We start from the raw sequence: 55,334 nt of genomic DNA, 5'->3' as shown, positions 1-55,334 counted from the left end.
GGGCGGCCGGGGCCTGCTCCTGGTGGCCCAGCTGACCCAGCGCTGGGGCACCAGGCACACCGCGGACGGCAAGACGATCTGGGCCGAGCTGTCCCTGCTGGAGGAGGACGGCGGCGCCTAGCTAGCTGGGGCGGGCACGCGTCAGCACGGCCAGTTCGCGGGTGGTGCGGGTCATGGCGACGTAGCGGTCCACGGCACCCTCGACGCCCTCGCCGAACCGCTCCGGGTCGACCAGGACGACCAGGTCGAACTCCAGCCCCTTCGCCAGCTGCGGGGTCAGCGACCGGACCCGGGAGGTCGGGGTGAAGCCCGGGTCGCCGATGACGCAGGCGATGCCCTCGGCATGGGCGGCGAGCCAGGCGTCGAGGATCGGACGCAGGTCGGTCACGGACCCGTGGACGACCGGCAGGCCGCTGCCGCGGATCGAGACCGGCACGTTGGCGTCCGGGAGCACGGACCGGATGACCGGCTCGGCCTGCGCCATGACCTCCCGCGGTGTGCGGTAGTTGATGCCGAGCGAGGCCTGCTCGATCCGGTCGAACCCGGCCCGCGCCAGCCGCTCCCGCCAGCTCTCCGTGAAGCCGTGCCGGGCCTGGGCGCGGTCCCCGACGACGGTGAAGCTCCGGGACGGGCAGCGCAGCAGCAGCATCTGCCATTCCGCGTCGGTCAGCTCCTGGGCCTCGTCGACGACGACGTGCGCGAACGGACCGGCGAGGAGGTCCGGGTCGGGGACGGGCAGTTCGGACTCGTCGACCAGACTCACCTCGGCGTCCGCGCCGCGCAGCATCCTCACCAGGCCCTCGCCGTCGTCGCCGTCGGCACCGGAGTCGGCCGCGGCCCCGATCAGGTTGTCGACGACCTGCGCCATGCGCTCGCGCTGGGCGGCGAGGACGGCCTCGTGGCGGAGTCCGCGCCGGGCCGCCCGCGGGTCGCCGAGCCGCTGCCGGGCCGCGTCCAGCAGCGGCAGGTCGGCGACCGTCCAGGCCCGGGGGTCCGGCCGCTGGAGGCGGCGCACCTCGTCGCGGTCCAGCCAGGGGGCGCAGAGCCGCAGATAGGCGGGGACCGACCACAGGTCTCCGACCAGGTCGGCCGCCTCCAGCAGCGGCCACGCGCCGTCGAGGGTGTCGGCCAGCTCCGTGTCCCGCCGGAGCGACCTGCCGAACTCCTCGGGCGTGACGTCACCGCCGTCGTACCGGTCCAGCAGGATGGCGGCCAACTCCGCCCAGATCTGGTCGCGGGCCTCGTTGTGCGGGGTGCCCGGTCCCGGGGCCCGGAAGGCGTCGGCCCAGTCGTCCGCGGTGATCCGGAGGTCGCCCAGGTCGGTGGTGACCGTCATGCCCTCGGCCGGCGGTTCCTCGTAGAAGCGGACCGCCGTCTCGACGGCCCGCACCATGTCCGCGGACGACTTCAGCCGGGCGGTCTCCGGGTCGGCCTCGGCCGTCGCGGCGGCCCCTTCGTCGACGAGGTCCCGCAGGACGCAGGTCTGCACGCCCTCCTCGCCGAGGCCGGGCAGCACGTCGGAGACGTAGTCCAGGTACGGCCGGTGCGGGCCGACGAAGAGCACGCCGCCCCGCCGGTGGCCGAGGCGCGGGTCGGAGTAGAGGAGGTGGGCGGTGCGGTGCAGGGCGACGACGGTCTTGCCGGTGCCCGGGCCGCCGTCGACGACGAGGGCGCCCCTGGATCCCGCGCGGATGACGGCGTCCTGGTCGGCCTGGATGGTGGCGAGCACGTCCCGCATCCGCTCGGACCGGTCGGCGCCCAGGCTCGCGACGAAGGCGGACTGGTCGTCGAGCGCGGCGTGCCCGTCGAGTCCGTCGGCGGTGAACACCTCGTCCCAGTAGTCGCTGATCCGGCCGCCGGTCCAGCGGTAGCGGCGGCGGCTGCGCAGGCCCATCGGGTCGGCGTGGGTCGCGGCGAAGAAGGGTTCGGCGGCGGGCGAGCGCCAGTCGATCAGCAGCCGGCGGCCCTCGCCGTCGGTGAGGCCGAGCCGGCCGATGTGGACGGGCTCGGGGTCGTCCGCGCCGATCATGTGTCCGAGGCACAGGTCGAGGCCGAAGCGGCGCAGGGTGCGCAGCCGTCCGGTCAGCCGGTGCACCTCGGTGTCCCGCTCCATCGCGGCCCGGCCGGTGCCGCCCGGTGCCCGCAGTACGGCGGCGAGCCGGCCGGACAGGTCGGCGACGGTCTCGTCGAGGCAGCGCGCGACGGCGGCGAAGTGCCGTTCGTCGGCGGCGATCAGGGCGGGGTCGGACTTGGCGGAGAGGCTTTCGGGCAGGTCGAAGGCGCTGGTGGTCACGGGGTGCACTGCATCGGCTCCGGGGTGCGGGGGTCTTCGGTGGACCGCGGTTCGTGCGGCGGGGCGGGGCTCAGGCTCCGTCGAGGAGCAGCCGGGCGGCGGTCGTGGCGCCGTCGGTGCGCACCGCGGCGGCCACGGCGGCGGCGCGGGCCCGGGTGCCGGGAGTGAGGGCCGTCGCGAGCGCGGCGGAGAGGGACCGGGCGGTCGGGACCGGGCCGTCGTGGGCCGCGCCGGTGCCGAGCGCGGCCACCCGGGCGGCCCAGTGCGGCTGGTCCACGATCTGGCCCACGACCACCTGGGGCGCGCCGGCCAGGGCGGCCGCGGTCGTGGTGCCCGCGCCGCCGTGGTGGACGACGGCGGCCACCCGGCGGAACAGCGCCTGGTGGTTGACCTCGCCGATCGCGAGGCAGTCGTCCCCGTCGTCGACGGGGGCCAGGCCGGCCCAGCCGCGTGCGACGAGCACGCGCAGGCCCCGGGCGCGGGCCGCCTCGACGGCGGCCCGGGCGGCGTCCGGCGCGGTGCGCATCGCCATGCTGCCGAAGCCGACGTACACCGGTGGCGGGCCGGCCTCCAGGAACGCCAGCAGGTCGGCCGGGAGCGGGCGTTCGTCCGGCAGGAGCCAGGCCCCGGTCTGCCGCGGGCGGAGGTACGTCAGGTCCTGCCACGGGGCCAGGACCGGGTCCGCGGCCAGCCACGGCCGGTCGGTGAGGACGTGGTCGCGGACGTGGTCCACGTGGGGCAGGCCGAGCGCGGCCCGGTGGGTGTTCAGGGCCTCGCCGTACAGCGCGTTCACCCGCTCGCCGTCCACCTTCCACAGCGTCCGCAGGTCGGCGTCCGGCGGGGCGGGGCGGCCCGGCCGCCCCGCCGGCGGGAAGACCGGGGACGGCAGGCCGAACGGGTGGAAGCACGCGAACACGTAGCGGATGCCGAGTCTCTCGGCGACCGAGCGCGCGCCGGCCGGCAGCAGGCCGGTCGCCAGCAGCGCGTCGCATCCCTCGGCCGCCGGGGCGACCGTGTCGAAGTGCGCGGCGACCAGTTCGGGCGCGAGCCTGAACGCGTCCCGGGGCGAGGGGTCCGGCCGGGTCACCACCGACCGCACCGACGGCCCGAACGGCACGTGCGGCACGCCGGCCCGGGCCAGCAGCTCCGCGAACTCCTCGTCGGGCGGCGCGCACACCCGTACCTCCGCGCCGAGCCCGCGCAGCGCCAGCGCCAGTCCCGCCAGCGGCTCGACATCTCCGCGGGACCCGTATCCCATCAACAGCACACGCACGTCGCATATCCCCCAAATACCGCAGGTTCCGGCTTCGGCCTGCGATTCTGCGGGACGAGGGGGGCCTTGCCGCAAGCCCCCCGGTGCGCTATAAGTTGAGAGTGGCAAGGAGTGGGTGAACTCCTTGCCTTCGGTTTTTCTACGGCGCGCTCAGCCAGGGCCGGACCTGCTTGCGGGCCTCGTGCAGCCGGGACTTGAGCGTCCCCAGGGGAATCCCCACCCGCTCGGCGACCTCGGCGTAGTCCAGCTGGCAGATGTCCCGGTAGACCAGCGGCGCGACCAGCTGCGGATGCTCCCGCTCCAGCCGGTCCAGCGCCTCCAGCAGGTCGATGCGGGAGCCCGCGATCACGCTGGTGGTGCGCGGGTCGACGTGTTCGGCCGGTTCGATGGTGGCCGGCTGCTCGGCAGCCCGCCGCTTCAGGTCGCGGTACTTCTGCCGGGCGCAGTTGGCGACGACCGTGTAGAGCCAGGTGCTGAAGCGGCTGCGGCCCTCGAAGGTCGCGATCTTCCGGGAGATCTGGAGCAGCACGTCCTGGGCGGCCTCCTCGGCGTCCTCGCGGCACGGCAGGAAGCGTCCGCAGCGCCGCACGACGTCGGGCCGGACCTCGGTGAGCAGCTGGTTCAGCGCCAGCTGGTCGCCGGCGGCGGCCCGCCGGGCGAGGTCTTCGGTCAGCGCGGCATCCGGCACGGGAGGTCCCCCTCGAAGTCGATCTCTGGGCAGGCATGATAGTCGTATGCAACCCCTGGAGCGGATCGGCCGCTATCGCCTTGAACGGCCCCTGGGCAGCGGTGCCTTCGGGACGGTCTGGCTCGCCCACGACGACCAGTTGGACGCGGCGGTCGCGGTCAAGGTGCTCGCCGACAACTGGTCCCACCGGCTCGATGTCCACGACCGGTTCCTGTCCGAGGCGCGGCTGCTGCGCAGGGCCGATTCGAAGCGCGTGGTGCAGGTCTACGACATCGGCGAACTCCCCGACGGGCGGCCCTACTTCGTGATGGAGTACGCCGACGCGGGCACCCTGGCCGATCTGCTGGACGCGGGGCCGCTGCCGGTGGCCGACGCGCTGCGGCTGACCGCGCTGGCGGCGCGCGGCGCGGCGGACCTGCACGGGGCCGGGATCGTGCACCGGGACATCAAGCCGAGCAACGTGCTGCTGCGCACCGCGCCGGACGGCACCCGCCGGGTGCTGCTGGCGGACCTGGGGCTGGCCAAGAGCCTGGCGCAGGCCTCCGGGCTCACCCTGGCGGCCGGTTCGGCGGGCTACCAGCCGCCGGAGCAGGCGCAGCCCGGTGCGGGCATCGACGCCCGCGCCGACGTCTACGCGCTGGGCGCGGTGGGCTACGAGCTGGTCACCGGCACGGTGCCGGCGGCGCCCGGGAAGGTGGTCCGGCCGGAGCGGCTGCGGCCGGACCTCGGGGACGAGGTGCAGCGGGCGCTGATGCGGGCCCTGGAGCCCGACCGGCAGCGGCGCTGGCCGTCCGCGCAGGCCTTCGCGGACGAGCTGGACCGGCTGGCGGCGGCCTCGGCGGCCGGCCGGGCGAGACGGCTGGACGGCGTGCGGCGGCGGCTGAACTCGGCCGCGCTCGTCGCCGCCGCGGTGCTCGCGGCCGGCGGCACCGCCGTCGCGGTCACCCTGGTCGCCCGGGGCGGTTCGACGACGGCCGACGGGACCCGGGTCACCGACTCCACCGGGCGGCTGGTGGCCGAGGTGCCGTCCGCCTGGGCGGGCCAGCTGCGCGACTCCGGCTGGAACCCGAAGGCGCTCGGGCTGGCCTCGGGGCACGAGCCGGGCCTGGAGGTCGCCGACGACGTCGCGAAGTGGCAGGACCTGACGGCCGCGGTGAACGGTGTGTTCATCGGCGTCAGCGAGCACGGCGACGTCGGCGCGAAGGTGGCCGCGCTCTCCCACTCCGGGTGCCACTACGAGGGCAGCCGCGCCTTCTCCGGCACCGACTGGAAGGGCCGGGTGCGCACCTGGAGCGACTGCTCCGACGCGGGCGGCTCGATCGAGGAGGCGGCGCTCGGCCCGGCCGGCGGCGACAGCCTGCCGCAGGTCTACGTGCAGGTCCGGCAGGAGGGCGCGGCCGACACCGGCACCACGAACGGCATACTCCGTTCCCTTCGGGTCACCTGACCTGATGAATCACGGCGTGGCCCCGAACTTTTCGGCCGGTTCGCGCATCGGATGGGAGTGACGGCGCATCGAGCGCCGCGGGCACGCCCGGCGGGCGTGCCGTGAGCATCAGGAGGGTGGAGAGACATGGCGTACACGTCCCAGTCCTTGCGGCGCGGGGCGGCCCTGCTCGCGAGCACGGTCGCCGCCCTGGGCCTCCTGACGGCCTGCGGCGACGACGGCACGGGCAGGTCCCCGTCGTCCGTGTCGGGCACGGCCGCCCCCGCGACGGACGGCCCGGCGGGTTCGGGCACCTCGGAGACCGCCGCCGAACCCTCCGGCACGGCGTCCTCGGCGTCCTCCGGCACCACCGGTGCGAGCACGGGCGGCACCAGTACAGGTGGCACGAGCGCGGGCGCGTCGACCGCCGCCGCGGCCGGCACCCGCTGCCACACCTCCGAGCTGGGCGCCTCGGTGGGCGGCAACGACCCGGGGGCCGGCCAGGAGAACTTCCCGGTCGTGCTCACCAACACGTCGGGCCGCACCTGCACCGTCCGCGGCTTCCCGGGCGCCGCCTTCGTGAACGCGTCCGGCACCCAGCTGGGCCCCGACCCGGAGCGCACCGGCGGCGGCACCGCCGGGACGGTCACGCTCAAGCCCGGCCAGAGCGCCTGGGCGGGGCTGACCTTCTCCAACCCGGAGATCAGCGGTGCCACGACGGCGACGCCCGCCGCCCTCGTCGTCACACCGCCGGACGAGCGGGACCCGCTCAAGGTGACCTGGACCGGCGGCCCGGTCCCGGTCTCCGGGAACGCCTCCTCGGTACGGCTGACCGTGTTCAGCGCCGGCACCGGCGCCTGAACGGCCACGGACCGGACCCCGCCGCCCACACCCCCCGGGCGGCGGGGTTCGTCATGTCCGGGTCACTTCTGTCACAGGCGTGCAACACCCGCTCCCGACTCCGACCTTTTCCGCCGCACCCGGCATCGAACCCGTCGACCACACAGCAGCGGCCCCGCCGAGGGGCCCGGACGACGGAATCGGGGACGGACATGAGCGGGCTCTCTCGCAGGCGGGTACTGACGGCGGGCGCGACGGCGGGCGCCCTGGGTGCGCTGGGCACGGTGTCGGGGTGCGCGAACGGCGGCTGGAGCCTGGCCGGCGGCACGGCGGGCGGGACCGCGCAGGCCCGACCGCCGAAGCTCATCGGCGACGGCTCCACGGCCGACACCGGCGCCCAGCCCCACCAGCCGAAGGCGGCCCGGATGGCGGCCGGCCGCAAGCCCCCGCAGTTCGTGGTCTTCTCCTGGGACGGCGCGGGCGAGCTCAGCAACGGGCTGTTCTCCCGCTTCCGCAAGGTCGCCGCCGACCACGGCGCGAAGATGACGTTCTTCCTGTCCGGCATCTACACGCTCCCCGAGGCGAAGAAGGACCTCTACCGGCCGCCGCGGCACGCGGTCGGCGCCTCCGCGATCGGCTACCTCGCCGACCGGCACATCCACGCCACGCTCAAGCAGGTGCGCGCGGCCTGGCTGGAGGGCCACGAGATCGGCACCCACTTCAACGGGCACTTCTGCGGCAGCGACGGTGTGCGCAACTGGTCCCCCGCCGAGTGGCGCAGCGAGATAGACCAGGCCATCGGCTTCGTGACCAGGTGGAAGACGAACACCGGCTTCACCGACCTGGACCCGCTGCCCTTCGACTACCGCAAGGAGCTGACCGGCGGCCGCACCCCGTGCCTGGAGGGCCAGGCCAACCTGCTGCCCACCGCGGCCGCACTGGGCTGGAAGTACGACGCCAGCTCCCCCGGCGGCCTGCAGATCTGGCCGGGCAAGGTGCAGGGCGACCGCGTCTGGGACTTCCCGCTCCAGTCCATACCGTTCGCCGGGCACTCCTTCCAGGTCCTGTCGATGGACTACAACATGATGTACAACCAGTCCGCCGGGAACCCGCTCGGCGACAAGTCCCGCTACGACGCCTGGCGCACCCAGGCCCGCGACACCTACCTGGCGGGCTTCGAGCGGGCGTACTCCACCAACCGGGCGCCGTTCTTCATCGGCAACCACTTCGAACGCTGGAACGGCGGCATCTACATGGACGCCGTGGAGGAGGCGATCGGCCGGATGGCCCAGTACGACGACGTGCGGTTCGTGTCGTTCAAGCAGCTGGTGGCGTGGCTGGAGGCGCAGGACCGGGCGGTGCTGCGCAGGCTGCGCACGCTGAACCCGGGCCAGGAGCCGGTGGGCGGCTGGGCGGAGTTCCTCGGCGCGGCGGGTGAGCGGTCCTCGTGACCCCGGTCTGCTTTCATGGGCGGGCCGCACTTGATCACGCCTCCGAGGAACCGCCCTGAACACCCCTCTCGCCGAGACCCTGTCCGTCCTCCTGCTCGTCGCCGTCCTGGCCTGGGCCGTGATCCGGCCGCGCGGCTGGCCGGAGGCGGTGCTCGCCGTGCCCGCGGCGGGCGTGGTCGTCGCCACCGGGGCGATCTCGCTCGACCACGCGCGGGCGGAGGTGGCGCAGCTCGGCCCGGTGGTCGGCTTCCTCGCCGCCGTCCTGGTGCTGGCCCACTTCTGCGACGTGGAGGGGCTGTTCCGGGCCTGCGGGACGTGGATGGCGCGCTGGTCCGGCGGGCGGCCGGTGCGGCTGCTGACCGCGGTGTTCGCGCTGGCCTCGGTGATCACCGCCGTACTGAGCCTGGACGCGACGGTGGTGCTGCTGACGCCGGTGGTGTTCGCGACGGCGGCCCGGTCCGGGGTGCGGGCGAAGCCGCACGTCTACGCCTGCACGCATCTGTCGAACACCGCCTCGCTGCTGCTGCCGGTGTCCAATCTGACGAACCTGCTGGCGTTCGCGGCCAGCGGGCTGAGCTTCACCCGGTTCGCCGCGCTGATGGCGCTGCCCTGGCTGGTGGCGATCGGCGCCGAGTACCTGGTGTTCCGCCGGTTCTTCGCCCGCGACCTGTCGACGGCGGCGCCCGGCGCCGAGGACACCGGCGAGCCGCCCCGGCTGCCGGTGTTCGCCCTGGTCACGGTCGGCTGCACGCTGGCCGGGTTCGTGCTCGCCTCGGCGGTCGGCGTCGACCCGGCGTGGGCCGCGTGCGCGGGCGCGCTGGTGCTGGCCGGGCGGGCGCTGCTGCGGCGCCGGGCGACCCCGCTGGCGGTCGTGAAGGCGGCCGCGCCGGCCTTCCTGGCGTTCGTGCTGGCGCTGGGGATCGTGGTGCGGGCGGTCGTCGACAACGGGCTCGCCGACGCGCTCGGGCACGTGCTGCCCGCCGGGACCGGGCTGCCGGCGCTGCTGGGCGTCGCCGCGCTCGCCGCCGTACTCGCGAACGTCGTCAACAACCTGCCCGCGGTGCTGGTGCTGCTGCCGCTCGTCGCGCCCTCCGGGCCCGGCGCGCTGCTGGCGGTGCTGCTCGGGGTGAACATCGGGCCGAACCTGACGTACGCCGGGTCGCTGGCGACGCTGCTGTGGCGCAGGATCGTGCACCAGCACGACCATGGCGTGGACCTGCGGGAGTTCACCCGGCTCGGGCTGCTCGCCGTGCCGGCCGCGCTGGGCGCCGCCGTGGTGGCACTGTGGGGGTCGCTACAGGTGTTCGGGAGCTGACCGGGAGGCCGTATGCGGGTGATCGTCTGGCTGGCCGAGGGGACCTGGCCGGCCTGTGTGGACGCGGCGCGCTCGTGTGCGCCGGCCGCGTCCGAGGTGGTGCTGCTGCACGTGACCGAGCCGGGGGTGGCCGGCATCGCGCACGGCGCGTTCGCGGGGCTGCTGGGCCGGGCGGGCTCGGAGCCGGACCCGGAGCGGCGGCTGGTGGAGATCGGCGGCGTGTCGGGGGCGGAACTGCTCGACGCGGCCGAGGCGCGGCTGGGCCGGCCGTGCACCCGGCTGGAGCGGACCGGGCGGGCCGAGCGGGAGGTGGTGGCCGCCGCCGAGGGGGCCGCTCTGCTGATCCTGGCCCGGGACGGCGACCGGTCCCGGCTCGGGCCGCACAGCCTGGGCCGGGCTGTGCGGTTCGCCGTGGACCACGCGCCCTGCCCGGTGCTGCTGGTGTGGCCGGGGGCGGCGCCGGACCTGACGACGATCCCGCCCCCTCCCCCGCACCACCCCTGAGCCGGAGCCGGGCCGGTCAGCGCCCGTGGCGCCCGCCGCCGCCGGAGCCCCCCGAGCCGCCCCAGCCGCCGCCGGAACCGCCCCAGCCGCCGCCGTACTGGCCGTCCCCGTAGCAGTAGCCCGGGTACGTCTCGCACGGGTTGTAGCCGGTCGTGCTCGACGGCGTCGGCTCCGCGGTGGCCTTGGAGGCCGACGGGGTCGGCGTGGGCGTGGCGGACCTCGCGGCCTTGGTGTGGGGGGTCGCGGACGCGGTGGGGGTCGGGCTGCTCTCGGCGTCCCAGTTGACGATCTGCATCTGGAGGTCGGTCTGGGAGGTGTCCATCACCCAGCGCTGCGCGGCGACACCGGTCCGGGTCTTGACCACCAGAGCGCCGCCGCCGTCGGTGGCGGCCGGGGCGAGCGCCAGGTCCTGGTTCCAGCGCGGCACCAGGGAGCCCTGGAGGGTGAAGTCGTAGCGGATGTTCCGGTTGCCGGCGGCGGAGGCGCCCACGCACGGGGCGAGCTGCACCGAGAAGCCGAGGTGCGAGTCGAGGCACAGACCGGGGTCGGCGGCGCTGCGCAGCACGCCGTCGCTCTCGTACGTCCACTGCTGGCCGGCCGCCGAGGAGCACTCGGCGAGCTCGGTCTCGGCGCCCTTGACGGCCTTCTTGCCGGACACGCCGATACAGAGGCCGGAGGCGATGTTGTGCAGCCGGCCGCGCAGGGTGCCCTGGGTGGTCTGGTTGGTGCCGATCCAGGACGGGCCCGAGGTGGCCTTGCCGGTGCCGGGCGTGGCGGAGGGCCTGGCACTGGACGCCGAGTCGGCGCCGTCGCCGGAGCCGAGCACCGCCCACAGCACCAGCGGCAGCACGACCAGGCCGCTGACCGTGCCCACGGCCACCGCGAGGTTGCGGCGCCGCACCCGCACCCGGCGGGCGGCCCGCTGCGCGGCGCGGCGGGAGGCGACGGGGTGCACCTCCAGGGCCTTGCCCGGTGCGAACGCCTCGCCGCCCGCGGGGCCGGCCGCGCCCGCGGCCCCCGGCCCGGCGGGCTCCCCGGCGCCGCCGCCGGCCCGGGACTCCAGATAGGCGCGGGCGCCCCAGCCGAGCACGGCCTCGGCGACGGCGATGCCGAGTCCGCCGTTGAACTGGTGGAGCTGGTCGGCGGTGAACCGGCACTGCCTGCAGGCGTTCAGGTGCAGCTGGAGGTCCCGGTCGATGTCGATCCCGCCGCGCCGGAAGGTCACGTCGATCATCCGGACGTAGCGCTGGCACTCGTCCTCGTGGGCGAGTTCGCGGTGCACCTGGAGGCACTCCTCGCGCAGCCGCTCCCGGGCCCGGCGCAGTTCGACCCGCGCGTCCTGCTCGTCGAGGCCCAGCAGACCGGCCGGGGCCGACAGGGGCTCGGACTCGACCTCGGTGTGCCACAGCACGGCGCGCGAGGACTGGGTCAGCCGCTGGAAGGCGCGGGAGAGCAGCCGGCGGTCCGCGGCGGGGAGCAGCCGGGCGGCGGTCCGCTCGCCCTGCTTTCCGGAGCGCAGTTCGGGGTGCAGGAGTTCGCCGTGGCCGTCGTTGTCCCATTCGGCGGCGATACGGCGGACGGTGACCAGCAATTGGGGGCGCCAGGCGGCGGTGGGGCCGGTCTGCCGGAGGGACTCGCCGAAGAGCCGCGTGAATGCGGCCGTGGTGAGCATTCCGGCGGCGCGGTTCCCGTCGGTGCACAGACGGGCGTACGCGAAGGCAGCCTCCCAGTGGCGGTCGAGGAGTTCACCGACCGGAAACAGTGCGGGTGCGGTGGCGGCCCACTGGTTGAGCTCGGTGCTGAGCTGCTCGTCGGTGACGTCGAACGGCCGGGCGGGGGCAGGGGAATTCCCCAGGCCTGCGTCATTCACGGCTGCATTCCTCCCAGACGCAACGCTGGATCCGGTCCATACCAACTGGTATGCGACGGGTACGGGTATACGACCCGGCCGACTTCTAGGCCGGCTGGGCCTGTTGGGGGTTCGGGCACTCGAACGTCCACCGACGGCAGCTCTTTTGAAGCGTGGGGGGTGTACGGGAGCGGCCTCGCGCATGCGGCGGTGAAAAAACAATGGTCCGCATGCCGACACGCCACACTTTTGCACAGGCCAGCGCGCCAGAACAAGAGAACCCGGGGTTTTGCGCATTGCCTGGACCCGGTACTTATTTGACGAAACGTCAATGGCGGAGTTCGAGCCGTGTCGCCGTATCGACATCGCAATTGGCGGGGAGATTCGGCACGGGCGGCCGTGGTCCGGTTGTCAACCATTGAACCACGGCCCTACCTGCGGGGGCCGCGCGGGCTTCGGCGTCCGTGAACCAATGGGCGGGGAAATCATGGGCGTTCACCGGTGCGGTAGGCGCCGGGCGGGACACCGTATCTTTCGCGGAAAACCCGGTTGAAGTGGAACGGGCTGGGAAATCCGGACGCGGCGGCGACACGCCGGACGGTCAGGTCGGTGCTCTCCAGCAGCCGCACGGCGTGTCGCAGCCGCGCCTCACGCAGCGCGCGCATCGGCGGCACGCCGGTCTGCCGGGTGAAGAGGTGGGCGAACCGGGACGGCGACAGCGCGACACGCGCGGCGAGCGAGCCGACCGTGTGCGGGGCGCCCGGGTCGGCGGCGATCAGTTCTTCGGCCCGGCGTATCCGCCCGTCCCCTGCGTCCGCGCCGGGCCGCGCGCGACGGGCCCCGGCGGTCGCGAGCAGGACCACCTCCTCCAGCCCGCACAGCGCCAACTCCCGCGCGACACTGTCACATGCGACGACCACCGGGGCGTCGCCCGACGCGGAGGCCGGCGCGGCGGTGGTCCCGTGGGAGTCGGTGAGTACGCGGTGGAACGCGTCGTCGATTCTGCGGTGGGTGCCGGCCGGGACGTCGGCCCGGTACACGCCGTCGCCCAGGGCGCAGGGGGCCAGCCACTGGACCCAGCCGGGGCGGGCCCGGCAGTGCGTCCACCAGAACTCCCAGCGGTCCGCGCCCGGTTCGACGGTGTAGCTGTGCGGGACACCCGGGGCGAGGACGACGAGGCCGCCCGGTGCGGCGTGGGCCCGGGCCGCGCCCTGCCGGACCAGTCCGCGGCCCGCGGTGGTCCAGACGAAGAGCCAGCTGCGCGATCCCTGCGGACGGTTGACGCGGTAGCCCGGTCCCTGGCGGTAGCGGCCGGTGACGACCATGCCCGGCGGCGGGGCGGGCGCAGCAGTCCCGGGCAGTTCCTCGGCGTTCATGGGCATCCTCTCCGTCGCCGCGTCGGCCTAGCGTGACGGGCATGACGGTCACAGGCATCGACAGCACCATCCTGCGGGAGTTCGAGGAGGACGGCTTCGCCGTCGTACGCGGGCTGTTCGGACACGACGAGATCGGCAGGCTGCGCGCGGAGTTCGCGGCGCTGCACGCGGCGGGGCGGCCGGTGCCCGGGCACTTCACGCCCGGTCCGACCGCGGATCCGCTGCACCGGTATCCACGGGTGATGCAGCCCCACGAATTCCTGCCGACGGCACGGGAGTTCCTGCTCGACGCGCGCCTGCGGGTGATCCTGGAGGGGCTGTTCGGGGAGGAGGTGCTGGCGGCGCAGAGCATGTTCTACTTCAAGCCGCCGGGAGCCCGGGGGCAGGCGCTGCACCAGGACAACTTCTATCTGCGGGTGGAGCCGGGGACGTGTGTCGCCGCGTGGGTCGCCTGCGAGGCGATCGACCGGGAGAACGGCGGCCTGGAGGTGGTGCCGGGCACGCACCGGGCGGACCTCTTCTGCCCGGAGGAGTCGGACGCGGAGCTGTCGTTCGCGCGGGAGTACGTGGCACCGCCGAAGGGGCTGACGGCGGTGCCGGTCGACCTGGCGCCGGGGGACGTGCTGTTCTTCAACGGGAGCCTGGTGCACGGGTCGCAGCCGAACCGCTCCGCCACGCGGTTCCGCCGGTCGTTCATCGGGCACTACGTGGGGCGGTCGGCGGTGCGGATCGGCGGGTACTACCGGACGTTGACGATGTCCGGGGACCGTGTCCCGCTGCCCGAGAGCGAGGGGGCCGGTCCGTGCGGGACGGAGCGGTGGTGATCCGCTCCCGCCGGGGCGCGGGGCGGTGGTGCTCCGCCCCGCCGGGGCGCGGTCAGTGGCCGGAGACCGGGTGCGGGCCGTAGGGCTGCCGGAGTTCCTCCAACTCCTTGTCGCTGAGCTCCAGTTCCACGGCCGCGACGGCGTCTTCGAGGTGGCCGGGCCTGGACGCGCCCACGATCGGGGCGGTCACCGTGTCCTGGTGCAGGAGCCAGGACAGGGCCACCTGGGCCCGGGGGACGCCGCGGTCCCCGGCGATGCGGGTGACCGCCTCGACGACGGCGCGGTCGCCCTCCTGGTAGAGGCGGTTGCCGAAGTCGTCGGTCGCGCTGCGTCCGGTGACGGTGCCCCAGTCCCGGGTGAGGCGGCCCCGGGCCAGCGGGCTCCACGGCAGCACGCCCACGCCCTGGTCGGCGCAGAGCGGGAGCATCTCGCGCTCCTCCTCGCGGTAGAGGAGGTTGTAGTGGTTCTGCATCGAGACGAACGTGGTCCAGCCGCCCAGCTGGGCCGTGTACTGGGCCTTGGAGAACTCCCAGGCGTACATCGAACTCGCCCCGATGTAGCGGGCCTTGCCCGCCCTGACGACGTCGTGCAGCGCCTCCATGGTCTCCTCGACCGGCGTGGTGTGGTCGAAGCGGTGGATCTGGTAGAGGTCGACGTAGTCGGTGCCGAGGCGGCTCAGGCTGCGGTCGATCTCGGAGAGGATCGCCTTGCGGGAGAGGCCGCCGCCGTTGGGGCCGGGGCGCATCCGGCCGTGCACCTTGGTGGCGAGGACGATCTCGTCGCGGCGGGCGAAGTCGCCGAGCGCCCTGCCGACGATCTCCTCGCTGGTGCCGTCGGAGTAGACGTTGGCGGTGTCGAAGAAGTTGACGCCCGCCTCCAGCGCCTGCCGGATCAGCGGGCGGGACGCCTCCTCGTCGAGGGTCCACTCGTGGGTGCCCCGGTCGGGCAGGCCGTAGGTCATGCAGCCGAGGCAGATCCGGGACACGTCCAGACCCGTGCGGCCGAGCTTCACGTACTCCATCGTCGTCTCCCGCCGTCGAGATCACGTCGTACTCGGGGCGAGCCTACGTCGGCCGGCGCCGGGTCCGGCGTCCCGGCGGCGGGGGCCGGGGCGTGTCAGTCCCGCCCCAGCAGGTCCAGGGCCCGTTCCCAGCCGAACTCGGGCCGCCGGCCGTCGGCTTCGGGCTCGCCGGTGTACGGGGCGCCGAAGCGGACGCCGAGCCCGCGCAGCCGGGTCAGGCTCTCCCGGTAGGCCGGGTGGGCGGCCAGCGCGTCGGCGACGCAAGGCAGGACGGCGATCGGGACGCCCAGACCGAGGGCCTCGCACAGGGTGCCCACGGCGAGGGTGTCGGCGAATCCGGCCGCCCACTTGTTGACGGTGTTGAAGGTGGCGGGGGCGACGACCACCGCGTCCGGCGGCGGGAAGGGGCGCGGATCGGCGGGCCGGCGCCAGGCCGAGCGGACCGGGTGCCCGGTGCGGGCCTCGGCTCCGGCGGTGTCGAAGAAGCCGTTCACGGCGACGGGCGTGGCGATGACCCCGACCTCCCAGCCGCGCTCCTGGGCCGCGGTGACGAGGTGGCCGACGCCCGCGGCGATGCCGGCCGCGCAGACGACGAGGTAGAGGAAGGGCTTGCGGGGCTCATCGGTCATCCGGGAACCCTATGCGGGCGCTAGCGCAGCGGGAACGACAGGCCTCGCTCGGACGCCGGGCGCGGGCCGCGGATGCGGCGCTCGTGCTCCTCGATCGGCACGTCGTCGATGCTCGCCTCGCGGCGGCTCATCAGCCCGTGCCCGTCGAACTCCCACAGCTCGTTGCCGTACGACCGCCACCACCGGCCGTCCGCGTCGTGGCACTCGTACTGGAAGCGGACCGCGATGCGGTTGCCGTCGAAGGCCCAGAGGTCCTTGCGGAGCGCGTAGTCCAGCTCGCGGGCCCATTTGGCGGTGAGGAACGCGACGATCCCGGCGCGGCCGGTGACGAAGGTGTCGCGGTTGCGCCAGACCGAGTCCTCGGAGTAGGCGAGCGCCACCCGCTCCGGGTCGCGGGTGTTCCAGGCGTCCTCGGCGGCCTGCACCTTCAGGGCGGCGGTCTCGCGGGTGAAGGGCGGCAGCGGCGGGCGGTCGGCCATGGTCTCCTCCTCGAACGGAGAACGCACGTTCTCCGGGTCGCTGCTAACGTAGGAGAACGCACGTTCTCTCGTCAAGGAGTGGTGGATGGACAGCGCGGTCGCGCGGGAGCGGGCCCTGGACGCGGCCGAGCGGCTGTTCTACGGCCGCGGGGTGCAGTCCGTCGGCATGGACGACATACGCGGCGCCTCGGGGGTCTCCCTCAAGCGGCTCTACCAGCTCTTCCCGGCGAAGGAGCGGCTCGTGGTCGCCTATCTGGAGCGGCGGGACGTGCGCTGGCGGCAGCGGCTCGCCGAGCACGTCGAACGGCACGAGGATCCGCGGGAGCGGCCGCTCGCCGTGTTCGACTGGCTGGCGGGGTGGTTCGCCGAGGAGGACTTCCGGGGGTGCGCGTGGATCAACGCGTACGGCGAACTCGGGGCCGGCTCCGAGCACGTGGTGGCCGAGGTACGGCGCCACAAGCGGGCCTTCCGCGACTACCTCGCGGGCCTGCTGCGCGACGCCGGGCTGGACACGGCGCTCACCGGGCCGCTGTTCCTGCTGGCCGAGGGGGCGATGGTCACCGCGGGCGTCACCGGAACCCCCGAGCCCGCCGCCGAGGCCCGTACGGCCGCCGGAGCGCTGCTGCGCACGGGGTGAGGCCGGGCAGGGCGGCGGCCCGGGCGCGCCGCTCGGGCCGCTCGGTTCCCGCGTGGTGCGCCCCGCGGCCCCGCCGCCGGGTGTGGCGGCGGGTGCCGGGAGCGACGGTGCCGGTGGTACTGGTGCTGGTGGTGTCGGTGCTGGTGGTGTCGGTGCTGGTGCTGGAGGTACCGGCGGTCCGCTAGGCGCCCCGTTCCGTCGGTTCCTTGACGGTGATGGCGTGCACCGGGCAGGCGCGGGCGGCCTCCCGGACCAGCGGGTCGCCGCCGCCGTCCTCCTTGCCGGGGAGCAGGGTGCTGAAGCCGTCGTCGTCCTGGGTGAAGACGTTCGGCGCGGTCAGGGCGCACTGTCCCGCGCCGATGCAGACGTCTCGGTCGATCTCGATGTGCATGGCAGGAGCCTCTTACCAGGTCACGGGGAGTTCCAGCATCCCCTGGATCGTGTCGCCGGGTTTGAAGGGGATCTCCTCGGGCGGGGCGGCCAGCCTCAGCTCCGGCAGCCGCCGCCACAGGGTGCCCAGGGCGATCTCCAGCTCGGCGCGGGCCAGGTTCTGCCCCAGGCACTGGTGGATGCCGAAGCCGAAGCCCACGTGGTGGCGGGCCGGGCGGTGCCAGTCGAGCGTGTCGGGGTCGTCGTAGACGGCCTCGTCGCGGTTGATGACCGAGGTCAGGAAGAGCATGCCGTCGCCCGCGCGGACGGTCACGCCGGCCACCTCGATGTCCTCGGTGACGACCCGCAGCATGCCTTCGGCGATCGACAGCACCCGCATCAGTTCCTCGACGACGGCGGGCAGCAGCGCGGGGTCGGTGCGCAGTTCGGCCAGCCGGCCGGGGTTCTGGAGCAGGGTGAAGGTGCCGAGCGAGATCATGTTGGCGGTCGTCTCGTGGCCGGCGACCAGCAGGATCATCGCCAGCGAGAGGACCTCGGAGCGGTCCAGCTCGCCGTCGCGCAGCCGCTGGTGCACGAGTTCGTCGAGGACTGCGTCGCCGGGGACGGCGTCCTGCTGCTTGCTGTCGACCAGGTCGCCCAGGTAGGCCTCCAGTTCGGTGCGGGCGGCCACGGAGTCCTCGGCCGTCGGACCGCGCAGCAGCCGGCGGGACTGCGCCTCGAAGAACTCGTGGTCGGCGTACGGGACGCCGAGCAGATCGCAGATGACCATGGAGGGCACGGGCAGCGCGAAGGCGCTCACCAGGTCGGCGGGCGGCCCCTGGGCGATCATCGTGTCGAGCAGCCCGTCGACGATCCGCTGGATGGACGGCCGCAGCCGGGTCGCGCGTTTGACGGTGAAGGCCGGGATCATCATCCGGCGCTGGATCTGGTGCTCGGGGTCGTCGAGGCCCAGCAGCGCGACCCGGCGGTCGCGGACCCCGGCGGCGCGGGCGGTCGGCATCGGGAAGTCGGGCCGTCGGCGGTCGCTGGACAGCCGCGGGTCGGAGAGCAGCGCCCGGGCCAGGCCGTGGCCGGTGACCACCCAGACGGGGCGCCCGTCGAAGAAGGTGACACGGGACAGCGGCCGCGCGTCGCGCAGCGGGTCGTAGCCGGCGGGCGGGTGGTAGGGGCACGTGCGGTCCTGCGGCCAGGCCACGGGGTCGGCCCGGTGGGCAGGGGTCGTGCGTTCCGTCAGGTCCGTCAGTTCGTTCATGGAAGACCTCGCAGACGAATGTCGTACGTCGTGCCGATCTTCATTAGATGCCCGGGGCACCTATGGGGCGACCGCAAGTTCAGCCAGATCGGTGAATCCGGGGTTCTGGCCGAACCGCGCGCGGTCGGCGGACGGTTCCGCGCCGAAATTCGCTTGCCGGGACGGCACCACGGGCCGGAGGATCCGCGCATGACCACTCCTCACACCCTTGCGCCGCTGCCCTCCGCGACCGTCGGTGCGGTGCGGGTCCAGCAGCAGCCGGGGCGCCCCTGGAGGCCCGAGCCCGCACGCCGGTGACGGCCGCGCTCGTCGCCGGCCTGCTTGCCGGGTACGGCATCGCCGTCCCGGTCGGCGCGGTCGGCACATATCTAGTGTCCCTCACCGCCCGCACCTCCCTGCGCACCGGCGCCTGCGCCGCGCTCGGGGTCGCGACCGCCGACGGTCTCTACGCCCTGCTGGCCGTGGTCGGCGGCGCCGCGCTCACGGCGGCGCTGCTGCCGGTGCTCGGGCCGCTGCGCTGGGCCTCGGTCCTGGTCCTGGTCGCGCTCGCCGTGCACGGTGCGGCCCTCGCGCTGTCCCGCTACCGGGAGCGGCGGCCGGCGGTCCGCGTCGAGCGGCCGGTACCCGGCCCCGGACGGGCGTATCTCGGCCTCCTCGGCATCACGCTGCTCAACCCCACCACCGTCGTCTACTTCGCGGCCCTGGTGGTCGGCAGCCGGGCCGGCGCGGCGGTGCGGTGGCCGCAGCAGGGTGTCTTCGTGCTGGCCGCGTTCGCCGCGTCCGCGAGCTGGCAGCTGCTGCTGGCGGGCGGCGGCGCGCTCCTCGGGCGGGGCCTGACCGGGCACCGCGGACGCCTGGTCACAGCGCTGCTGTCGAGCTGCGTGATGCTGGGGCTCGCGGCCCGTACGGCGCTGTCACCGGGCTGACGCGCGGCGCGCGGACGGGGGACGGGGGCACGGGCCGCGGCGCGACCGTCCTCGTGAACGCGGGCCGCTGCGGCCGCCTCCGCCCCGGAGGGCGAGGTGCGGGGCGGACCTGGCTTGATCGGGACGTGGGAGGGGGTCGCGTCGTGCGGATGATCCGGAGGGCTCCCGGTGTTGAATCGTGGCGTCAGTGACGGACACGACGGAGGAGACGGACCTCATGCCTCTGCAGGGCGAGTACGAGCCCAGCCCGACCCAGTGGGTGCGCGACCAGGTCGAGTTGTACGAGAGCTCGGGCGGGACGAAGGGCACGACGCTGATGGACACCGGGATGCCCGTCATCCTGCTGACCACGCTGGGGGTGAAGAGCGGGAAGATCCGCAAGACGCCGCTGATGCGGGTGGAGCACGACGGCACGTACGCCGTGGTGGCCTCGCAGGGCGGCGCGCCGAGGAATCCGGTCTGGTACTTCAACGTCAGGTCGGAGCCGCACGTGGAGCTCCAGGACGGCCCGGTCAAGCAGGACATGACGGCCCGTGAGGTCACCGGTGCGGAGAAGGCGCAGTGGTGGGAGCGCGCCGTCGCCGCGTACCCGCCCTACGCCGAGTACCAGGAGAAGACGTCCCGGGAGATCCCGGTCTTCGTGCTGGAGCCGCAGCGGGGGAACTGACGGTTCCGGGAATCCATTCCGGCCGGGAACCGTCGGAATTTAGAAAAATCTGTTTCCGGGAGGCATGAACCGCCTCCGGCCCGGGCAGCCGAAGTTCAGGCCCCGCCGCGTTCCCCCGTCGCGGCGGGGCTTTCCGTCGCCTCGTGCACACCAGGACCCCCTCGCCCCGGGCCGCGAGCAGGGACCGGAAGGGCGGCCCTGACCGGGTCAGCCCGCCGCCGGCCGGAACAGACGCAGCGTGAACGGGTGTCCGGCCGGGTCGGAGAAGCCGCGTTCCTCGTACGGGCCGGCCGGGTCCCGGGTCTCGATCGGCAGCCCGCCGAGGCCGACCACCCTGCGCTCCGCCTCGTCCAGGTCATCGACCAGGAGGACGAGATGGGTCTGGAGGGAGTTCTCGGGGCGCGGCCAGCTCGGCGGGGTCGGGACGCCGTCGCGCCGGAAGGCGATCCGGATGCCGTCGGCACCGCGCACCTCCACCAGGTCCGTCGAGGTCTCGCCCGGCTCGCCGTCCAGCAACTGCCGGTAGAAATAGGCGAGTTTCTCGGGCTCGGCGCAGTCGAGCACCACGACGGCCGCTTTCACCAGTGCCATGCTTCCTCCTCGGGACGGTCCTCGGGATCCACCGAACGACCACGGCTTCCCGGTCCGTCTGTCCCCGATCGGCGGATTCAGTCGGCCGGCCGCCCCATCCCGTCCGGCCCCGGAACTCCCCCGGCCGCGCGGACCTCCGCGAGCCGGGCGCCGGCCGCCGTCAGCAGCAGGTCAAGGGCCGCCGGATAGGAGCTGCCCCGCATGGTGGCGACGAGGTGGCGGGCGGTGGCCGCGATGTTCGGGTGGGTGGTGGCCGGCAGCCGGGCGTAGGTGGCCCGCCACACGTCCGCCTCGGCCGCGCGGGCGGGCTTCGGCAGGGCGGTGCTGGCGGAGTCGAGGGCGCCGTGGGCGAGGGCCTGGTCGACGAAGGCGTGGTAGACGCGGACGGCCTCTGTGTCCGGGAAGCCGACGCCCCGGAGCACGCCGAGCACGGTCTCGACGGCCTGGATCTCGTTGGCCCGTCCGGTGACCCGGTGGGCGCTGAGCACCGCCGCCCTCGGGTGGGCCAGGGCGCCCGCGTGCATGCGCAGGCCCAGTTCGCGCAGGTCGGTGCGCCAGTCGCCGGTGGGCCGCCAGCTGCGCAGGGTGCGGCCGATCAGCTCGTCGGCGACGGCCAGCATCAGGTCGTCGGTGTGGCGGAAGTAGCGGTAGAGGGAGCTGGGGTCGGCGCCCAGGGCGCGGCCGAGCCGGCGTACGGAGAGGGCCTCGGTGCCGTGCTCCTCGATCAGCCGCATCGCGGTCTCGACGATCAGCTCCTCCGAGAGGACCACCCCCTGTTTGGTGGGGCGTCTGCGCTGCCGGGCGGCGGCCGGGACGACTCGTTCACTCATGGCGGCTCCTTCCTGAGGCCGCACCTTAGGACAACACCGTTGACCTGTGAAGCGCGGGGCGGGAGTGTACCCGCCCCAGGAGATGTGAGCAGTAACACACGTCACCGCCGGGCCGGGCGTAGATCATTTACGCTGGGGCAGCCTCGAATAAATTCACGGCTCAACTTTCGCGCCAGGAAGCCCGGTTCGAGTGCGCGGGCGGTCGGGAGACCGCCCGTTCGCAGGGGCGGGGGGCTCTGCGTTCCGCCTCCCGAAAGGACACACATGCCTCAGGACGTCACCTTCGACCTGCCCTTCGACACCCCTGTCAGCGAGCATCTGGAGTACGCCCGGGCGCGGCATCTGCGCTGGATCTGGGACATGGACCTGGTGCGCAGCAAAGCGGGGTTCGAGGAGTACAAGTCGTGGGACCTGCCGCAGGCGGCCGCCCGGACCTACCCGCACGCCTCGGCCGAGGACATGGTCGTCCTGATGAACTGGTTCTCACTGGCCTTCCTGTTCGACGACCAGTTCGACGCCACCCGGCCCGACCGTGCCGACCGGATCGCGGAGGTCGCCCGCGAACTGATCGTCACCCCGCTGCGCCCGCCCGGCATGCGGCCCCGGGTGTCCTGCCCGATCACGCTGGCCTGGGCGGAGGTCTGGCAGCACCTCTCGGATGGCATGTCCCTGACCTGGCGGACCCGGTTCGCGGCCTCCTGGGGGCGGTTCCTGGTCGCGCACTGCGAGGAGGTCGACCTGGCGGCACGGGGTCTGGCCGGGACCCTCGGCCTCGACGAGTACGCGGTCTTCCGGCGCCGTACCGTCGGCATCCACCACAGCATCGACGCCGGCGAGCGCAGCCGCCGCTTCGAGGTGCCGGCGCAGGTGCAGGCGCATCCGCTGATGGAGCGGATGCGTGATCTGGCCGCGGACACCATCGGGTTCATGAACGACGTGCACTCCTTCGAACGCGAGCGGCGCCGCGGCGACGGCCACAACCTGATAGCCGTGCTGCACCGGGAGCGGGGCGGCTCCTGGGAGGACGCCCTGCGGGAGGCGTGCCGGATGACGAACGCCTGTCTCGCCGAGTACGTCGAACTGGAGGCCCGGGTACCGGGGATGTGCGACGAGCTGGGTCTCGACGAGGAGCAGCGGGACGGCGTGCGGATGGGGGTGGAGGCCATCCAGCACTGGATCAACGGCAACTACGTGTGGGGACTGTCCTCGGGCCGCTACGCGGCGGCCAAGGAGGGTCCGGCGGCCGCGGCCGAACAGGCCGGCCAGGGGTCGGTGGACGACCTGCTGGCGGTGTAGGCGAGGACGGCGGGGGCGTCCCCCCGGACGCCCCCGCCGCCGGACCGGCCGCCCGGACCGCGCAGGCCACTCGGACCGCCGAGACCGCTGAGACCACTCAGGCCGCCGAGACCGCTCAGGCCGCGAACTCGACCGGCAGGCTGTCCAGCCGGGACTCCCAGGTGGACGCCGTCGAGGTGAGTTCACCGGCCGGGACCGCGAGGTACAGCCCGGGCAGCCGGTGCAGCAGCACATCCACGGCCGTCTCGATGATCCCCTGCCCGATGTTCTGCCCCGGGCACTCGTGCGGCCCGGCGCTGAAGGCCAGGTGGGAGTGGTTGCCGGCGACGGAGGCCGCGATGTCCGGGCGGATCACCGGGTCCAGGTTGCCGGCGGCGAGGCCGAGGAGCAGCATGTCGCCCTCCTTGACCGGGCGTCCCCCGAGTTCCAGGTCGGAGGTGGCGAACCGGCCCGGCAGCACCGCCAGCGGCGGGGTGTTCCACATGACCTCGCCCACCACGGAGGAGATGTTCAGCTGCCCGCTGACCAGCCCGGAGCGCAGTTCGCCGTCGGTGAGGACCACCTCCAGCACCCGGGCCAGCAGGTTGCTGGTGGTGGTGTGGGCGGTGATCAGCACCAGCCGCAGATGCTGGACGATCTCGTCCTCGTCCAGGCCCGCGTGGTGGCCGATCAGCCCCGTCGCGAAGTCCGAGCCGGGCTCCGACCGCTTGCGGGCGGCGAGTTCGGCGAGGATCGCCACGATCTTCTCGTTGTGCGCGAGGGCGTCCGCGCCGCCCTTGATGACCTGGGCGCTGGACTCGGCGAGGCTGCGCCCCTCGCTCTCGGCCAGTCCGAAGAGCCGGGTGAGCACGAGCATCGGCAGGTACTCGGCGAAGTCCGTGACCAGGTCGGCCCGGCCGGTCGCGGCGAAGGCGTCGATCTGCTTGTGGGCGAAGTGCGTGGCGTGGCGGCGGATCCCCCGGCCGGCCACGGCCAGCAGGTTGTCGGTGACCGCGGCGCGCAGCCGGCGGTGCGGTTCGCCGTCCTGGGAGACGCAGTCGGGGCGCCAGCCCACCATCTGGATCAGCGGGGAGGTCTCGTCGACCCGTCCCTCCCGCCAGTCCCGCCAGATCCGGGAGTCACGGCTGAACTGGAGCGGGTTGTCGAGCACCCGCCGGTTCTCCCGGTAGCCCAGCACCAGCCAGGCGGGCACGTCGCCCTCCACCAGGATCGGGGCTACTGAGCCGTACTCCGCGCGCAGCCGCTCGTAGATGCCGTGCGGGTTGCGCTCCGCGTCCGGACCGTAGAGCCGGGTGGTCCCGGCGCCGTGGGCAACCGGGCAGCCGCCGGAGCCGTCCGGCCCGTTCGACGCGTTCATCGGGACTCCAGGGCGACGGCCGAGCGCTCCCGCAGGTGCTTGATGAGCGCGACGAGCACGTCACGGCTGGAGGACCGGTCGCGGGCGTCGCAGGCCACGACCGGGATGTGCGGGGAGAGGTCGAGGGCGTCCCGGATCTCCTCTACGGGGTGCTCCCTGGAGTCGGGGAAGACGTTGAGGGCGATGACGAACGGCACGTTCTGCCGTTCCATCTCCTCGATCGCCCGGAAGCTGGACGCCAGCCGGCGGGTGTCCACCAGGACGACCGCGCCGAGCGCGCCCTTGAACAGCCCGTTCCACAGGAACCAGAACCGCTCCTGGCCCGGGGTGCCGAACAGGTACAGCATCAGGCTGCCGTTGAGGCTGATCTTGCCGAAGTCGAGACTGACCGTGGTCTCGGCCTTGTCCGTGACGCCGATGAGGTGGTCGACGCCGGCGCTCGCCTCGGTGAGCGTCTCCTCGGTGGTGAGCGGCTTGATGTCGCTGACGGAGCGGACCATGGTGGTCTTCCCGGTGCCGAAGCCGCCGGCGATCATCACCTTGACCGAGCGGGCCTCCCCGGTGCCGGGGGCGTCCGTATGGTCAAAGCCTTTCCAGTCCACTGAGTACCTCCTGGAGGAGCGCGAGGTCGGGTCCGCGCCCGGCGTGGTGCGCCGGAATGGGGTCACGGGCTTCGATACGGCCCGCGTCCAGCAGATCCGCCAAGAGCACCGCGAGAATGTTGAAGGGCAGTCCGAGGTGGGCGCCGAGTTCGGCCACCGACAGCGGATCGCGACAGCGCCGGAGTATCTCCTCGTGCTCGTGCTGCATGCCCGGGGCGGGCGCGCCGCGGGAGACGACGAGGGTCGCCACGTCGAGACTCGACGCCGACCCGGCCGGTCCGCTGCGCCCCCCGGTGAGGACGTAATAGCGCTCCAGACCGGACGGGTCCGTGGGCCGGCGGGGAGCACTCATCCAGAGTGCTCCTCCTCCAGGCGCCGAGAGGTACCGAGCAGTTCGCCCATCCGCCGGGACAGGTCCCTCATCTGGTGCCCGAGAAGCCCCTGGTCGAGTCCCTCGCGGGCGAGGACACCGAGATACGTCTCCACACCGGCCCGTACGACGAAGAGGTGACCGCCGTCGACCTCGATCATCGCGAGCCGCAACTGCCCCGCGTAGCGCGGGAACTGCTCCGCCACCGGCTGGGCCAGGGCCTGCAGTCCCGCCACCACGGCCGCGAAGCGGTCCACGTCGTCGGGGTCGTCGGCGCCGAAGGAGGTGATGGCCTTGCCGTCGCTGGAGGCCACGAGGGCGAAGCGGATCTCCGGGATGCTCTCCACCAGATCGCGGAGCGCCCAGCTCACGTCGGTTCCCTGTTGCGTCATGTGGACTTGTCGCTCTCTTCAGTGCGGTGCTCGGTGAACTCGTGCCCGGTGGCGGCGTCATCGGCACCAGCCGGCGGCGCGGGTGTCACCTCTTCTTCGTCTTCGGCTCCGGCCGGCCCGGCCCCGCCGTGCGCCGGGTCGCCGGCCGCGGGAGCGCGGCCCGCGGTGGCGAAGGCGGCGAGGCCCGCGAAGGACGCCTCCGGGGGCACGGCGGTGAACACGGCGCCCCCGGCGGGGGCGGTGCGCTCGGACTGCCCCTCCGCGGTGCGCTCGGGCTGCCCCTCGGCGGGGCGCCGGCTGCGCCTGCGGGGCAGGCCGCCGACGGTGGTGTCCGGGGTGTCGCCGGACTCCTGCCGGGTGCCCGGTTCACCGGCCACCCGGCCGGGCGGCAGCGCGACGGGAGCGGTGGCGGGGGCGGCCACGGGCAGCGGGCTGAAGAACTTGTGCGGGACCACGACGACCACCGAGGTGCCGAGCCAGGGCGAGTCCGCGAAGGTGACGCGGATGCCGTAGCGGCGGGCGAGGACACCGACGACGCGCAGGCCGATGGTGGCGTCCTCGGAGATGCCGCCGAGGCCCGGCCCTGCCGTGGCCCCGGCGAGGCTCTGCTCGGCCTCGCGCTTCTTCTCCTCGCTCAGGCCCTTGCCGGAGTCCTGGATCTCGATGCCGACACCGTTCGGCACCTCCTTGCCGGAGACGATCACCGGCTCGGTGGGCGGAGAGTAGCGGGCCGCGTTGTCCAGCAGCTGGGCGAAGATCAGCGTGAGGTGGTCCACCAGGCCGCCGTCGACGCCGAGTTCGGGCAGGTGCCGGACCTCGACGCGGTGGAAGTCCTTGATCCGGCCGATGCCGCCGCGCACCACGCTGAGCAGCCGCTGCGGCTCCTGCCACTGACGGCCCGGACGGTCCGAGCCGCCGAGCACGCCGATGCTGGCGGCGAGCGAGTCGGCGGGGCCGAGTTCCTGGTCGAGTTCCATCAGACCGCGGGCCACCGCGGGCAGCCGGCCGTGCTCGCCCTGCATCTCGTGCAGGCGGCCGCGCAGCTTGCTGGTCAGGACGTGGATGCGGTTGCCGATGCTGATGACGGCCTGTTCGGCGGAGGTGGAGCGGTCGAACTCCGCCTCCACCTCGATCAGGGAGACGCGCAGGATGCGCCGGAGCGCGGCCTGGAGTTCCTGGTCGACCTCGGCGCACTGTCCGGTCGCGGGCAGCAGGTCGTCGATGGCGTCGCCGTCGCGCAGCCGGCGCAGCGCCTCGGGGAGCTGTTCGTCGGCGAGCCGGACGACCGCGGCCCGTTCGTGTGCGGCCAGTTCCCGGCGGATCTCGGCCTGGTCGGCGAGCTGGGTCTCGTAGGACTTCGCCTGGTCGGCGAGCCGGTCCTCGTACGCCCTCGCCTGCTCGCCGAGTCGGGCGTCGTAGTGGGCGCTCTGCTCGCCGAGGCGGCTGTCGAACGCGGCCGACTGCTCGGTCAGCTGTTCCTCAAGCGTGCCGCGCTCGGCGGTGAACTTCCGCTCCAGAGTGGCCATATGACGCTGCCACTGCTGGGAGTGCTCGGCCTGGGAGGTGCGGAACTCCCCGGCGCTGCTGCGTAGTTGGCGCTGGGAGCGGATCAGCAGCCGTACGCAGAAGGAGCTCGCCACCGTGGCCGCGGCACCGGCCACGGCCGTGGTTATTCGCTCGGAACTCATGAAAGTGGCGGCGACCGTACCTCCCCCTAAGGCCAGCGGCATCAGCCACCAGCCGTACCAGGCGACAGGGGGCCGCACCGCCGAGGGCGGAGTGGCGAGTTCCATCTGCATCCTTCGGAGCAACACAATCGAACAGCGACGAACAGGGGCGGCGTGCGAAGGCCGCACGGACGGGTACGCACGGCGGGACGGGCCCACCTTGGGCGCGTCAACTCGCTGTGACGGAATGGAGCTTATCGGGTTTGGACCCGAAAGGATCAACCTCGCGGCCTGCGGAAGTGAGGGTTCCGTCACCGTCCGCCAGTTTTGACCAAATCAACAAATACCCATACGCGCCATGCGACTTGCCGACCCACCGCCCGCCACGGCGCCCGATTTCGGTGGTGACATCCTGGACACTCGTCTAGCTATAATGGACACCCGTCCAAGACGTGGAGAGGATCTGTAGATCATGGAAATCCTGGCCGGTGTGCTGGTCGCCCTGGTGGCCGCGCTGCACGTGTACATCCTGGTGATGGAGATGTTCCTGTGGCAGAGGACGCCGGGGATGCGCTTCCACGGCTTCGACGCGGACATGGCCCGGCGCACCGCGCCGCTGGCGGCCAACCAGGGCCTCTACAACGGCTTCCTGGCGGCCGGCCTGGTCTGGGGACTGGTCGCGGCGGACCCGACGGGCTTCGGCGCCCGGGTCTTCTTCCTCTGCTGCGTGGTGGTCGCCGGCGTCTACGGCGCGGCCACCGCCAACCGGCGGATCCTGTTCGCGCAGGCGCTGCCCGGTGCGATCGCCCTGGCCGCCGTCCTCGCCGCCCGATGACCGGCCGCCCGGCCGCCGAGGACCCGCGCGCGGCCCGCACCCGGGCGCGGCTGCGGGCGGCCCTGTTCGAGGAGTGCGCCGAGCGGCCCCTCGCCGAGGTCGGGGTGGCCGCCCTGGTACGGCGGGCCGGGGTGGGCCGGGCCACGTTCTACGTCCACTACGACGGCCTGGAGGCGCTGGCGGTCGACGCCTGCGCGGACGTCGTACGGGACGCCGTGGACGCGCTGCACGCCTGGCGGGGGCGGCCCGATCCGGTGCACGCGCCGCCCGCGCTGCTGGAGTTCTTCGCGGGGCTGGCCCCGCACGCGGCCCTGTACCGGGAGTTGCTCGCCCCGGGCGGCGGCGGACCGCTGGGCCGGGTGCTGCACCGGGACCTGCGGGCCCGCAGCCTGGCCGAGCGGGAGCTGGCCGGGGCGGCGGACGCCCCGCTGGTGGCCTCCGCGGTGGCCGCGACCTTCGCCGGGGTGCTGGCCGACTGGCTGCACGGCCTGCTGGACGCCGGCCCCGATCAAGTCGCCCACCAGGTATGGCAGTTGCTGGTCGCCCTGCACATGAGCCGCTGACCGGGCTCAGGCGCAGGCGAAGGGCCGCCACTCCCTCGGCCATGCCTCCGTCCCGTGGGAGGTGCGGACGTAGGCCGTGTCGCCGTCCTCGGACAGCCACAGCCGCCAGTGGCCGAAGCGGTATCCGGTGTCGTGCGCGTCGGCGGGCAGCGTGGCGTCGGCGTCGTAGCGTCCGGTGAGCGAGGCGCTGTCGGCGAGGACGCCCTTCGGGTCGCGGACGTAGATCCGGCTGCCGAGGGACAGGAAGTGCGCGGACTGCCAGCCGCAGTGCTCGGGGCCCGTATCGCTGTTGACCTTCGCGACCGGTACCCGGCGGCCGCTCGCGTCCGTCCAGACGTCGGGCCAGCCGGGTCCCGACGTGACCTTCGCCGGGAGTTCGGCGGGGTCGCAGGAGGCGTCGGTCTCCGGCCCCCAACCGGGCCTGCCCTTCTGGTCCTCGGCGACCACCACGGCCACCCGGGTGCGGCCGGCGACGTCGTAGGAGTACAGCACCCGGTTCTTCTCCCGGCGCTCCACCCGGTAGCCGACCCGCGGCACCTGCGGGTCGAACATGTCGAAGAGGAGGCGCAGGCCGTCCTCGGGCGAGTCGCCGCCGTCGGAGGCGTTCCAGCCGTCGGGGCCGCTCCCCCGGTAGATCTCCCCGTCGCACTCCAGCGCCCGGCCCGCCGCGCCGGAGGCGGTGCGCATGCCCTGCGGGGTGCTCTCGTCCGTCTCCCTGGCGGGAAGGTGCAGCGACCCGCGGTACGGCGTCGCCGGGGGCGTCCCCTCGACCACCGGGTCCGGCCCGCTCCCGCCGCAGCCCGCCGCGACCGCCACCACCGCGGCCGCCGTCACCGTCCTCGCCACCGCTCCTGCGCGCATGTCCGCCCCTGTTCCTCCGCCGTTGTCGCGCTCCTTCGACGCCGGGCGGGTCCCGAACGTTCAGCGGGCCGCCTGGAAGGTGCGCCGGTACGCCTGCGGGGACACCCCGATGGCCGCCCGCAGGTGCTGGCGGAGGGAGGCGCCGGTGGCGAAGCCGACCTCGCCCGCGATGCGGTCCACGGACAGGTCGCTGGCCTCCAGCAGGTGCCGGGCACGGGCCACCCGCTGCTGGATCAGCCAGCGGCCGGGGCTGAGCCCGACCTCCTCCTGGAAACGGCGGATGAAGGTGCGCAGGCTCATCCCGGCGTGGCCCGCCAGGTCGGTCAGCCGGAGCGGCTCGTCCAGGTGCTCCAGGGCCCAGGCGCGGGTGGCCGCGGTGCTCGCGGCCCCGCTCTCGGGGACCGGCTGTTCGATGTACTGCGCCTGGCCGCCGTCCCGGAACGGGGGGACGACACAGCAGCGGGCGACGGAGTTCGCCAGTTCGGCGCCGTGGTCGGTGCGCACGATGTGCAGGCAGACGTCGACCCCGGCGGCGGCGCCCGCGGAGGTGAGGACACGGCCGTCGTGGACGAAGAGCACGTCCGGGTCGAGGTCGACCCGCGGGTACTCGGCGCGGAAGCGGTCGGCGAGGTGCCAGTGGGTGGTGGCCCGGCGCCCGTCGAGGAGGCCGGCCGCGGCCAGCACGAAGGCGGCCGTGCAGATGGAGACGATCCGCGTGTCCGGGCGGATCCGGCCGAGCGCCCCGGCCAGGTCGCCGGAGATCTTGGTGGGGATGCGCGCGGGCAGCACGGAGGGGATCACGACGGTGTCCGCGGTCTCCAGCAGTTCGGGGCCGTGGTCGACGACGACGGCGAAGTCCGCGCTGGTGCGCACCGGGCGGCCGTCGACCGAGCAGGTCAGTACCTCGTAGCGGCCGTCGGCGGCGCCGAGGATGCGGCTGGGGATGCCCAGCTCGAAGGGGTAGACGCCGTCGAGGGCGAGGACGACGACCCGTTCCGTACTGCCGGTGGCACGCATGACACGATCCTATCGAAGCTTGGCAATCATGCCATTTCCCGGGCGGGTGCGGCCCGGCAGGCTGGGGACCATGAGCGATGCGAACACGATGCGTGCGGTGAGCCAGGACGTCCTGGGCGGTCCCGAGGTGCTGAAGGTGATCGACGTGGAGCGGCCGAGGCCGCGCCCCAACGAGGTGCTGGTCCGGGTGCGGGCGGCCGGGCTCAACCCGACCGACTGGAAGCACCGGGAGTTCGGGGCCTTCCTGGGCCGGCCGCCCTTCGTCCTCGGCTGGGACGTCTCCGGGACCGTCGAGGAGACCGGGGTCGGCGTGGCCGCCTTCGGCCCCGGTGACGAGGTGTTCGGCATGGTGCCGTACCCGTTCGGCCACGGCACGCACGCCGAGTACGTGATCGCGCCCGCCCGGGCCCTGGTGCCGAAGCCGGCCGTGATCGACCACGTCCAGGCGGGCGCGCTGCCGCTGGTCTCGCTGACGGCCTGGCAGGCGCTGGTGGAGTACGCCGACGTGCGTCCCGGGCAGCGGGTGCTGGTGCACGCGGCGGCGGGCGGGGTCGGGCATGTGGCGGTGCAGATCGCCAAGGCGCGCGGGGCGTACGTGATCGGCACGGCGAGCGCGGCCAAGCACGGCTTCCTGCGGGAGATCGGGGTGGACGAGCCGGTCGACTACCGGTCGGTGGACGTCACCGAGGCGGTGCGGGACGTCGACGTGGTCCTGGACACGCTCGGCGGCGACACCGCGACGGCCTCGCTGCGGGTGCTGCGGCCGGGCGGAATCCTGGTGTCGATCCTGCCGGTGGGCGGGCCCGGGCTGTACGAGGAGGCCGAGCGGCGCGGGGTGCGGGCGGTGCGGATGCTGGTGGACGCCGACCGGGCCGGGATGCGGGCGCTCGCGGGGCTGGTGGAGGAGGGCAGGCTGCGGGCGACGGTCGCGGGGACCTTCCCGCTGGCCGATGCCGCCAAGGCGCACGAGCTGGGCGGCACCGGCCGGACCACGGGGAAGCTGGTCCTGGTGACGGACTGACACCGCCGGGGCCCGGAAGGCGGGCACGGGCCCGATCACCCCGCCCGGGCCCGAGTCCCGCACGGCGCGGCGCCGGCTCCGCCCGGGCCGCGCCGGGCCTCTTCGGGCCCGCTCTCCGGCCTCTCCTGCCGCTTCGAGGCGTTCGGCAACCCGCCCGACGGCGACGGCCAAGGCGTGGCAGGCCCTGTTCCAGCCCGCCGGTACCGCTCCCACGTGCCGTTTCCCCGACTGTCGCGCACGCCACAGAAAATGGCCTGCCGAAGCGGCAGACATATGTCAATCGAACATGCTCAAATTCCCTCCATCGAGGGTAACTTGCAGGGCGGGGAACGGAATTGAACCGGCACGGGTGGGAGGTGATGCGATCGTGCGCCAGGACTCCCGACAGGAACCCGCGCCGCTCACCAGGCACCTGCGCGTCCATCAGGAACGCGGGTACACGGTCCTGGAGTTCCGCGGCGAGATCGACATCGCGGCGGCGACGGAGATCGCGCCCTACCTGGACGTGGTGACCGCCCGGTCGGGCGCCCGGGTGGTGATCGACCTGCTGCCGGTCGACTTCTTCGACTGCTCGGGGCTGCGGCTGCTGTACCGGGCGCGCAGCCGGGTGCTGGAGCGCGACGGCCGGCTCCAGCTGGTCTGCGCGCACCCGCTGACGCTGCGCGTGCTCAAGGTGACCGGGCTGTCGCAGCTGCTTCCGCCGAAGGCGACCCTGGAGGCGGCCCTGGGCCGGCCGGGAGCCACCTCCGGAACCCTGTGACGGACGGCGCGACGCCGCGGAGATCATCACAAGCGCGCTAGGCGAGGATCCTCGTCACCTGGCCGGCGCCGACCGTGCGGCCGCCCTCGCGGATCGCGAACTTCAGTCCCTCCTCCATCGCGATCGGCTGGATCAGCCGCACGTGGACGGTGGTGTTGTCGCCCGGCATCACCATCTCGGTGCCCGGCGGCAGGGTGACGACCCCGGTGACGTCGGTGGTGCGGAAGTAGAACTGGGGCCGGTAGTTCTCGAAGAACGGGGTGTGCCGGCCGCCCTCGTCCTTGGAGAGGATGTAGGCCCGCGCCTCGAACTCCGTGTGCGGGGCGACCGATCCGGGCCGGACGACGACCTGGCCGCGCTCGACCTCGTCGCGTTTGACGCCGCGCAGCAGCAGGCCGACGTTCTCGCCGGCCCGGCCCTCGTCGAGCAGCTTGCGGAACATCTCGACCCCGGTGACGGTGGTCCTGGTCCTGCGCTGGTGGATGCCGATCACCTCGACCTCGCTGTTGACCCGCAGCACACCGCGCTCGATCCGGCCGGTGACGACGGTGCCACGGCCGGTGATGGTGAAGACGTCCTCGATCGGCATCAGGAACGGCCGGTCCACGTCCCTCACCGGCTCCGGCACGAACTCGTCCACGGCGTCGAGGAGTTCGAACAGGGCGGCGGTCCACCCGGGGTCGCCCTCCAGGGCCCTGAGCGCGGAGACCCGGACCACCGGGAGGTCGTCGCCGGGGAACTCGTACTCGGTGAGCAGCTCGCGCACCTCCAGCTCCACGAGTTCCAGGATCTCCTCGTCGTCGACCATGTCGGTCTTGTTCAGGGCGACGACGATGTACGGCACGCCCACCTGGCGGGCCAGCAGCACGTGTTCCTTGGTCTGCGGCATCGGCCCGTCGGTGGCCGCGACCACCAGGATCGCCCCGTCCATCTGGGCGGCCCCGGTGATCATGTTCTTGATGTAGTCGGCGTGGCCCGGGCAGTCGACGTGCGCGTAGTGCCGGCGCTCGGTCTGGTACTCGACGTGCGCGATGGAGATGGTGATGCCGCGCTGCCGCTCCTCGGGCGCCTTGTCGATCTGGTCGAACGGGGTGAAGGGGTTGAGCTGCGGGAACCTGTCGTGCAGCACCTTGGTGATGGCCGCGGTGAGTGTCGTCTTGCCGTGGTCGATGTGCCCGATGGTGCCGATGTTCACATGCGGTTTCGTCCGCTCGAACCTGGCCTTCGCCACTGGGGGCCTCCCGTCCGCCTCGGTGCCGCCGAGCGCGCTCACGGCGCCACAACTCCTCCTTCCTGTCTAGAGGTTGCGGGGCTCGTCGAACAGGGCGCTCACCGACTCGCCGTTGTGAATCCGGCGTACGGCCTCGGCCAGCGCCGGGGCGATGGACAGGATCCGCAGCTTGTCGGTGTGCTCCTCGACGGGCACCGGCACGGTGTTGGTGCAGACGATCTCCAGCACGTCGGGCTGCTCGCTCAACCGCTTCAGCGCCCCGGCCGCGAACAGCCCGTGCGTGCACGCCAGCCGGATCGACCGCGGCCCCGACTCCCGCAGCCGGTCGAGCAGTTCGAGGACCGTGCTGCCCCCCGCGATCTCGTCGTCGAGCACGATGACGTCCCGCCCGGCCACGTCGCCGATCACCGAGCTGATGGTCACCCGGTCGTCCGCGAACCGCTGCTTGGCCCCGGCCGCCACCTGGGCGCCGATCAGCCGGGCGAAAGCGGCGGCCTCCTTGGCGTTGCCGAGGTCGGGCGAGACGACGGTGGTGCGGGTCAGGTCGTAGCGCCGGAAGTGCGCCGCCAGTTCCCGCAGCGCGTGCAGATGGTCGACCGGCACCGAGAAGAAACCGTGCACCTGCGGGGCGTGCAGGGTCATCGCGAGGACCCGGCTCGCGCCCGCCGCCACCATGAGGTCGGCGACCAGCCGGCCGCCCAGCGAGATGCGCGGGGCGTCCTTCTTGTCGGAGCGGGCGTAGGAGTAGTGCGGCATGACGACGGTGATCCGGCCGGCCGAGGCGCCCCGGGCCGCGTCGCACATCAGCAGCAGCTCCACCAGGTGCTCCTGCACCGGCCGGACCAGGGGCTGCACCAGGAAGACGTCCCGCTCCCGGCAGTTGGCCTGCAGCTGCACCTCCAGGCAGTCGTTGGCGAACCGGCTGACCCGGGTCGGGCTGAGCGGCACCCCGAGGTGCGCGCAGACCTCCTCGGCCAGCTCGGGGTGGGCGCTGCCGCTGAAGACGGCGATGTCTCGCACGATCCGCTCCTCGCATGATCATCACGGGCTACGGCCTCATGCTACGGACCGTGCGGCGCTCACCACGGCACGAGTGTGCCGTCCCAGGAGAAGAACCCGCCGGTCGGCCCGTCGTCGGACAGCAGGGCCAGCCGTACGGCGCCGCGCGCGGCCTCGGCCGGATCCCCGCCCCCGGTGATCCCGGGGACCAGGCCGGTGGCCCGCCGTCCCGGGGCGAGGGCGTTCACCTTGATCCCGGCCCCGGCCAGTTCCTGGGCGTAGAGCACGGTCAGCGCGTTGAGCGCGGCCTTGGAGGAGCGGTAGGCGGCGGACCTGGGGTTGCCGTGGGTGAACTGCGGATTGGGGTGGGTGCTCCAGTCGAGGGACGCGGTGCCGCTGGAGACGTTGACGATCCGGGCGCGGGCGGAGCGGCGCAGGGCGGGCAGGAAGGCGTTGGTGACCGTGACGACGCCGAAGACGTTGGTCTCGTAGGTCCGCCGGAGGTCCTCGACGCCGGTCTCGGTGGGCGGGCCGGTGACCGGCTGGACGCCCGCGTTGTTGACCAGGACGTCCAGGCTGCCGACCCGGCGGGCGGCCCGTTCGACGGTGCCGGGGTCGGTGACGTCGAGGACGAGCGGCCGCGCGCCGCCGCCGATCTCCGCGACGGCCCGTGCCCCGCGTTCCGCGTCCCGGGAACCCACGTACACGCCGAAGCCCTCCTCCGCGAGGAGGCGGGCGATGTGCAGGCCGATACCGGTGTTGGCACCGGTGACGAGTGCTGTGCGATCGTTCATGGCAGCAACGGTTCCCTGGCCGCGGCCGTCCTGCCAGGGACCACCTGTACCAGGCGGGCCGGGAGGCGGGGCAGCATGGCGCGGCAGGAACTGGCCCGCTTCCTGCGGGAACGCCGGGCGGGGCTGCGTCCGCGGGCGGTGGGCCTGGCGCCGGGGACCGCCCCGCGCCGCACGCCCGGCCTGCGGCGCGAGGAGGTCGCGCAGCTGGCCCACATCTCCGTCGACTACTACACGCGCCTGGAACAGGCCCGCGGCCCGCGCCCCTCGGCGGGTGTCCTGGACGCCCTGGCCGGGGCCCTGCGGCTGGCCCCCGCCGAGCGCAGCCACCTCTTCCGGCTGGCCGGCGCGGCCGCCCCGCCGCCCGGCACCGCCGCGCCCCGGCAGGTGCGCCCGCACGTGGCCGCGCTGCTGGAGCGGCTGCCCGGCACTGCCGCGATCGTCACCGACGCGGCCTACGGGGTGGTGGCCTGGAACCCGCCGGCCCAGCTGCTGTTCGGCGGGGATCTGGGGCAGGGCACGACCAGCCTGGCGCGGCGGCGCTTCCTGGGCCAGGGGCGGATGTACGAGAGCTCGGGCGCCGAGGAGTTCGGCCACGTCGTGGTGGCCCGGCTGCGCCGTGCCGCCGACCGCTATCCGCACGACCGGCGGCTCGACGCCCTGCTCGGTGAACTGCGGGCGGGCAGCGAGGAGTTCCGGCAGCTCTGGGCGACCCGTCCGGTGCACGCCCCGGGGCACCGGGCCAAGGTCCTGGACCATCCGGAGCTGGGGCGGCTGCGGCTGAACTGCGACGTCCTCCTCGTGCCCGAGGACGACCAGGAGGTCGTCCTCGTCACGGCGGACCCCGGTTCGCCGTCGGCCCGCCGGATCACGGAGCTGGCCGCGCGGGCCCGGACCCGGCCCGGTGGCGGCTGACCCGGCTGACCCGGCTCACCAGGAGACGGGCAGGTGCCTCGGGCTGCGGGTGATCTGGCCCTCGCGCCAGTCGATCGTCCCGGGGGTGAACTCGGCGCGCAGACCGGGGAACCGGACGGCCAGCCGGTGCAGGGCGAGGGTGATCTCCAGACGGGCCAGCCAGGCCCCCAGGCAGTGGTGGGGTCCGGCGCCGAAGACCACGCCGGGTACGGGCAGGGGCGCGCTGAGGTCGGGCGGGCCGGGCGGGTAGACGTCCGGGTCGCGGCTCGCGGAGTTGGTCTGGACGGCGACGACATCGCCCGCCGGGATCGTGACGCCGCCCACCGCGGTGTCCTGGACGGCCCTGCGCAGCAGGCCGGGCAGCACCCGGCCCTCGCTGAGCGGCACGGTCCGCAGCAGTTGCCCGGCCGCCGTCGCCGCGGCCTCCTCGTCCACCGCCAGCCCGGCCAGGCCGGCGCGTCCGTCGGTGAGGAGGTAGACGACGATGTTGCCGAGCGCGGACATGGTCGTCTCGTGCCCGGCGACCACCAGGCCGCAGACCAGCCGGACGAGCGGGCCCTCCTCGATGCCGAGCGAGTCGCCCGCCGCCACCAGCCCGCTCACCAGGTCGTCCCCCGGGCGGGCCCGGCGCTGTGCCACCAGTTCGGCACCGAAGTCCTTGAACTCCCTTAGGGCGCTACCGACGTCGGCCGGGCTGTGGGCTCCGCCGGACAGCGCGTGGTCGGCCCAGTGGCGGATGCGTTCGCTGTCGATGTGGTCCAGGCCCATCAGCCGGCAGATCACCGACACGGGAAGGCGCCGGGTGAACCCCTCGACGATGTCGGCGGGCCTGGGAGTGGCGGCGAGTTCGTCGAGGAGCGACTCGACCACCGAGGCCACCCAGGGGTGCCAGCGGGCGACGGCGCGCGGGGTGAACGCCCGCTGGACCGTGGAGCGCAGCCGCTGGTGGCCGGGACCGTCCTGGTTCACCAGCGCATCGGGGTCGGTGAGCAGGTTGGGCACGGCGAGCAGGGGCGGGGCGTCCTCGGCATGGAGCGAACTCCGGTCGAAACGCGGGTCCATGAGCACCTGGCGGACGTCGTGGTAGCGGGTGACCAGCCACACCCGGGTGCCGGTCGACAGCGTGGTGGGCCGCGGCGGGCCCGGCTCGGGGTACTCCATTCGGTGCAGGGGACAAAGGGGCCGGAAGGTGCTGTCCGCGGTCATCCGGGGCTCCTGGCACGCCGAGGGGAAGTCACACCACGCTAAAGCGTGTACCAGTCCTGCGTCAGGTGTCTCAATCGGCCAACAACACGGTCTGGCAAGGCGTTCGGCGGGCATTCGTCTCCTTGGAAAGGAGGACCGTCACATGGCGAGTTCCACCAAGGAGAGCAAGGAGAGCTCCGCGAAGGAGACTCCGGTCACGGCCCGGCCCAGGCGGATGCCCGGCTGGGCGAAACTGGTCACCGCGCTGGTACTGGTGCTCGTGGTGCTGTTCGCCGGGATCAAGCTGGCGGTACTGCCGGGCATCAAGGACCTGTTCGGCACGGAGACCCGCGACAACACCGGGCCCGCACTGCTCAAGTCCATCCAGGACATGAGCCGTTACGACGCGGCCTCCGGCAACTTCCAGGTCGTCGTGGACCTGGAGAAGGACGCCAAGTACCTGCCCAGCGCGATCCGCGGCACCCGCACCCTGTACGTCGGGGCGGGCAACGTCGACGCCTATGTCGACCTCGGCAAGATCGGTCAGAAGGACGTGACGGTCAACGCCGACCGCACCGAGGCCACCATCCGGCTGCCGCACGCGCAGCTCGGCAAGGCCACGCTGGACGCCGACCACTCCTACGCCGTCTCCAAGCAGCGGGGTCTGCTGGACCGGCTCGGGGACCTGTTCTCGGACAACCCCAACAGCGAGCAGGCGGTGCAGAAACTGGCCGTCAAGCACATCTCGGAGGCGGCGAAGGGCAGCGGTCTGGCCACCCGCGCCGAGACCAACACGACCGACATGCTGGAGGGTCTGCTGCACTCCCTCGGGTTCACGGAGGTGCACGTGTCCTACGGGACGGTGTGACAGGAAGGGAGCGATGCCGCCGTGCCTGCGGCGGCATCGCCGGGCTTTTCCGGGGTAACTGGCTTACCACGTCGGAAAGTTGAAGAGTGGAGGACCGAATGGCCAGCGCCGTCTCACGCCTGCGCACCGCCAAGGGCGACACGAACGGGGAGACGAGGAAGGACGACGGCACCGGCAGGAAGGCCGGGTTCCTGACCAGGGCCACGCATGCCATCAAGGTCCGCCGCGCCGATCCGGGCGCCGACACGAAGAAGAGCGGCCCGGCGAAGAAGGGCGACTCGGCGAAGGGGGGCGGCTCGGCGAAGAAGGGCGCGCCCGCGAAGAAGGGCGGCACCGGCAGGCTGAGCCGCACCGCGCGCAAGGGCGCGGCGGCCAAGCCGGACGCGACGGCCGGGAAGAGCGCGTCGGCGAAGAAGGACACGGCGGGCAAGGCGGGCACCACCGCCGGGAAGGGGGCCGCCGGCACCGAGCGGCGCGCTCTGCCGCTCCCGTTGCGGCTGCTGGCGATGGCGTTCGCGTTCGCCGTGATGGTGGCGTTCGCCGTCGCGCTGGCCCAGATCACCCTGGACCCGTCCCCTGCGTCGGTGTCGATCGCCCACACCAATATGCACCCGGGCAGCACCATCAGGCTCTACCTCGACCAGCCCGCGTTCCGCGACGCCGTGAAGCAGATCGGCGGCAACGTCCTGCTCGGCGCCCCCTTCGGCATCCTCGTGCCGGTGCTCGCGCCCGGCGCGCGGGGCGTCCTGAAGGTGCTGCTGCTCACCGCGATCGTGATGCTGCTGGTGGAGATGGCACAGGGCGCGCTGGTCGCGGGCCGGGCCTTCGACGTCGACGACGTCATCCTCAACACCACGGGCGCGCTGATCGGCTGGCTGCTCCTGGGCCGTCGCCTCGGCCGAGCCGTACACGCCCGCAGGACCAGGTCCTGACCCGGCCGCAACCCCGAAGCCCACTCCGCCCGGCCGCACGAACGAGACGCGGCCGGGCGGATGCGGTCCCGCTCTCCTCGTCGCGCCACACCGTGGGGGGCTCCGTCGTGCGCGGCACCCTGGATCCGCAGGCGGACGAGTTCCGGGGGGCGGCAGGCGACGACCCGGCCGACGGCGGTCGGGAGCGGATCCGAAGCGCTTGGGCGGCGGCCGGCGATGGGAGCCGGGCCGGCCAGGGCGGCCGGGGGCGGGCCGTGCGGTGTCCGGGGCGCCCTAGTGGCGGGGGGTCCAGGTGTACTTGTCCCCGCCGACCCAGCGGACGACGTCCGGGTCGTCCATGTCGTGGATCGTGACACCGAAGGCCGCGGCGACCTCCAGCACGTCCGTGACGGTCCGCGCCTCGCAGACCACCTGCCCGTCGATCTCCACGATGCGGAAGGGCGGGGCGCCCGGCCTGCCGGTCATGACCCCGAGCACCAGGATCCGCGGCCGGGAGATGTGGGGGCTCGCTATTTCGGTCATGCAATCGAGGGTAGATCTCCCCGGGCGGAAGTGACCTGCCTGAGCCACCCTGACGGAGGAGGTGGCCATGGATCCCGTCGAGGCCCTGGAACGCATCGCCTTCCTGCTGGAACGCGCACTGGCGCCGACGTACCGGATCCGTGCCTTCCGCACCGCCGCCCGGGTGCTGGCGGCCCTTCCGGCCGACGAGGTGGCCGCACGGGCGCGGGCCGGGACGCTGGAGTCGCTCAGGGGTGTGGGCCCGAGGACGGCGCAGGTGGTCCGCGAGGCACTGGCCGGAGATTTGCCCGGATATTTGCGTGACCTTGAGGAAAAGGCGGGGCAATGGGCGGCCGGAGCAGGGGCCGGTCTGCGCGCGCTGCTGCGCGGGGACTGCCATGTGCACTCGGACTGGTCCGACGGCGGCAGCCCGATCGAGGAGATGGGGCGGACGGCGGCCGCGCTCGGCCACGAGTGGGCGGCCCTCACCGATCACTCCCCCAGGCTCACGGTGGCGCGCGGGCTGTCCGCCGGGCGGCTGCGCGAGCAACTGGCGGTGGTGGCGGAGCTGAACGCGGCCTGGGCGCCGTTCCGGCTGCTCACCGGCATCGAGTGCGACATCCTGGAGGACGGCACGCTCGACCAGGAACCGGAACTCCTCGAACGGCTCGACGTGGTCGTCGTCTCCGTGCACTCCAAACTGCGGGCGGACGCCCGCTCGATGACCCGGCGCATGGTGACGGCCGTACGGAATCCGCACGCGGACGTCCTGGGGCACTGCACGGGCCGGCTGGTCGGGGAGCGGCAGCGGCCGGAGTCGCGGTTCGACGCGGACGAGGTGTTCGCCGCGTGCGCCGAGTCCGGTACGGCCGTGGAGGTCAACAGCCGTCCCGAACGGCTCGACCCGCCCCGCCGGCTGCTGCGCCGGGCCGTGGCCGCGGGGGTGCTGTTCGCGATCGACACCGACGCCCACGCCCCCGGGCAGCTGGACTGGCAGCCGCTGGGCTGCGCCCGGGCGCAGGAGTGCGGGGTCCCGGCCGAGCGGGTGGTGAACACCTGGCCCGCCGAGAAGCTCCTGGCCTGGACCCGGGGGCGGTGACGCGGATCACGCACCGGGGTGGAACACCCCATGGTGGTTGCCCGTTGAACCAGTCGTGGGTGCGGACGGGACAGTGTCCCCGGGCCTCACCTTTTGCCCACAGGGACGATCGTTCGGCTGAAGCCCTGTGGAGCCCTTCGCCGAGAGGCGACCGCCGTCCGTGCCCACCACCTGGCCGCCCCGGCCGTGATTCCCCCGTCGCGGTCGGGGCTTTCCCCGTCCCGGGCCGTCCGCGCCCGCCCGGGGGCCGCCCCGGACGTGCGCTTGACTTCGAGAGCACTCCAATCCGTAGCGTTCGAGTCATGAGCACTACGACTCCCCAGCACAAGATCGGTTCCGGTTTCGGCGCGGACAGCACGGCCGAGGACGTCCTGGCCGGCCTCGACCTCGGCGGCAGGCTCGCGATCGTCACCGGCGGCTACTCCGGGCTCGGCCTGGAGACCACCAGGGCGCTGACCGGGGCGGGCGCCCACGTCGTCGTCCCCGCGCGGCGCGCCGAGGCCGCCCGGGAGGCGCTGTCCGGCCTGGACCGGGTCGAGGTGGACGAGCTGGACCTCGGCGACCTGGACAGCGTGCGCGGTTTCGCCGAACGGTTCCTGGCCTCCGGCCGGACCGTCGACTTCGTGATCGACAGCGCGGGGATCATGGCCTGCCCCGAGACCCGGGTCGGACCCGGCTGGGAGGCGCAGTTCGCCACCAACCACCTCGGGCACTTCGCCCTCGTCAACCGGCTCTGGCCGGCCGTCGAGCCCGGCGGCGCCCGGGTGGTGTCGGTCTCCTCCCGCGCCCACCACTTCTCCGGGATGCGCTGGGACGACGTCCAGTGGGAGCGCGGCTACGACAAGTGGCAGGCGTACGGCCAGGCCAAGACCGCGAACGTGCTGTTCGCCGTGCATCTCGACCGCCTCGGCCGGGACTCCGGCGTACGGGCCTTCTCGCTGCACCCCGGCGGCATCATGACGCCGCTCCAGCGGCACATTCCGCGCGAGGAGATGATCGAGCGCGGCTGGATCGACGAGCAGGGCACCTTCCTCAACCCGCAGGGCTTCAAGACGCCCCCGCAGGGCGCGGCCACCCAGACCTGGGCCGCCACCTCCCCGCAGCTGGACGGCATGGGCGGGGTGTACCTGGAGGACTGCGACATCGCCGACCCCACCGCGCCGGGCGCGGCCACCGGCGTACAGCCCTGGGCGATCGACCCCGAGCAGGCCGACCGCCTGTGGACCCTCTCGGCGGAGCTGACCGGCGTGAACGCGTTCGCCTGAGCCGCCCGACCCGACGAGGAGGCGACGGCCTTCCAGTCCGGCCGGGCCGGTCGGGCGGGGCGGCCGGGCCGGTTGCGCCGCTCGGGCCGATCAGGACAGCCAGGCCGGTCAGCGCGGGGTGCGCTCCTCCAGGGCCGTGCGCCAGGCGGGGAGGCGGTCCTCGGCGGTCGGTTCGGCGCGGCGGCCGCCGCGGCTGAAGAAGTCGGCGAGCGGGAGGATCGCTGCGCCCACGGTGACCGCGTCCGGCCCGAGCCGGCCCAGGTCGACCGTGACCTGCTCGGCGGGGTGGCGCAGCGCGTACATGGTGGCGTACCGGCGTACGGCGGGCAGGAACCGGGCGCCGAGCTGGAGTCCGGCCCAGCCGCCGATCAGGATCCGCTCGGGCTGGAAGAGGTTGATCAGGTCGGAGAGGCCGGCGCCCAGGTACTCGGCGGTCTCCTCCAGGACGGCGAGGGCGACCGGGTCGGGCTCGGCGCCCTCGGCCGGGTAGGCGGCGGCCAGCATCGCGGTGAGCGCGCTCTCCTCGTCGAGCCCCTCGGCCGGACGGCCGCCCTCCTCGCGCCAGCGGGCGAGCAGCGACTCGGCGCCGGCGTAGGCCTCCAGGCAGCCGAGCGCGCCGCACCGGCAGCGGCGGCCGCGCACCCGTACCGTCAGGTGTCCCCACTCGACGGCCCGGCCGTGCTCCACCTCGGCGGTGACCAGGCAGGCGCCGACGCCGGAGCCGAAGAGCACCACGACGGCGTTGTCCGCGCCGCGCCCCGCGCCGAACCACATCTCGGCCTGGCCCAGGGTCTTGGCGCCGTTGTCGATGAAGTACCGCACGGAATGAGGGAGTTGGCTGCCGGATCGGAGCAGCTCCTCCAGCGGGACGGCGTCCCAGCCAATGGTCTGGCCGTGCACCACGGCGCCCCGGTCGGCGGTGTGCTCCACTATCCCGGGGACGCCGACGCCGACGCCGAGCAGCAGTTCGGGCGCGACGCCCCCGGTCGCGAGGACCTCGGCGATGCCGTCCCGGATGTGGCCGACGATCACCTCGACGTCGTAGCCCTGCTGCTCCAGCGGGCGTTCGACGCGGGCGAGTTCGGTGAGGGTGAGGTCGAACAGCTCGACGCGGACCCGGGTCTCGCCGACGTCGACGCCGACCATGTGGCCGCTGCGCGGGGCGACGCGCAGCAGGGTGCGGGGGCGGCCGCCGTCGGAGTCGACGCTGCCGGCCTCCTCGACCAGGCCGTCGGCGACCAGGTCGGCGACCACGTTGCTCACCGAGCCGGAGCTCAGGCCCGTCGCCGGGCCCAGCTCGAAGCGGCTGAGCGGGCCGTCGAAATAGAGCCGCTGCAGCACGGCCGTGCGGTTGGCCCTCCTGAGGTCGCGTACCGTACGCCCGTTCCGCCCCGCCATGTGGCTCCCTTCACGAACCCTTCCCGACCTGCAACATACTCCTTCGGGAAGCGGGAAGCGACATTTTCCCAACCCTTAGTTCACGCTGTGAGCTAAGGAGGGGGCGGATCGGTCGGCGCCGGGTCGCGCCAGGGAGGCGGAGGCGGCGCCCGTCAGCCCGACGCGTACACATCCTCCACAAAGCGGCCGCCCGCCACCAGGGACTTCAGCCATTCGCCGGGATTCCCCCGGGCACCCGATCGCGGAACATCGTGCGGAAACCCTCCCGCATCCCCCGGGCCACCCTGCCACCGCCCTGCCACCGCCCCCGCAGACGCGCCCCCGGGCGCCCGCTCCCACCAGCTGCCACACCTCCTCGATCTCGGCGGCGTCGCACCCGAAGCGGCAGTGGGCGGGCGGGAGTTCGAGGGGCGTGGGCAGGCGTTGCCGGGCCGGGGCGCCACCACGGCGCGGGCCGCCCGCGAGCCGGGCCTCGGCGCGGGCGGCGTCACGTACCGCCTGCGGTGCCCGTCGACCCGGCGGGACGCGGACAACCGGACCGAACTCGTCGCCCGCGCCTACGCCTTGGGCGTACGCACCCCCGGCACCCGGCCACCGGCGGCACAGGCCGCCCCCGCACCCTCCGGCGCCCCGAAGCGGACGCCTCCCGGTCCCGGCGGGTGCGGCCGCCAGGCACGTCGGGCCGGTGTCCGGTTTCGGTGCGGGGCCCAGCCTGCGGGAATCGCGTGTGACCAAGTCCCGTCGTCCAACCACTAGCGCGCGCGAGTGATCTGTGGAAAATACGTTCGACGTGACACATGAGGGGGAACAGGCCAAGGGATGCAAGACGTACGTAAGTGGCACAAAGGGCTGCCGCGACTGCTGCGGCGCCATCGGGACCCGGTGGTCGTCCAGACACTGCGATCGGCCACGGCGGCCTCGATCGCCTACGTCGTCGCGCTGCACCTGAGTCCGGAACCGGCACCGCTCACCGCCCCGCTGACCGCTCTGCTGGTCGTCCAGGTGACGCTGTACGCCACCCTGACCAACGGACTGCGCCGGGTCACCTCGGTGGTGGCCGGCGTCCTGGTCGCCATCGCCTTCAGCCAGCTGGTGGGGCTGACCTGGTGGAGCCTGGCGCTGCTGATCGTGGCCTCGCTGGCGGTGGGGCACCTGGTCCGCGTCGACGAGTACGTCCCCGAGGTGGCGATCAGCGCGATGCTGGTCCTCGGGGTGACCACCATCAGCAGCACCGCCTGGGCGCGGATCGTGGAGACCCTGATCGGCGCGGTCGTCGGGATGGCCTGCAACCTGCTGCTCGCTCCCCCGGTGTGGGTGGACGAGGCCGGCGAGTCGATCGAGGGCCTGGCACGCCGGCTGCGCCAGTTGATGCTGCGGATGGGCGAGGAGGCGGCCGGGCTCACCCCGTGGCAGCGGGCGGCCGAGCGGCTGCACGAGGCCCGCCGCCTGGACCACGCCATCGTCGAGGTGGACGCGGCGCTGCGGCAGGCCGAGGACAGCCTGCGGCTCAACCCGCGGGTCCGGGAGGGCCTGCTGCACCGGGTGGTGCTGCGCACCGGCCTGGACACGCTGGAGATCTGCACGGTCGTGCTGAGGGTGCTGGCCCGCACCTTCACCGACCTGGCCAAGGCCCGCGAGCCCGAGCCGCTGTTCGCCTCGGACGCGGGCGCGGCCGTGGAGCAGCTGCTGTCCCAGATCGCCGACGCGGTGGTCAGCTTCGCGGTGCTGGTGACCACCAGCATCAGCGAGAACGCCGAGTCGGCCGAGTCCCGGCTCGCGGCCGAGCTGCACACGGCGACCGGCACCCGGGACAAGCTCGCCGAGCTGCTCCAGGACGAGATCCGCCGCGACGACCGGAACTGGCAGCTGCTGGGCGCCATGCTGACCGAGGTCAACCGGATGATCGACGAGCTGGACACCGAGCACCGCACCCGACGGCTGCTGGAGGAGCTGGACCGGGTCTCCGGCGAGCAGCGCGCCAGGCTGCCGCGGCCGTCCTGGCTGCCGGAGCGGCTGCGGCGGAACCGGACGGGTGGTACGGGACGTTCTCAGTCACAGACGGGGAAGGGGGCACGCCGATGACCGACACGGCGGTTCGGATCGACGGGAACACACTGCGGCTGCCGGGCGGGGTGGCGGTGCGGTTCGTGCGCACGCTGCGGCTGCCGGAGACGGGGACGCATCCGCTGCCGCCGGGGCTCGGTGAGTTCCCGGTGCGGCGGGTGTCCGACTTCGCGGACACGGTGCCCGAGGAGTGGCGGGCGCGCGGCGGGGTGATGCTGCCGGTGTACCTGCGCGAGGCGATGTGGCTGAGCTTCGCGGGCACCACGGAACCGGCCGCTCTCCAGGTCGGCGTGGGCAAGGTGTGCGCGGTCTCCGGCGAGCCGTGGAGCGACCGGCTGTCGCGGAAGCCGCAGAACTACCTCGTCCTGCCCCGGCAGCCCTGGCTCGACGGCATCAACTCCGGGAAGGGCACGGTGCGCCAGTTCGTGGCGGTGCCGCTCGGGCTGGGCGCGACGGTGGAGGGCCAGGTCACGGGCGAGGAGGTGTGGGGCGGGGTGCAGCTCCAGTCCTTCACGCTCGCGGACGGCCCGCTCACCGAGTGGCGGCGCCAGGAGCGGCTGCGGCTGGAGCGGACACCGCCGCCCCCGCCGCCGACGGCCGGTGGCTACGGCGCGGCACTGCCGATGATGGCCGCCCCCGCGGCGCCCGCCGCGGTGCCCGCGCCCGGTGCCGCGCCGGTCAGGTCCAGGTCGGCCGCGATGGGCCTCGGCGTCGGCGGCTCGATGCACCAGGAGGTGTACCGCGACGACCGGCCGCCGGGAGACTGGGAGCGGAGCCCGGCCGGGCGGGTCTTCGTCCACCTGGTCACGCCCCCGGAGTGGCGCCGCATCACGGGCGAGGCGCCCCCGCCGTCACCGGTGGACCGGGCGGCGTACACCCGCGCCGGGCTGCCCTGGTACGACTACTACGACGAGGACGCCCGGGATCTCGCCCCGGCGGAGACCCTGGAGGGGGTCAAGCCGGTCGGCGACTGGCTGGGTGACGACCTGGAGCCCTGGCAGCAGCCGTCCCCGGGCCAGGTGATCCCGCTGAAGGACGCCCAGGGCAAGCCGGTGGAGGACGGCGACTGGTAGCGGACGGGCCACCAGGGCGTCGGTAGCGGACGGAACGCTCAGGGCGCTTCTTTCCGATCATCGAATCGCTGCTCCGCCGCCGGCACTGGCCGGCTGCCCGGTGAGGTCACTGACGCGGTCCGTACGGGGCCGGAGCCGTGGAACCCGGCGCCCACCCGGCACGGCAGCCGGATCATCAGCCCTGGCCGCAAGCAGAAATCGTCGCTCTGAACGAGCAAAGGGACCGCCAGCAGGCTGACGGTCCCTCATGCAAGATCGACTGCGTCGGGCCCCTCTGCGGGAAAGGCCGAGCCCGACCGGGACGGGCCCGACGGGGAACTGTCGATCAGCGTGACGCGGGCGGGATGCTCTGCTCGTACTGGAAGACGTTGTAGGGGTCGTACTTCGCCTTGATCTCGCGCAGCCGCTCGAAGTGGCGGCTCCCCCAGTAGGCGGTCTCCCACTCCTGCATGCCGACGTTCGGCACGTTGACGTAGGCGCCGTCCACGAAGCTGCGCATCGCCTGGCTGAATTCGGCGGTCCAGGCCTGGCACGTCGAGGTGAGCGGGTCGCAGACGCCTGGTGTCGTTGAAGGAGTCCCCCAGGCTGCGCCGATCTCGCCGTAGAAGATCGCGTCGCGGTGCATGAACGCGGTGCCGCCGCGGGGCTCCTTCTTGATCGCCCCGCCGAAGGCATCAACGAAGTAGTTGCTGTCCTCCGTGGGAGCGTTTCGCATGTAGTACCCGATGACGTCGATCGCCTTCTTCGGGAACAGCTTCTTGGCGAACTGCGAGAAGAACTTCACGTTGGCGGGCTCTTGCGAGCGCGGGACCTGGGCTCCGGCAAAGATGGGACCCCAGTTGCCGACCTGCACCGTCACATCGGGCGTGCCGATCGACAGGATCGGGGCCAGCATCTTCTTGGCCTCTGCCTCCGTGCCCTCCGCGAGCCACGCGAACAGCAGGATCTGGGACTTGTGGATCTCGACTTCGGATCCGAGGCGGTTGTCGGCGAACGGGACCGTACGCTGCCATGCGTCGAAGATCCCATGCAGGTCCGTAAGGCCGTCCCAGGTCGCCTGCACATAGGCGATGCGCTTGAGCGGGTGCACCTTGTAGGTGAGTTGCGTGACGATTCCGAAGTTGCCGTTTCCCGCCCCACGGAGCGCCCAGAGCAGGTCCGAGTGGTCCTTCAGGTCGGGATGGATCACCTTGGCGCAGTCGCGGCCCGAGGGGACGACGACCTCGGTCCCGATCAGGCTGTCGCAGGCCATGCCGAGCCAGCGGTTGAGGGGGCCGAGGCCGCCGCCTACCGTCGCGCCGACCAAGCCGACGCTGCCCTCGCTTCCGGTCGTGACCGCGAGGTTCTGCTTGGCGAGCGCCGTCACCGCTTCCAACTGGGTCAGGCCTGCGCCGACCGTCGCGGTACGGGCGTGGGCGTCGATGTGGACCGACTTGAGCTGGCTGACGTCGATCACGATGCCGTTGTCGATGTTCGACCAGCCCTCCAGGGCGTGGCGGCCGCTGCGTACCCGCAGTGCGACGTTGTGCTGCCGCGCCCAGGTGAGGGCGTTCACCACGTCCTGGGTCTCCTGGGCGAAGACGATGACCAGCGGGTAGTGAGAGAACAGCTGGTCGTAGTCGATACGATCATCCGTGTACGAGGCGTCACCGGGGCGGACGACATGACCGGTCAGCTTCGCCGGCGGACATGCCGACGACCCTTTGGTCGGGTCGCTCGCGGCCAGGAGGCCCGAGGTGCTCGCGGCCGCAATGTCCGGCGCGCCTGCGGCCGTGAGGCCCGGGACGACGATCGCCCCGGCACCGGCGGCCGCTGACGCCCTGAGTAGGTAGCGGCGGGAAAAGTCGCTCAAGGTCCAGATCCTCTCGATCGGGCTACGCTGCTACGCAGCTGAGGGAGCCTTTGCCCTCCAGCCACCGGGCAGTCCTTTGTGGTCGACTCCCGCACGGTAACGGGGCGACCATGCGGTGTTTCCCGACACGCCAATTGAGGATGATGACGGCAGCCTGAAGGAGTAATTCAGCGGTATCCCGCTATAACCGCATTCTCTTTTCACTGGTCAAGGTGTTATTGGCCGTCTTGCTGCCATCCTGATCCGGACGCGATTACCTAATGTCTGACTGACCGACAGGACCTATGCGGTTTCGTTTAGATCAGCGGGCGGACCACAGGTGGATGGTTGCGGTCCTTTCGTAGCGGTGGCGATCCCACGGCACTGTTTCAGGCCGTTGATGCACCGCTACGGTGCTGCGCCGCTTGCAGGTCTCATGGTCGAAGACCGGTGGCCCGGGAGTCGGTGGCGAAGGGGGCATCAGGTGTCGTGGAGAGCGCAACGCCCGTTCCCTTTTTTGCCTTCGGCCTCGGAGACACGCCAAGGTGGCCGTCACGACCGGGGCGAGCGACGACCTGAGGTGCGGGCATGAGCAGGGGCAGTGGCAGTGGAGTGACGCGCGGCGGCTGGAGCCGGCGCCGGTTCGTCGGCGCGCTGGCGGGCGCGGCCGCCGTGGTCGCGGTCCCGGCACCGGCGGCCCCGCCCGAGGAGCGGCCGGAGCAGCCGGAGCGGCCGACGGCGGCGCAGCCGAAGGCCCGGTCCTCGGCCGGGCCGTCCACCGGCCCCCGCCCGCTGTACCTCGGCACCTACACCTCGGCGGACGGCGGCGGGAAGGGCATCGGTCTCGCCGCCTACGACCCGGCGAGCGGCGCGATCACCGGGGCCGGGACGCTCACCGGCGTCGCCGACCCGTCGTACCTGGCCGTGCATCCGGACGGGCGGACGCTGTACGCGGCGGACGAGCGCGCGGACGGGGCCGTGACCGCCGTACGCCTGGCGGACCGGAAGGTTCTCGGCAGCCGGAGCACGGGCGGGGCGGGGACCTGCCATCTGTCGGTGCATCCCGGCGGCCGCTGGCTGCTGAGCGCCGACTACACCTCGGGCAGCGTGGCCGTGCACCCGGTCGACGCCTCGGGCGCGCTCGGTGCGCGCACCGACCTGGTGACGCACACGAGCCCGGCGCCCGGACCCGGCCGGCGGGGCCCGCACGCGCACCAGTTCACGACCAGCCCGGACGGCGGCCACGTCCTCGCCGTCGACCTGGGCACCGACACGGTCTACAGCTACCGGCTGGACCTGGCCGAAGGCACGCTCACCGAGGTCGCGCGGGCGCACACCAGGCCGGGGGCGGGCCCGCGCCATCTGGCCTTCCACCCGGGCGGGCGGTACGCGTACCTGGCCAACGAGGTGGACGACACGGTCGTGGTCTGCGCGTACGACCCGGCCGACGGCCGCCTCACGGTCGGCGAGCCGCAGTCCACCGGCAGCGCCGCGGGCACCGCCAACTACCCGGCCCAGTTCCTCGTCACCGCGGACGGCGGGCACGCCTTCCTCGCCAACCGGGGCGCCAACACGCTCGCGCGGTACGCGATCGAGGCCGACGGGTCCCGGCTGCGGCTGCTGGACACCGTGCCGGTGCACGGGGACTTCCCCCGGCAGATCGCCTTCTCGCCGGACGGCGGGCTGCTGTTCGCGGCGAACCAGCGCTCGGGCACGGTGAGCGTCTTCACCGTCGACGCGCGCGACGGCGGACTCCGGCTCGCGGGCGAGCCGTTCGCCTCACCGGTCGCCGTCTGCGCGCTGCCGCTGTAGCGTGCGCGGGCAGGAGGCGGCGGCGCTGGCCTGGGTCAGCAGGACGTGCATCCGCTCGGTGAGCTGGGCGACGTCGTCGGCGGGCGCGTGGAAGGTCAGCCGTACGTCGCCGTGGGCGCGGGTGCGTTCGATGCGCAGCGTGATGCCGTGCCGGTCCACGGCGAGGGGCTGGACGCGGGTCGCGGCGTGCAGGCTCTCCGGCTCGACGAGCCGGGTGAGCCGCTCGACGGCGTCCGGGTGGGCGTCGGCGAGGTGGGTGAGCAGTTTCGCCTCGGCGCCGGCCAGTGGGTCGGGGGTGGCGGCGGCGAACTCGTCGAGGTCGACGACGACCGCGCCGGAGGGCCGGCGCAGCACCACGCGGGTCGGGTGGAAGACGAGGTGCTCGTCGGAGGCCACGAACCAGCCGGCCATCCAGAGCCGGGCCCGGATCCGGCCCCGCACCGGGACGGGCGCGACGTCGGCGAACTCCAGTACCGCGGACGGCTCGCCGCGCGGGGCGCAGATCGCCGCCGTGAGCAGGGCGCTGTCGTCCGGCACGTGCAGCAGCACCCGGCCGTCGTCGGCGACGGCGTGCGCGCCGACGAACTCCTCACGTCCGCCGTCCGCCGTCACCATGCAGGACCACGCGGTGGCCAGCAGCGACCGGGCCTGTTCGGCAGCGCCGGGTCCGGCGGCCCAGGCAGCCTGTTCGTCACCCATCCCGAAACCTCCTTAGGTAAGCCTCACCTAACTTACCGAAGATCGGGAAGTACGCCAACATCGGGCGCGTCACGCGTCCCCGCGGAACCGGCGCACCCGGCGCCGGACACGGGCGGTCGGTCCGGAGGCGGGACCGTTCTCAGGAGATGACGCCCAGCAGCGCCCGCGCGCACAGGTCCCGCACCTGTTCCCGCGTCAGCTCCCCGGTGCGCAGCCACTCCAGGCAGACCTGCGTGGTGAAGGCCAGCCAGCCGCGCACCGCGAGGCGGGCGTCCGGGCGCCGCTCCAGCGCGGGGCCGAACTCGGGATCGGCGGCCAGGGCTGCGAGGATCTGGCGTTCCTGGTCGTCCTGGGCCCGGCGGTAGACACGGCGCACGGCCTGGTCGCCGGAGGCCTCGGCACGGTGGAAGGCCCGGAAGCCGTGGGCGTGGGTCCGGACGTAGTCGAGGTAGACGTCGAGGCCCGCGGTGAGCTGGTCACGGGCGGGCACACCGGGCTCGGCCGCGGTCATCCGCAGCATCCGCGCGCTCTCCCGCTCCACCACCGCCGCGAAGAAATCCCGTTTGGCCGGAAAATAGTGGTAGAGCAGACCCCGGGAGACACCCGCTATCTCGGCGACCTGCTCGATCCACACGTCGTCGTACGGGCTCTCCGAGAAGAGCCTGGCCCCGACCGAGAGGAGCTGTTCACGGCGCTCCGCGGTGCTGAGTCTGCGGCGGCTGCGCTCACCCTGGTTCGCGACCATGTCCGCACTTTACTTGACGCGGATTCAACAACGGGACGAGACTGAACACGCTTATTGAACCCACGTACAACTAGCTCAACCTGCCGCAGCACCAAGGGAGATCGCGTCATGGCGGAGACGGTCACGCAGCCGGGGACAGGCCCGGACGGCCCGCTGCCGAAGGGGTTCCGGGGAGCCGAGCAGGGCTGGCCCGAGCTGCACCGCATCCCCCATCCGCCACGCCGGGTGCCCTTCCTCGGCGACATCCGGGGCGTCGACCGGCGCAGGCCCCTCCAGGACTCGATGCGCTTCGCCGAGCAGCTGGGCCCGATCTTCCGGCGCAAGGCGTTCGGCAACGAGTTCGTGTTCGTCTGGGGCGCCGAGCTGGCCGCCGACATGGCCGACGAGGCGCGGTTCGCCAAGCATGTGGGCCTCGGGGTCGCCAACCTGCGGCCGATCGCCGGGGACGGCCTGTTCACGGCGTACAACCACGAGCCGAACTGGCAGCTGGCGCACGACGTGCTGGCACCGGGCTTCAGCCGGGACGCCATGGAGGGCTACCACGCGATGATGCTGGCGGTCGCCGGGCGGCTGACCGACCACTGGGACCGCGAACTGGCGGCCGGCCGCTGGGTGGACGTGCCCGGGGACATGACCAAGCTGACCCTGGAGACGATCGCGCGCACCGGGTTCGGACACGACTTCGGCTCCTTCGAACGGGACCGGCCGCACCCCTTCGTGACCGCGATGATCGGCACCCTCACCTACGCGCAGCGCCTCAACAGCGTGCCCGCGCCGCTGGCCCCGCTGATGCTGCGGCAGGCCGCCCGGCGCAACGCGGCCGACATCGTCCACCTCAACCGCACGGTCGACGGCCTGGTCGCCGAGCGGCGCGAGTCCGGCCGCGGGGACGGCGACCTGCTCGACCGGATGCTGGAGACGGCCCACCCCGAAACCGGGGAACGGCTCTCCGCCGAGAACGTACGGCGCCAGGTGATCACCTTCCTGGTGGCGGGCCACGAGACCACCTCCGGCGCGCTCTCCTTCGCCCTGCACTACCTGTCCCTGCACCCGGAGATCGCCGCCCGGGCCGCCGCCGAGGTGGACCGCGTCTGGGGCGACACGCCCGCGCCCGGCTACGACCAGGTGGCCAAACTCCGTTACGTCCGCCGGGTCCTGGACGAGTCGCTGCGGCTGTGGCCCACCGCGCCCGCCTTCGCCCGCGAGGCCCGCCTGGACACCGTGCTGGCCGGTCGGCACCCGATGCGCCGGGGCGCCTGGGCCCTGGTTCTCACCCCGATGCTGCACCGGGACCCCGAGGTGTGGGGCGCGGCCGCCGACGGCTTCGACCCGGACCGGTTCGACGCCAAGGCGGTACGCGGCCGGGCCCCGCACACCTTCAAGCCGTTCGGCACCGGCACACGGGCCTGCATCGGCCGCCAGTTCGCCCTGCACGAGGCGACCCTGGTCCTGGGCCTGCTGCTGCGCCGCTACGGCCTGATGGCCGACCCGGACTACCGCCTGGCGGTGACCGAGCGGCTGACGCTGATGCCCGACGGGCTGCGGCTGCACCTGGACCGGCGCACCCCCGCCCCGGCACCGGTGACGGTGCCAGGGACCCCGGCCGCGGAGGGCGGCGGCTGTCCCGTGCACGGGGCGGGCGCCTGACGCCGGCCGGCCCGCGAGCGCCGCACGGACCGGCGGCTGCCGAGTCTCCGGCCCGGCGGGCTCGTCACGCCTCGTCGCGGACGAGTGCCAGCAGCCGGTCCAGGACCCTGGGCGCGCCGGTGCGCAGCCCGTCGTGCTCGAACTCGTCGGTGACCCAGGTGCGCAGGCCCCGGACGGCACGGGCGGTCTCCAGCGAGTGCCCGGTGTCGACGTACATGTCGTCGTGGTAGACGGCGGCGGCGACCGGGACCTCGTTGACGGCGAGGCGGGCGGGGTCGTAGAGCGGCTGCCAGTCGGTGCGGGCGGCGAGCAGTGCGGCGGTCTCGCGCAGGGGGCGAAGGGCCGGGTCGGTGTCGAACACCCAGGGGTGGACGGTCTCGCCGGTGAACAGCACCGGGGTGTCGCCCGCGAGCGCCTTGGCCGCGTCGAACTGCGGGAACTCGGCGCGCACCCGCTCGGCCGCCCAGTCGGTGGGGCGGGTGCCCTGGCCGTAGCAAGGCTCGTGGACGAGGGCGTAGAGCGGGTTGCTCGCGTACGACAGGAGGCCCTGGACCTGCTCCTGGAAGGCGTCGGAGAGCGCGGCACCGGCCGGGGTGCGGACGAAGGCGTCCTCCAGGAGGAAGTGGAGGCGGTGGCTGCCGTCGCTCATGCCCAGCATCAGGCCGAGGGACTGGAAGGCCTCGACGGTGAGCCGGTAGCCGTTCGGCAGGACCGCCGGGTGGTCGAGGAGGTGCTCGGCGATCCGGCGGACCCGCTCGACGTCCATCGGGTAACGGTCGTAGTGCGCGGCGACCTTGCGCTCGATGCGCGGGTAGGCGGCCCGGTAGACGTCGTCGGCGTGGGCGTCCAGGGACGGCAGCCCGCCGGTGATCACGGAGGTCTTCAGACCCTCGGGGAAGAACGACAGGTAGGTCACCGTGCAGAAGCCGCCGAAGCTCTGGCCGAGGGTGGTCCAGGGGGCGCCCCCGGTGACCTGCGGGCGGATCGCCTCGCAGTCCCGGACGATCGAGTCGGCGCGGAAGAGGGCGAGGTGGTCGGCCTGGGCGGCCGGACCGCCGCGCAGCGGGAGGGTCTGCCGGTTGACGGGCGTGGAGCGGCCGGTGCCACGCTGGTCGAGCAGCAGGACGCGGTACTCCTGGAGGGCCCGGTCGAGCCAGGCCTGACGCCCGACGAAACGATTCGCCCCGAATCCGGGGCCGCCCTGGAGGTACAGCAGCCAGGGCAGGTCCTGGCCCGCCTTGTCGCTCGCGACCGCCTCCCTGGCGTACAGCTCGATGGTCTCGCCGGCCGGGTCGGCGTGGTCCAGGGGGACGGTGAAGTGGCGGTCGGTGAGGACGACGCCGGGCTGGCGGTAGCTGAGACTCAACGGTTCTCCCGGGACGGACGGACGGTCGCGTCCCAGTTGAGCACATGTCCCGGGGCCCTCCGCCGCCGGGATCATGCAATCGTTACTGAATAGCCGATCAGCGGGCGGCGAGGCTGGAGCGGCGCACCACCAGTTCCGGCTGGAGCACCACCCGGCGGTGCTGGTGCGCCCGCGGCCCCTCGTGCTCCTCGGTCTCCTCCAGCAGCAGGTCGGCGGCCATGGCGCCCATGGTGACGGCGGGCTGGCGGACCGAGGTGAGCGGGACGGCCGCGGCCGCCGCGAACTCGATGTCGTCGTAGCCGACGATCGCCAGGTCGTCCGGGACGACCACGCCCGCCGCGTACATGGCCTGGAGCACGCCGAGGGCGAGCAGGTCGTTGGCGCAGAACACGGCGGTGGGCCGGTCGGCCAGGCCGAGCAGCCGGGCGCCCGCGTCCCGTCCGGCGGCCACGTCGAGGCGCTCGGTGGGCAGCTCGCGCAGCGCGTCGGGACCGAGCCCCGCCTCGGCCAGCGCGCCGAGGGCGCCGGTACGCCGGTCGCGGACCTGGTTGAACCCGGGCGGTCCGCTGACGTAGGCGATCGACCGGTGCCCCGCGTCGACGAGGTGCCGGACGGCCAGCGCGCCGCCCGCCACGTCGTCGACGCTGACCGAGCACTCGGTGGTGCCCTCCGCGACCCGGTCCACCAGCACGAAGGGGATGCCGTGCCGGCGGAAGGCGTCGATGTTGCGGCCGGTGGCGTCGGCCGGGGTGAGCAGGACGCCGCGCACCCGCTGCTCGGCGAAGAGCGCGAGGTAGTCGGCCTCCTCCCCCGCGTTCTGCGCGCTGTTGCAGACCATCACGCCGAGTCCGGCGTCGCGGGCGGCGCGTTCGGCGCCGCGGGCGACGTCCACGAAGAAGGGGTTGCCCATG

General features: G+C 73.4%; 54 protein-coding genes (1 of these 54 running past the window's edge). 24 read left to right on the top strand and 30 right to left on the bottom strand.

Going from position 1 to position 55,334, the window contains the following annotated elements; genetic code table 11:
- Nucleotides 1–121: the final stretch of a SpoIIE family protein phosphatase gene (locus tag ACZ619_RS07570; protein WP_469595405.1), read on the top strand. It extends 2,267 nt beyond the left edge of the window; only the last 121 of its 2,388 coding nucleotides appear in the window; its start codon lies beyond the left edge, outside the window; the stop codon is at nt 119–121.
- Here the strand turns inward: ACZ619_RS07570 and helR are convergent, their stop codons facing one another.
- The 3 genes from helR to ACZ619_RS07555 form a co-directional block, all read right to left on the bottom strand.
- The gene (gene helR, locus ACZ619_RS07565; RefSeq protein WP_469595402.1) at nt 122–2,302 is read right to left on the bottom strand and encodes an RNA polymerase recycling motor ATPase HelR; all 2,181 of its coding nucleotides are present in this window, start codon (nt 2,300–2,302) and stop codon (nt 122–124) included.
- 61 nt (nt 2,303–2,363) lie between these two features.
- Nucleotides 2,364–3,566 (bottom strand): glycosyltransferase, encoded by a 1,203-nt coding sequence (locus ACZ619_RS07560; protein ID WP_469595400.1) that lies wholly within the window; start codon nt 3,564–3,566, stop codon nt 2,364–2,366.
- 139 nt (nt 3,567–3,705) lie between these two features.
- Complete coding sequence (locus tag ACZ619_RS07555) at nt 3,706–4,254, bottom strand: RNA polymerase sigma factor (protein WP_469595398.1); 549 nt, start codon at nt 4,252–4,254, stop codon at nt 3,706–3,708.
- 46 nt (nt 4,255–4,300) lie between these two features.
- Here ACZ619_RS07555 and ACZ619_RS07550 point away from each other — a divergent pair, with 46 nt between their 5' ends.
- The 5 genes from ACZ619_RS07550 to ACZ619_RS07530 all read left to right on the top strand — a co-directional run bounded on the left by ACZ619_RS07550 (nt 4,301) and on the right by ACZ619_RS07530 (nt 9,790).
- Entirely contained in the window at nt 4,301–5,701 is a 1,401-nt protein-coding gene (locus tag ACZ619_RS07550; RefSeq protein ID WP_469595396.1) for a serine/threonine-protein kinase, read from the top strand.
- A gap of 126 nt (nt 5,702–5,827) precedes the next feature.
- Nucleotides 5,828–6,541: a DUF4232 domain-containing protein gene (locus ACZ619_RS07545; RefSeq protein WP_469595394.1), complete on the top strand. Its 714-nt coding sequence runs from the start codon at nt 5,828–5,830 to the stop codon at nt 6,539–6,541.
- Between the two features lie 191 nt (nt 6,542–6,732).
- Nucleotides 6,733–7,971 (top strand): polysaccharide deacetylase family protein, encoded by a 1,239-nt coding sequence (locus ACZ619_RS07540; RefSeq protein ID WP_469595391.1) that lies wholly within the window; start codon nt 6,733–6,735, stop codon nt 7,969–7,971.
- A gap of 55 nt (nt 7,972–8,026) precedes the next feature.
- Complete coding sequence (locus ACZ619_RS07535; protein ID WP_469596034.1) at nt 8,027–9,286, top strand: SLC13 family permease; 1,260 nt, start codon at nt 8,027–8,029, stop codon at nt 9,284–9,286.
- A 12-nt stretch (nt 9,287–9,298) separates the two neighbouring features.
- Nucleotides 9,299–9,790 carry a universal stress protein gene (locus ACZ619_RS07530; protein ID WP_469595389.1) on the top strand — a complete coding sequence of 164 codons (492 nt, stop codon included), beginning with the start codon at nt 9,299–9,301 and terminating at the stop codon, nt 9,788–9,790.
- Nucleotides 9,791–9,806: 16 nt separating this feature from the next.
- On the opposite strand, the gene ACZ619_RS07525 is transcribed toward ACZ619_RS07530, so the two are convergent.
- Nucleotides 9,807–11,660 (bottom strand): RICIN domain-containing protein, encoded by a 1,854-nt coding sequence (locus ACZ619_RS07525; RefSeq protein WP_469595386.1) that lies wholly within the window; start codon nt 11,658–11,660, stop codon nt 9,807–9,809.
- A gap of 464 nt (nt 11,661–12,124) precedes the next feature.
- A complete protein-coding gene (locus ACZ619_RS07520) occupies nt 12,125–13,015 on the bottom strand; it encodes a helix-turn-helix domain-containing protein (RefSeq protein ID WP_469595383.1) in 891 nt (296 codons plus the stop codon).
- Between the two features lie 41 nt (nt 13,016–13,056).
- Between ACZ619_RS07520 and ACZ619_RS07515 the strand changes: the two genes are divergently transcribed.
- Nucleotides 13,057–13,839, top strand: coding sequence for a phytanoyl-CoA dioxygenase family protein (locus ACZ619_RS07515; RefSeq protein WP_469595381.1), 783 nt, complete (start codon nt 13,057–13,059; stop codon nt 13,837–13,839).
- A 52-nt stretch (nt 13,840–13,891) separates the two neighbouring features.
- Here ACZ619_RS07515 and ACZ619_RS07510 read toward each other — a convergent pair whose 3' ends face one another.
- The 3 genes from ACZ619_RS07510 to ACZ619_RS07500 all read right to left on the bottom strand — a co-directional run bounded on the left by ACZ619_RS07510 (nt 13,892) and on the right by ACZ619_RS07500 (nt 15,968).
- Nucleotides 13,892–14,860 carry an aldo/keto reductase gene (locus ACZ619_RS07510; protein ID WP_469595378.1) on the bottom strand — a complete coding sequence of 323 codons (969 nt, stop codon included), beginning with the start codon at nt 14,858–14,860 and terminating at the stop codon, nt 13,892–13,894.
- Nucleotides 14,861–14,955: 95 nt separating this feature from the next.
- Entirely contained in the window at nt 14,956–15,489 is a 534-nt protein-coding gene (locus ACZ619_RS07505) for a flavoprotein (protein WP_469595375.1), read from the bottom strand.
- Nucleotides 15,490–15,509: 20 nt separating this feature from the next.
- On the bottom strand, nt 15,510–15,968 hold the full coding sequence (locus tag ACZ619_RS07500; protein WP_469596031.1) for a nuclear transport factor 2 family protein: 459 nt from the start codon (nt 15,966–15,968) through the stop codon (nt 15,510–15,512).
- An 85-nt stretch (nt 15,969–16,053) separates the two neighbouring features.
- Between ACZ619_RS07500 and ACZ619_RS07495 the strand changes: the two genes are divergently transcribed.
- Nucleotides 16,054–16,605 carry a TetR/AcrR family transcriptional regulator gene (locus tag ACZ619_RS07495; RefSeq protein ID WP_469595372.1) on the top strand — a complete coding sequence of 184 codons (552 nt, stop codon included), beginning with the start codon at nt 16,054–16,056 and terminating at the stop codon, nt 16,603–16,605.
- 181 nt (nt 16,606–16,786) lie between these two features.
- On the opposite strand, the gene ACZ619_RS07490 is transcribed toward ACZ619_RS07495, so the two are convergent.
- On the bottom strand, nt 16,787–16,996 hold the full coding sequence (locus ACZ619_RS07490) for a ferredoxin (RefSeq protein WP_469595369.1): 210 nt from the start codon (nt 16,994–16,996) through the stop codon (nt 16,787–16,789).
- A gap of 12 nt (nt 16,997–17,008) precedes the next feature.
- Nucleotides 17,009–18,247: a cytochrome P450 gene (locus ACZ619_RS07485; protein WP_469595367.1), complete on the bottom strand. Its 1,239-nt coding sequence runs from the start codon at nt 18,245–18,247 to the stop codon at nt 17,009–17,011.
- Nucleotides 18,248–18,540: 293 nt separating this feature from the next.
- Here ACZ619_RS07485 and ACZ619_RS07480 point away from each other — a divergent pair, with 293 nt between their 5' ends.
- Nucleotides 18,541–19,173, top strand: coding sequence for a LysE family transporter (locus ACZ619_RS07480; protein WP_469595365.1), 633 nt, complete (start codon nt 18,541–18,543; stop codon nt 19,171–19,173).
- Between the two features lie 217 nt (nt 19,174–19,390).
- Nucleotides 19,391–19,840: a nitroreductase family deazaflavin-dependent oxidoreductase gene (locus ACZ619_RS07475; protein ID WP_469595363.1), complete on the top strand. Its 450-nt coding sequence runs from the start codon at nt 19,391–19,393 to the stop codon at nt 19,838–19,840.
- A gap of 207 nt (nt 19,841–20,047) precedes the next feature.
- Here ACZ619_RS07475 and ACZ619_RS07470 read toward each other — a convergent pair whose 3' ends face one another.
- Together ACZ619_RS07470 and ACZ619_RS07465 are read right to left on the bottom strand one after the other, a co-directional pair.
- Nucleotides 20,048–20,431: a VOC family protein gene (locus ACZ619_RS07470; RefSeq protein ID WP_469595360.1), complete on the bottom strand. Its 384-nt coding sequence runs from the start codon at nt 20,429–20,431 to the stop codon at nt 20,048–20,050.
- Nucleotides 20,432–20,508: 77 nt separating this feature from the next.
- Entirely contained in the window at nt 20,509–21,261 is a 753-nt protein-coding gene (locus ACZ619_RS07465; protein WP_469595358.1) for a TetR/AcrR family transcriptional regulator, read from the bottom strand.
- 264 nt (nt 21,262–21,525) lie between these two features.
- Between ACZ619_RS07465 and ACZ619_RS07460 the strand changes: the two genes are divergently transcribed.
- On the top strand, nt 21,526–22,557 hold the full coding sequence (locus ACZ619_RS07460) for a 7-epi-alpha-eudesmol synthase (protein WP_469595356.1): 1,032 nt from the start codon (nt 21,526–21,528) through the stop codon (nt 22,555–22,557).
- A 115-nt stretch (nt 22,558–22,672) separates the two neighbouring features.
- Here the strand turns inward: ACZ619_RS07460 and ACZ619_RS07455 are convergent, their stop codons facing one another.
- Genes ACZ619_RS07455 through ACZ619_RS07435 form a run of 5 tightly spaced genes read right to left on the bottom strand, consistent with a single transcriptional unit; the run spans nt 22,673 to nt 27,071 of the window.
- Complete coding sequence (locus ACZ619_RS07455; protein ID WP_469595354.1) at nt 22,673–23,914, bottom strand: cytochrome P450; 1,242 nt, start codon at nt 23,912–23,914, stop codon at nt 22,673–22,675.
- On the bottom strand, nt 23,911–24,516 hold the full coding sequence (locus tag ACZ619_RS07450; protein ID WP_469595351.1) for a GTP-binding protein: 606 nt from the start codon (nt 24,514–24,516) through the stop codon (nt 23,911–23,913). The genes ACZ619_RS07455 and ACZ619_RS07450 overlap by 4 nt, the downstream gene beginning before the upstream one ends.
- Nucleotides 24,497–24,868, bottom strand: a complete 372-nt coding sequence (locus tag ACZ619_RS07445) for a DUF742 domain-containing protein (RefSeq protein ID WP_469595350.1) — start codon at nt 24,866–24,868, stop codon at nt 24,497–24,499. The genes ACZ619_RS07450 and ACZ619_RS07445 overlap by 20 nt, the downstream gene beginning before the upstream one ends.
- A complete protein-coding gene (locus ACZ619_RS07440; protein WP_469595348.1) occupies nt 24,865–25,278 on the bottom strand; it encodes a roadblock/LC7 domain-containing protein in 414 nt (137 codons plus the stop codon). Before ACZ619_RS07440 ends, ACZ619_RS07445 begins: the two co-directional genes overlap by 4 nt.
- On the bottom strand, nt 25,275–27,071 hold the full coding sequence (locus ACZ619_RS07435; RefSeq protein WP_469595346.1) for an ATP-binding protein: 1,797 nt from the start codon (nt 27,069–27,071) through the stop codon (nt 25,275–25,277). Before ACZ619_RS07435 ends, ACZ619_RS07440 begins: the two co-directional genes overlap by 4 nt.
- 346 nt (nt 27,072–27,417) lie before the next feature.
- Here ACZ619_RS07435 and ACZ619_RS07430 point away from each other — a divergent pair, with 346 nt between their 5' ends.
- Both ACZ619_RS07430 and ACZ619_RS07425 read left to right on the top strand, forming a co-directional pair.
- On the top strand, nt 27,418–27,780 hold the full coding sequence (locus tag ACZ619_RS07430) for a DUF1304 domain-containing protein (RefSeq protein ID WP_469595344.1): 363 nt from the start codon (nt 27,418–27,420) through the stop codon (nt 27,778–27,780).
- On the top strand, nt 27,777–28,343 hold the full coding sequence (locus tag ACZ619_RS07425) for a TetR/AcrR family transcriptional regulator (RefSeq protein ID WP_469595342.1): 567 nt from the start codon (nt 27,777–27,779) through the stop codon (nt 28,341–28,343). The genes ACZ619_RS07430 and ACZ619_RS07425 overlap by 4 nt, the downstream gene beginning before the upstream one ends.
- Before the next feature lie 6 nt (nt 28,344–28,349).
- On the opposite strand, the gene ACZ619_RS07420 is transcribed toward ACZ619_RS07425, so the two are convergent.
- Complete coding sequence (locus ACZ619_RS07420; RefSeq protein WP_469595339.1) at nt 28,350–29,204, bottom strand: hypothetical protein; 855 nt, start codon at nt 29,202–29,204, stop codon at nt 28,350–28,352.
- Between the two features lie 60 nt (nt 29,205–29,264).
- A complete protein-coding gene (locus ACZ619_RS07415; RefSeq protein ID WP_469595337.1) occupies nt 29,265–30,221 on the bottom strand; it encodes a GlxA family transcriptional regulator in 957 nt (318 codons plus the stop codon).
- 70 nt (nt 30,222–30,291) lie between these two features.
- Between ACZ619_RS07415 and ACZ619_RS07410 the strand changes: the two genes are divergently transcribed.
- Nucleotides 30,292–31,242: an NADP-dependent oxidoreductase gene (locus tag ACZ619_RS07410; RefSeq protein ID WP_469595334.1), complete on the top strand. Its 951-nt coding sequence runs from the start codon at nt 30,292–30,294 to the stop codon at nt 31,240–31,242.
- A gap of 367 nt (nt 31,243–31,609) precedes the next feature.
- Complete coding sequence (locus ACZ619_RS07405; RefSeq protein ID WP_469595332.1) at nt 31,610–32,002, top strand: anti-sigma factor antagonist; 393 nt, start codon at nt 31,610–31,612, stop codon at nt 32,000–32,002.
- A gap of 37 nt (nt 32,003–32,039) precedes the next feature.
- Here ACZ619_RS07405 and tuf read toward each other — a convergent pair whose 3' ends face one another.
- The 3 genes from tuf to ACZ619_RS07390 form a co-directional block, all read right to left on the bottom strand.
- Complete coding sequence (gene tuf / locus ACZ619_RS07400; protein WP_469596029.1) at nt 32,040–33,233, bottom strand: elongation factor Tu; 1,194 nt, start codon at nt 33,231–33,233, stop codon at nt 32,040–32,042.
- Between the two features lie 66 nt (nt 33,234–33,299).
- The gene (locus tag ACZ619_RS07395; protein WP_469595330.1) at nt 33,300–34,253 is read right to left on the bottom strand and encodes a ribose-phosphate diphosphokinase; all 954 of its coding nucleotides are present in this window, start codon (nt 34,251–34,253) and stop codon (nt 33,300–33,302) included.
- Nucleotides 34,254–34,312: 59 nt separating this feature from the next.
- Nucleotides 34,313–35,026: an SDR family NAD(P)-dependent oxidoreductase gene (locus ACZ619_RS07390; protein ID WP_469595328.1), complete on the bottom strand. Its 714-nt coding sequence runs from the start codon at nt 35,024–35,026 to the stop codon at nt 34,313–34,315.
- Nucleotides 35,027–35,101: 75 nt separating this feature from the next.
- Between ACZ619_RS07390 and ACZ619_RS07385 the strand changes: the two genes are divergently transcribed.
- On the top strand, nt 35,102–35,938 hold the full coding sequence (locus ACZ619_RS07385) for a helix-turn-helix transcriptional regulator (protein ID WP_469595326.1): 837 nt from the start codon (nt 35,102–35,104) through the stop codon (nt 35,936–35,938).
- Between the two features lie 15 nt (nt 35,939–35,953).
- On the opposite strand, the gene ACZ619_RS07380 is transcribed toward ACZ619_RS07385, so the two are convergent.
- Entirely contained in the window at nt 35,954–37,144 is a 1,191-nt protein-coding gene (locus ACZ619_RS07380; RefSeq protein WP_469595324.1) for a cytochrome P450, read from the bottom strand.
- Between the two features lie 214 nt (nt 37,145–37,358).
- Between ACZ619_RS07380 and ACZ619_RS07375 the strand changes: the two genes are divergently transcribed.
- Both ACZ619_RS07375 and ACZ619_RS07370 read left to right on the top strand, forming a co-directional pair.
- Nucleotides 37,359–37,991, top strand: coding sequence for a DUF4230 domain-containing protein (locus tag ACZ619_RS07375; RefSeq protein WP_469596027.1), 633 nt, complete (start codon nt 37,359–37,361; stop codon nt 37,989–37,991).
- Nucleotides 37,992–38,470: 479 nt separating this feature from the next.
- Nucleotides 38,471–38,923 (top strand): VanZ family protein, encoded by a 453-nt coding sequence (locus ACZ619_RS07370; RefSeq protein ID WP_469596025.1) that lies wholly within the window; start codon nt 38,471–38,473, stop codon nt 38,921–38,923.
- A gap of 273 nt (nt 38,924–39,196) precedes the next feature.
- On the opposite strand, the gene ACZ619_RS07365 is transcribed toward ACZ619_RS07370, so the two are convergent.
- Nucleotides 39,197–39,445 carry a hypothetical protein gene (locus ACZ619_RS07365; protein WP_469595322.1) on the bottom strand — a complete coding sequence of 83 codons (249 nt, stop codon included), beginning with the start codon at nt 39,443–39,445 and terminating at the stop codon, nt 39,197–39,199.
- Between the two features lie 67 nt (nt 39,446–39,512).
- Between ACZ619_RS07365 and ACZ619_RS07360 the strand changes: the two genes are divergently transcribed.
- Together ACZ619_RS07360 and ACZ619_RS07355 are read left to right on the top strand one after the other, a co-directional pair.
- Nucleotides 39,513–40,523, top strand: coding sequence for a PHP domain-containing protein (locus ACZ619_RS07360; RefSeq protein WP_469595319.1), 1,011 nt, complete (start codon nt 39,513–39,515; stop codon nt 40,521–40,523).
- 302 nt (nt 40,524–40,825) lie between these two features.
- A complete protein-coding gene (locus ACZ619_RS07355; RefSeq protein ID WP_469595317.1) occupies nt 40,826–41,788 on the top strand; it encodes an SDR family NAD(P)-dependent oxidoreductase in 963 nt (320 codons plus the stop codon).
- 108 nt (nt 41,789–41,896) lie between these two features.
- Here ACZ619_RS07355 and ACZ619_RS07350 read toward each other — a convergent pair whose 3' ends face one another.
- Nucleotides 41,897–43,186, bottom strand: a complete 1,290-nt coding sequence (locus tag ACZ619_RS07350; protein WP_469595314.1) for an ROK family transcriptional regulator — start codon at nt 43,184–43,186, stop codon at nt 41,897–41,899.
- Between the two features lie 819 nt (nt 43,187–44,005).
- On the opposite strand from ACZ619_RS07350, the gene ACZ619_RS07345 reads away from it, so the two are divergent.
- Complete coding sequence (locus ACZ619_RS07345; protein WP_469595312.1) at nt 44,006–45,268, top strand: FUSC family protein; 1,263 nt, start codon at nt 44,006–44,008, stop codon at nt 45,266–45,268.
- The gene (locus ACZ619_RS07340; protein ID WP_469595309.1) at nt 45,265–46,323 is read left to right on the top strand and encodes a hypothetical protein; all 1,059 of its coding nucleotides are present in this window, start codon (nt 45,265–45,267) and stop codon (nt 46,321–46,323) included. Before ACZ619_RS07345 ends, ACZ619_RS07340 begins: the two co-directional genes overlap by 4 nt.
- Before the next feature lie 325 nt (nt 46,324–46,648).
- On the opposite strand, the gene ACZ619_RS07335 is transcribed toward ACZ619_RS07340, so the two are convergent.
- Nucleotides 46,649–48,175, bottom strand: a complete 1,527-nt coding sequence (locus tag ACZ619_RS07335) for an FAD-binding oxidoreductase (protein WP_469595307.1) — start codon at nt 48,173–48,175, stop codon at nt 46,649–46,651.
- Between the two features lie 567 nt (nt 48,176–48,742).
- Here ACZ619_RS07335 and ACZ619_RS07330 point away from each other — a divergent pair.
- Entirely contained in the window at nt 48,743–49,966 is a 1,224-nt protein-coding gene (locus ACZ619_RS07330) for a lactonase family protein (RefSeq protein WP_469595304.1), read from the top strand.
- On the opposite strand, the gene ACZ619_RS07325 is transcribed toward ACZ619_RS07330, so the two are convergent.
- The gene (locus ACZ619_RS07325; protein WP_469595302.1) at nt 49,934–50,665 is read right to left on the bottom strand and encodes a DUF2470 domain-containing protein; all 732 of its coding nucleotides are present in this window, start codon (nt 50,663–50,665) and stop codon (nt 49,934–49,936) included. The genes ACZ619_RS07330 and ACZ619_RS07325 overlap by 33 nt on opposite strands.
- Nucleotides 50,666–50,804: 139 nt before the next feature.
- Complete coding sequence (locus ACZ619_RS07320) at nt 50,805–51,410, bottom strand: TetR/AcrR family transcriptional regulator (RefSeq protein ID WP_469595300.1); 606 nt, start codon at nt 51,408–51,410, stop codon at nt 50,805–50,807.
- 108 nt (nt 51,411–51,518) lie between these two features.
- On the opposite strand from ACZ619_RS07320, the gene ACZ619_RS07315 reads away from it, so the two are divergent.
- Nucleotides 51,519–53,057: a cytochrome P450 gene (locus tag ACZ619_RS07315; protein ID WP_469595298.1), complete on the top strand. Its 1,539-nt coding sequence runs from the start codon at nt 51,519–51,521 to the stop codon at nt 53,055–53,057.
- Nucleotides 53,058–53,121: 64 nt separating this feature from the next.
- Here the strand turns inward: ACZ619_RS07315 and ACZ619_RS07310 are convergent, their stop codons facing one another.
- Together ACZ619_RS07310 and ACZ619_RS07305 are read right to left on the bottom strand one after the other, a co-directional pair.
- A complete protein-coding gene (locus ACZ619_RS07310; protein ID WP_469595296.1) occupies nt 53,122–54,423 on the bottom strand; it encodes an alpha/beta fold hydrolase in 1,302 nt (433 codons plus the stop codon).
- A gap of 97 nt (nt 54,424–54,520) precedes the next feature.
- A partial coding sequence (locus ACZ619_RS07305; protein WP_469595294.1) for a substrate-binding domain-containing protein occupies nt 54,521–55,334 on the bottom strand: 814 nt, incomplete at its 5' end.

It is taken from the genome of Streptomyces sp. NPDC104367 (genome assembly GCF_055583825.1).
This window is presented reverse-complemented; position numbering and strand designations above follow the sequence as displayed.

Coding starts and splice junctions, on each gene's coding strand:
- ACZ619_RS07470 (WP_469595360.1), bottom strand. CDS start 20,431: ATGGCACTGGTGAAAGCGGCCGTCGTGGTGCTCGACTGCGCCGAGCCC.
- ACZ619_RS07520 (WP_469595383.1), bottom strand. CDS start 13,015: ATGAACGCCGAGGAACTGCCCGGGACTGCTGCGCCCGCCCCGCCGCCG.
- ACZ619_RS07440 (WP_469595348.1), bottom strand. CDS start 25,278: ATGACGCAACAGGGAACCGACGTGAGCTGGGCGCTCCGCGATCTGGTG.
- ACZ619_RS07355 (WP_469595317.1), top strand. CDS start 40,826: ATGAGCACTACGACTCCCCAGCACAAGATCGGTTCCGGTTTCGGCGCG.
- ACZ619_RS07390 (WP_469595328.1), bottom strand. CDS start 35,026: ATGAACGATCGCACAGCACTCGTCACCGGTGCCAACACCGGTATCGGC.
- ACZ619_RS07530 (WP_469595389.1), top strand. CDS start 9,299: ATGCGGGTGATCGTCTGGCTGGCCGAGGGGACCTGGCCGGCCTGTGTG.
- ACZ619_RS07510 (WP_469595378.1), bottom strand. CDS start 14,860: ATGGAGTACGTGAAGCTCGGCCGCACGGGTCTGGACGTGTCCCGGATC.
- ACZ619_RS07455 (WP_469595354.1), bottom strand. CDS start 23,914: ATGAACGCGTCGAACGGGCCGGACGGCTCCGGCGGCTGCCCGGTTGCC.
- ACZ619_RS07380 (WP_469595324.1), bottom strand. CDS start 37,144: ATGACCGCGGACAGCACCTTCCGGCCCCTTTGTCCCCTGCACCGAATG.
- ACZ619_RS07415 (WP_469595337.1), bottom strand. CDS start 30,221: ATGCGTGCCACCGGCAGTACGGAACGGGTCGTCGTCCTCGCCCTCGAC.
- ACZ619_RS07315 (WP_469595298.1), top strand. CDS start 51,519: ATGGCGGAGACGGTCACGCAGCCGGGGACAGGCCCGGACGGCCCGCTG.
- ACZ619_RS07360 (WP_469595319.1), top strand. CDS start 39,513: ATGGATCCCGTCGAGGCCCTGGAACGCATCGCCTTCCTGCTGGAACGC.
- ACZ619_RS07465 (WP_469595358.1), bottom strand. CDS start 21,261: ATGAGTGAACGAGTCGTCCCGGCCGCCGCCCGGCAGCGCAGACGCCCC.
- ACZ619_RS07375 (WP_469596027.1), top strand. CDS start 37,359: ATGCCCGGCTGGGCGAAACTGGTCACCGCGCTGGTACTGGTGCTCGTG.
- ACZ619_RS07550 (WP_469595396.1), top strand. CDS start 4,301: ATGCAACCCCTGGAGCGGATCGGCCGCTATCGCCTTGAACGGCCCCTG.
- ACZ619_RS07485 (WP_469595367.1), bottom strand. CDS start 18,247: ATGAACGAACTGACGGACCTGACGGAACGCACGACCCCTGCCCACCGG.
- ACZ619_RS07385 (WP_469595326.1), top strand. CDS start 35,102: ATGGCGCGGCAGGAACTGGCCCGCTTCCTGCGGGAACGCCGGGCGGGG.
- ACZ619_RS07340 (WP_469595309.1), top strand. CDS start 45,265: ATGACCGACACGGCGGTTCGGATCGACGGGAACACACTGCGGCTGCCG.
- ACZ619_RS07350 (WP_469595314.1), bottom strand. CDS start 43,186: ATGGCGGGGCGGAACGGGCGTACGGTACGCGACCTCAGGAGGGCCAAC.
- ACZ619_RS07540 (WP_469595391.1), top strand. CDS start 6,733: ATGAGCGGGCTCTCTCGCAGGCGGGTACTGACGGCGGGCGCGACGGCG.
- ACZ619_RS07420 (WP_469595339.1), bottom strand. CDS start 29,204: ATGCGCGCAGGAGCGGTGGCGAGGACGGTGACGGCGGCCGCGGTGGTG.
- ACZ619_RS07425 (WP_469595342.1), top strand. CDS start 27,777: ATGACCGGCCGCCCGGCCGCCGAGGACCCGCGCGCGGCCCGCACCCGG.
- ACZ619_RS07545 (WP_469595394.1), top strand. CDS start 5,828: ATGGCGTACACGTCCCAGTCCTTGCGGCGCGGGGCGGCCCTGCTCGCG.
- ACZ619_RS07475 (WP_469595363.1), top strand. CDS start 19,391: ATGCCTCTGCAGGGCGAGTACGAGCCCAGCCCGACCCAGTGGGTGCGC.
- ACZ619_RS07460 (WP_469595356.1), top strand. CDS start 21,526: ATGCCTCAGGACGTCACCTTCGACCTGCCCTTCGACACCCCTGTCAGC.
- ACZ619_RS07515 (WP_469595381.1), top strand. CDS start 13,057: ATGACGGTCACAGGCATCGACAGCACCATCCTGCGGGAGTTCGAGGAG.
- ACZ619_RS07430 (WP_469595344.1), top strand. CDS start 27,418: ATGGAAATCCTGGCCGGTGTGCTGGTCGCCCTGGTGGCCGCGCTGCAC.
- ACZ619_RS07505 (WP_469595375.1), bottom strand. CDS start 15,489: ATGACCGATGAGCCCCGCAAGCCCTTCCTCTACCTCGTCGTCTGCGCG.
- ACZ619_RS07330 (WP_469595304.1), top strand. CDS start 48,743: ATGAGCAGGGGCAGTGGCAGTGGAGTGACGCGCGGCGGCTGGAGCCGG.
- ACZ619_RS07490 (WP_469595369.1), bottom strand. CDS start 16,996: ATGCACATCGAGATCGACCGAGACGTCTGCATCGGCGCGGGACAGTGC.
- ACZ619_RS07410 (WP_469595334.1), top strand. CDS start 30,292: ATGAGCGATGCGAACACGATGCGTGCGGTGAGCCAGGACGTCCTGGGC.
- ACZ619_RS07325 (WP_469595302.1), bottom strand. CDS start 50,665: ATGGGTGACGAACAGGCTGCCTGGGCCGCCGGACCCGGCGCTGCCGAA.
- ACZ619_RS07365 (WP_469595322.1), bottom strand. CDS start 39,445: ATGACCGAAATAGCGAGCCCCCACATCTCCCGGCCGCGGATCCTGGTG.
- ACZ619_RS07445 (WP_469595350.1), bottom strand. CDS start 24,868: ATGAGTGCTCCCCGCCGGCCCACGGACCCGTCCGGTCTGGAGCGCTAT.
- ACZ619_RS07345 (WP_469595312.1), top strand. CDS start 44,006: ATGCAAGACGTACGTAAGTGGCACAAAGGGCTGCCGCGACTGCTGCGG.
- ACZ619_RS07320 (WP_469595300.1), bottom strand. CDS start 51,410: ATGGTCGCGAACCAGGGTGAGCGCAGCCGCCGCAGACTCAGCACCGCG.
- ACZ619_RS07500 (WP_469596031.1), bottom strand. CDS start 15,968: ATGGCCGACCGCCCGCCGCTGCCGCCCTTCACCCGCGAGACCGCCGCC.
- ACZ619_RS07435 (WP_469595346.1), bottom strand. CDS start 27,071: ATGGAACTCGCCACTCCGCCCTCGGCGGTGCGGCCCCCTGTCGCCTGG.
- ACZ619_RS07495 (WP_469595372.1), top strand. CDS start 16,054: ATGGACAGCGCGGTCGCGCGGGAGCGGGCCCTGGACGCGGCCGAGCGG.